The 56,401-nt window shown below is 39.8% G+C and carries 48 protein-coding genes, 1 tRNA gene and 3 pseudogenes; 32 read left to right on the top strand and 20 right to left on the bottom strand.

The genetic code is table 11. The features are described from left to right. From FTU38_RS16965 to FTU38_RS10505, 5 genes and pseudogenes are all read right to left on the bottom strand, one after another. A pseudogene (locus FTU38_RS16965) lies at positions 1-66 on the bottom strand (helix-turn-helix domain-containing protein); the annotation flags it as partial. A 269-nt stretch (positions 67-335) separates the two neighbouring features. Further along, on the bottom strand, positions 336-869 hold the full coding sequence (locus FTU38_RS10520) for a gamma carbonic anhydrase family protein (protein WP_180004876.1): 534 nt from the start codon (positions 867-869) through the stop codon (positions 336-338). 103 nt (positions 870-972) lie between these two features. Beyond that, positions 973-2,121 carry a D-alanyl-D-alanine carboxypeptidase PBP5/6 gene (gene dacC, locus FTU38_RS10515; protein ID WP_078191838.1) on the bottom strand — a complete coding sequence of 383 codons (1,149 nt, stop codon included), beginning with the start codon at positions 2,119-2,121 and terminating at the stop codon, positions 973-975. Positions 2,122-2,239: 118 nt separating this feature from the next. Then, the gene (locus FTU38_RS10510) at positions 2,240-2,626 is read right to left on the bottom strand and encodes an MCR_0457 family protein (protein ID WP_180004877.1); all 387 of its coding nucleotides are present in this window, start codon (positions 2,624-2,626) and stop codon (positions 2,240-2,242) included. 227 nt (positions 2,627-2,853) lie between these two features. Beyond that, the gene (locus FTU38_RS10505; RefSeq protein ID WP_168377836.1) at positions 2,854-3,228 is read right to left on the bottom strand and encodes an MCR_0457 family protein; all 375 of its coding nucleotides are present in this window, start codon (positions 3,226-3,228) and stop codon (positions 2,854-2,856) included. Positions 3,229-3,344: 116 nt separating this feature from the next. On the opposite strand from FTU38_RS10505, the gene surE reads away from it, so the two are divergent. The 3 genes from surE (at position 3,345) to FTU38_RS10490 (ending at position 6,085) form a co-directional block, all read left to right on the top strand. After that, the gene (gene surE, locus FTU38_RS10500; protein ID WP_078190173.1) at positions 3,345-4,118 is read left to right on the top strand and encodes a 5'/3'-nucleotidase SurE; all 774 of its coding nucleotides are present in this window, start codon (positions 3,345-3,347) and stop codon (positions 4,116-4,118) included. A gap of 114 nt (positions 4,119-4,232) precedes the next feature. Next, a complete protein-coding gene (locus tag FTU38_RS10495) occupies positions 4,233-5,063 on the top strand; it encodes a peptidoglycan DD-metalloendopeptidase family protein (protein WP_180004908.1) in 831 nt (276 codons plus the stop codon). Positions 5,064-5,155: 92 nt separating this feature from the next. Beyond that, on the top strand, positions 5,156-6,085 hold the full coding sequence (locus FTU38_RS10490; protein ID WP_180004878.1) for a LysR family transcriptional regulator: 930 nt from the start codon (positions 5,156-5,158) through the stop codon (positions 6,083-6,085). 67 nt (positions 6,086-6,152) lie between these two features. On the opposite strand, the gene FTU38_RS10485 is transcribed toward FTU38_RS10490, so the two are convergent. Next, positions 6,153-7,364 (bottom strand): aspartate aminotransferase family protein, encoded by a 1,212-nt coding sequence (locus tag FTU38_RS10485; protein WP_180004879.1) that lies wholly within the window; start codon positions 7,362-7,364, stop codon positions 6,153-6,155. Positions 7,365-7,562: 198 nt separating this feature from the next. On the opposite strand from FTU38_RS10485, the gene grxD reads away from it, so the two are divergent. Then, complete coding sequence (grxD, locus tag FTU38_RS10480; protein WP_067762767.1) at positions 7,563-7,904, top strand: Grx4 family monothiol glutaredoxin; 342 nt, start codon at positions 7,563-7,565, stop codon at positions 7,902-7,904. Positions 7,905-8,086: 182 nt separating this feature from the next. Here the strand turns inward: grxD and FTU38_RS10475 are convergent, their stop codons facing one another. Continuing rightward, positions 8,087-10,735: a Lon protease family protein gene (locus FTU38_RS10475; RefSeq protein WP_373683992.1), complete on the bottom strand. Its 2,649-nt coding sequence runs from the start codon at positions 10,733-10,735 to the stop codon at positions 8,087-8,089. Positions 10,736-10,940: 205 nt separating this feature from the next. Here FTU38_RS10475 and FTU38_RS10470 point away from each other — a divergent pair, with 205 nt between their 5' ends. From FTU38_RS10470 to rpmE, 5 genes are all read left to right on the top strand, one after another. Beyond that, positions 10,941-13,085 (top strand): MFS transporter, encoded by a 2,145-nt coding sequence (locus FTU38_RS10470; protein WP_180004881.1) that lies wholly within the window; start codon positions 10,941-10,943, stop codon positions 13,083-13,085. Positions 13,086-13,282: 197 nt separating this feature from the next. Beyond that, the gene (gene gloA, locus FTU38_RS10465; RefSeq protein ID WP_078190168.1) at positions 13,283-13,684 is read left to right on the top strand and encodes a lactoylglutathione lyase; all 402 of its coding nucleotides are present in this window, start codon (positions 13,283-13,285) and stop codon (positions 13,682-13,684) included. Positions 13,685-13,910: 226 nt separating this feature from the next. After that, positions 13,911-14,885 carry a bile acid:sodium symporter family protein gene (locus tag FTU38_RS10460; protein WP_180004882.1) on the top strand — a complete coding sequence of 325 codons (975 nt, stop codon included), beginning with the start codon at positions 13,911-13,913 and terminating at the stop codon, positions 14,883-14,885. 51 nt (positions 14,886-14,936) lie between these two features. Beyond that, positions 14,937-15,407, top strand: coding sequence for a hypothetical protein (locus tag FTU38_RS10455; RefSeq protein ID WP_180004883.1), 471 nt, complete (start codon positions 14,937-14,939; stop codon positions 15,405-15,407). Positions 15,408-15,624: 217 nt separating this feature from the next. Further along, positions 15,625-15,849, top strand: a complete 225-nt coding sequence (gene rpmE / locus FTU38_RS10450) for a 50S ribosomal protein L31 (RefSeq protein ID WP_078190165.1) — start codon at positions 15,625-15,627, stop codon at positions 15,847-15,849. Positions 15,850-15,933: 84 nt separating this feature from the next. On the opposite strand, the gene FTU38_RS10445 is transcribed toward rpmE, so the two are convergent. The 3 genes from FTU38_RS10445 to epmB are packed head-to-tail and all read right to left on the bottom strand — an operon-like array spanning position 15,934 to position 20,821. Next, on the bottom strand, positions 15,934-18,063 hold the full coding sequence (locus tag FTU38_RS10445) for an EAL domain-containing protein (protein ID WP_180111104.1): 2,130 nt from the start codon (positions 18,061-18,063) through the stop codon (positions 15,934-15,936). Continuing rightward, entirely contained in the window at positions 18,045-19,790 is a 1,746-nt protein-coding gene (locus FTU38_RS10440) for a GTPase (RefSeq protein ID WP_180004885.1), read from the bottom strand. The genes FTU38_RS10445 and FTU38_RS10440 overlap by 19 nt, the downstream gene beginning before the upstream one ends. Before the next feature lie 14 nt (positions 19,791-19,804). Beyond that, complete coding sequence (epmB, locus tag FTU38_RS10435) at positions 19,805-20,821, bottom strand: EF-P beta-lysylation protein EpmB (RefSeq protein ID WP_180111103.1); 1,017 nt, start codon at positions 20,819-20,821, stop codon at positions 19,805-19,807. 388 nt (positions 20,822-21,209) lie between these two features. Between epmB and efp the strand changes: the two genes are divergently transcribed. The 7 genes from efp to FTU38_RS10400 all read left to right on the top strand — a co-directional run bounded on the left by efp (position 21,210) and on the right by FTU38_RS10400 (position 28,623). Then, complete coding sequence (efp, locus tag FTU38_RS10430; RefSeq protein WP_067762759.1) at positions 21,210-21,779, top strand: elongation factor P; 570 nt, start codon at positions 21,210-21,212, stop codon at positions 21,777-21,779. A gap of 194 nt (positions 21,780-21,973) precedes the next feature. Continuing rightward, positions 21,974-24,076, top strand: a complete 2,103-nt coding sequence (locus FTU38_RS10425; protein ID WP_078190161.1) for a carbon starvation CstA family protein — start codon at positions 21,974-21,976, stop codon at positions 24,074-24,076. 13 nt (positions 24,077-24,089) lie between these two features. Beyond that, positions 24,090-24,392 (top strand): YbdD/YjiX family protein, encoded by a 303-nt coding sequence (locus FTU38_RS10420; RefSeq protein WP_180004887.1) that lies wholly within the window; start codon positions 24,090-24,092, stop codon positions 24,390-24,392. Between the two features lie 231 nt (positions 24,393-24,623). Then, the gene (locus tag FTU38_RS10415) at positions 24,624-25,580 is read left to right on the top strand and encodes a MoxR family ATPase (RefSeq protein WP_180004888.1); all 957 of its coding nucleotides are present in this window, start codon (positions 24,624-24,626) and stop codon (positions 25,578-25,580) included. A 12-nt stretch (positions 25,581-25,592) separates the two neighbouring features. Beyond that, a complete protein-coding gene (locus FTU38_RS10410) occupies positions 25,593-26,498 on the top strand; it encodes a DUF58 domain-containing protein (RefSeq protein ID WP_168377824.1) in 906 nt (301 codons plus the stop codon). 3 nt (positions 26,499-26,501) lie between these two features. Further along, positions 26,502-28,514, top strand: a complete 2,013-nt coding sequence (locus FTU38_RS10405; protein WP_180004889.1) for a DUF3488 and transglutaminase-like domain-containing protein — start codon at positions 26,502-26,504, stop codon at positions 28,512-28,514. Between the two features lie 32 nt (positions 28,515-28,546). After that, positions 28,547-28,623: transfer RNA gene (locus FTU38_RS10400), tRNA-Val, on the top strand. 86 nt (positions 28,624-28,709) lie between these two features. On the opposite strand, the pseudogene FTU38_RS10395 reads toward FTU38_RS10400, so the two are convergent. Both FTU38_RS10395 and FTU38_RS10390 read right to left on the bottom strand, forming a co-directional pair. Further along, a pseudogene (locus FTU38_RS10395) lies at positions 28,710-28,910 on the bottom strand (IS5/IS1182 family transposase); the annotation flags it as partial. A 124-nt stretch (positions 28,911-29,034) separates the two neighbouring features. Further along, the gene (locus FTU38_RS10390; protein WP_078191820.1) at positions 29,035-29,463 is read right to left on the bottom strand and encodes an OsmC family protein; all 429 of its coding nucleotides are present in this window, start codon (positions 29,461-29,463) and stop codon (positions 29,035-29,037) included. Positions 29,464-29,611: 148 nt separating this feature from the next. Between FTU38_RS10390 and crp the strand changes: the two genes are divergently transcribed. The 8 genes from crp (at position 29,612) to FTU38_RS10350 (ending at position 40,368) form a co-directional block, all read left to right on the top strand. Next, on the top strand, positions 29,612-30,322 hold the full coding sequence (gene crp / locus FTU38_RS10385; RefSeq protein WP_180004890.1) for a cAMP-activated global transcriptional regulator CRP: 711 nt from the start codon (positions 29,612-29,614) through the stop codon (positions 30,320-30,322). Positions 30,323-30,524: 202 nt separating this feature from the next. Then, positions 30,525-31,574 (top strand): NADP(H)-dependent aldo-keto reductase, encoded by a 1,050-nt coding sequence (locus FTU38_RS10380; protein ID WP_180004891.1) that lies wholly within the window; start codon positions 30,525-30,527, stop codon positions 31,572-31,574. Positions 31,575-31,921: 347 nt separating this feature from the next. Continuing rightward, positions 31,922-34,501, top strand: a complete 2,580-nt coding sequence (gene clpB, locus FTU38_RS10375; RefSeq protein ID WP_180026445.1) for an ATP-dependent chaperone ClpB — start codon at positions 31,922-31,924, stop codon at positions 34,499-34,501. A 225-nt stretch (positions 34,502-34,726) separates the two neighbouring features. Beyond that, positions 34,727-35,563 carry a hypothetical protein gene (locus FTU38_RS10370; RefSeq protein ID WP_306669636.1) on the top strand — a complete coding sequence of 279 codons (837 nt, stop codon included), beginning with the start codon at positions 34,727-34,729 and terminating at the stop codon, positions 35,561-35,563. Next, positions 35,563-37,113 carry a GH3 auxin-responsive promoter family protein gene (locus tag FTU38_RS10365; protein ID WP_180004894.1) on the top strand — a complete coding sequence of 517 codons (1,551 nt, stop codon included), beginning with the start codon at positions 35,563-35,565 and terminating at the stop codon, positions 37,111-37,113. Before FTU38_RS10370 ends, FTU38_RS10365 begins: the two co-directional genes overlap by 1 nt. Before the next feature lies 1 nt (position 37,114). Next, positions 37,115-38,281, top strand: a complete 1,167-nt coding sequence (locus tag FTU38_RS10360) for a GNAT family N-acetyltransferase (protein WP_180004895.1) — start codon at positions 37,115-37,117, stop codon at positions 38,279-38,281. Positions 38,282-38,409: 128 nt separating this feature from the next. Continuing rightward, on the top strand, positions 38,410-39,711 hold the full coding sequence (locus tag FTU38_RS10355) for a DUF945 family protein (RefSeq protein ID WP_180111102.1): 1,302 nt from the start codon (positions 38,410-38,412) through the stop codon (positions 39,709-39,711). A 234-nt stretch (positions 39,712-39,945) separates the two neighbouring features. Continuing rightward, positions 39,946-40,368 carry a hypothetical protein gene (locus tag FTU38_RS10350; protein ID WP_078188623.1) on the top strand — a complete coding sequence of 141 codons (423 nt, stop codon included), beginning with the start codon at positions 39,946-39,948 and terminating at the stop codon, positions 40,366-40,368. Between the two features lie 41 nt (positions 40,369-40,409). Here the strand turns inward: FTU38_RS10350 and rlmKL are convergent, their stop codons facing one another. Continuing rightward, positions 40,410-42,614: a bifunctional 23S rRNA (guanine(2069)-N(7))-methyltransferase RlmK/23S rRNA (guanine(2445)-N(2))-methyltransferase RlmL gene (gene rlmKL / locus FTU38_RS10345; RefSeq protein ID WP_078191812.1), complete on the bottom strand. Its 2,205-nt coding sequence runs from the start codon at positions 42,612-42,614 to the stop codon at positions 40,410-40,412. A 221-nt stretch (positions 42,615-42,835) separates the two neighbouring features. On the opposite strand from rlmKL, the gene FTU38_RS10340 reads away from it, so the two are divergent. The 5 genes from FTU38_RS10340 to FTU38_RS10320 all read left to right on the top strand — a co-directional run bounded on the left by FTU38_RS10340 (position 42,836) and on the right by FTU38_RS10320 (position 48,670). After that, entirely contained in the window at positions 42,836-43,192 is a 357-nt protein-coding gene (locus tag FTU38_RS10340) for a hypothetical protein (RefSeq protein ID WP_168377769.1), read from the top strand. Positions 43,193-43,561: 369 nt separating this feature from the next. After that, a complete protein-coding gene (locus tag FTU38_RS10335) occupies positions 43,562-44,578 on the top strand; it encodes an aspartate carbamoyltransferase catalytic subunit (protein ID WP_078188620.1) in 1,017 nt (338 codons plus the stop codon). Between the two features lie 9 nt (positions 44,579-44,587). Next, complete coding sequence (locus tag FTU38_RS10330) at positions 44,588-45,823, top strand: dihydroorotase (protein WP_180004899.1); 1,236 nt, start codon at positions 44,588-44,590, stop codon at positions 45,821-45,823. 221 nt (positions 45,824-46,044) lie between these two features. Then, positions 46,045-47,520, top strand: a complete 1,476-nt coding sequence (locus tag FTU38_RS10325) for an OmpA family protein (protein WP_180004900.1) — start codon at positions 46,045-46,047, stop codon at positions 47,518-47,520. 121 nt (positions 47,521-47,641) lie between these two features. Continuing rightward, positions 47,642-48,670, top strand: coding sequence for a DUF1311 domain-containing protein (locus tag FTU38_RS10320; RefSeq protein WP_180004901.1), 1,029 nt, complete (start codon positions 47,642-47,644; stop codon positions 48,668-48,670). 49 nt (positions 48,671-48,719) lie between these two features. On the opposite strand, the gene FTU38_RS10315 is transcribed toward FTU38_RS10320, so the two are convergent. Both FTU38_RS10315 and FTU38_RS10310 read right to left on the bottom strand, forming a co-directional pair. Then, complete coding sequence (locus FTU38_RS10315; protein WP_078188616.1) at positions 48,720-49,166, bottom strand: universal stress protein; 447 nt, start codon at positions 49,164-49,166, stop codon at positions 48,720-48,722. Positions 49,167-49,307: 141 nt separating this feature from the next. Beyond that, entirely contained in the window at positions 49,308-49,751 is a 444-nt protein-coding gene (locus FTU38_RS10310) for a universal stress protein (RefSeq protein ID WP_078191806.1), read from the bottom strand. Positions 49,752-50,063: 312 nt separating this feature from the next. Between FTU38_RS10310 and FTU38_RS10305 the strand changes: the two genes are divergently transcribed. The 3 genes from FTU38_RS10305 (at position 50,064) to FTU38_RS10295 (ending at position 52,059) form a co-directional block, all read left to right on the top strand. Further along, positions 50,064-51,071: an alpha/beta hydrolase gene (locus FTU38_RS10305; protein ID WP_180004902.1), complete on the top strand. Its 1,008-nt coding sequence runs from the start codon at positions 50,064-50,066 to the stop codon at positions 51,069-51,071. Between the two features lie 81 nt (positions 51,072-51,152). Beyond that, positions 51,153-51,497 carry an SMR family transporter gene (locus FTU38_RS10300; RefSeq protein WP_078188613.1) on the top strand — a complete coding sequence of 115 codons (345 nt, stop codon included), beginning with the start codon at positions 51,153-51,155 and terminating at the stop codon, positions 51,495-51,497. A 1-nt stretch (position 51,498) separates the two neighbouring features. Next, on the top strand, positions 51,499-52,059 hold the full coding sequence (locus tag FTU38_RS10295) for a TetR/AcrR family transcriptional regulator (protein ID WP_180004903.1): 561 nt from the start codon (positions 51,499-51,501) through the stop codon (positions 52,057-52,059). Positions 52,060-52,088: 29 nt separating this feature from the next. Here the strand turns inward: FTU38_RS10295 and FTU38_RS10290 are convergent, their stop codons facing one another. The 5 genes and pseudogenes from FTU38_RS10290 to FTU38_RS10270 form a co-directional block, all read right to left on the bottom strand. Next, complete coding sequence (locus FTU38_RS10290; RefSeq protein WP_180004904.1) at positions 52,089-53,258, bottom strand: benzoate/H(+) symporter BenE family transporter; 1,170 nt, start codon at positions 53,256-53,258, stop codon at positions 52,089-52,091. A gap of 256 nt (positions 53,259-53,514) precedes the next feature. After that, positions 53,515-54,165 carry a leucine efflux protein LeuE gene (leuE, locus tag FTU38_RS10285; RefSeq protein WP_180004905.1) on the bottom strand — a complete coding sequence of 217 codons (651 nt, stop codon included), beginning with the start codon at positions 54,163-54,165 and terminating at the stop codon, positions 53,515-53,517. 72 nt (positions 54,166-54,237) lie between these two features. Beyond that, the gene (gene tal, locus FTU38_RS10280) at positions 54,238-55,227 is read right to left on the bottom strand and encodes a transaldolase (protein WP_180111101.1); all 990 of its coding nucleotides are present in this window, start codon (positions 55,225-55,227) and stop codon (positions 54,238-54,240) included. A gap of 89 nt (positions 55,228-55,316) precedes the next feature. Further along, a complete protein-coding gene (locus FTU38_RS10275; RefSeq protein WP_180111100.1) occupies positions 55,317-56,207 on the bottom strand; it encodes a LysR family transcriptional regulator in 891 nt (296 codons plus the stop codon). Between the two features lie 89 nt (positions 56,208-56,296). Continuing rightward, positions 56,297-56,401 (bottom strand): annotated as a pseudogene (locus tag FTU38_RS10270) (IS5/IS1182 family transposase); the annotation flags it as partial.

Below are 56,401 nucleotides of genomic sequence, written 5' to 3'. Positions count from 1 at the left end.
TTTGGCCAGAAAAATGAGTCGTTCTCGCTGTTCTAAACTAAGTGGTACAGAAACAATCCGAGGCATGTGTGAACATCTGTTAACTAAAAAAACCTTTTCGCATGATTAGTTATTTTTGTCAACTTAACCATGCTAAGATATTAGAATGTCTAATTTCTTGGTTAGACATTCTCATAACTTCAATGGGGTTGAAACGGTTTAAGTAGGCTTGAATTTGGTCTAGCGAGCTATTGTTTACTAATAGTTTTTCAAAATCATCGTAATTGATGTTTAAAGTTGTATGTGACATAAATCCTGCTTAAATTTTTTTTTACCTAAATTTGTGAAATTAAAAATTAAAATAGGTAATTCCCCGACACCTTCACATAATTCTGCGCTGAATAAGGCAAGAACGCTTTTTCTTTATCTGTTAAAGGTCGAACTTTCTTAACGGGACTACCAACATATAAATAACCACTTTCTAGAACTTTATTAGGTGGGACAAGTGAACCAGCACCAATCATCACATCATCTTCAACAATTACATCATCTAAAATAATCGTACCTATACCGACTAAAACACGATTACCAATAGTACAGCCATGCAATTTTACATGATGACCAATTGTGACATCTTCACCAATAATCAGTGGAGAACCCTCAGGCTTATCGGCTTTTTTATGACTCACATGCAACATTGAGTGATCTTGCACATTAGAGTTTTTACCAATACGAATATGGTTTACATCACCACGAATCACAGCAAATGGCCAAACAGAGACATTTTCAGCCAATACAACATCGCCAATCACCACTGACATTTCATCGATATAGCAAGAGTCATCAATACGTGGGGCAGTGTCTAAATAAGGGCGAATGTTTTGGCTCATAGGAAAGTCATCTACAGGTTTTTAGGCAGTATAAAATAAAAAAGCACCTAGACCGAAATCTAGATGCTTTCACTTTAGTCTTAATATCGAGTTTTCATCAAACTTAGAATAAGTTGCTAAAGAATTGCTTGATGTGATCAATCATTTTTGCAAAGAAACCAGCTTCTTCTACATTTTGTAGAGCAACAAGTGGTTTTTCAGCAATGACTTTACCATTGAGCGTTGCAACGTATTTACCAACCACTTGACCTTGTTTTAAAGGAGCAGTTAATTTTGGTTGAACAACCAATTGAGTTTTAATAGCGTTCGCTTCGCCTTTAGGCATCGTCACGTTAAAGTTTTCAGCTAGACCTACTTGAACTTCATTGTCTTTACCGTACCAAACTTTTGCTTTTGCAAGCACTTGTTTAGCAGGTTGAACTTTTACAGTTTCAAAGTTTGCATAACCCCAAGCTAAAATTTCACGTGTTTGAGATGCACGCTCGTTCATGCTTGGCGCACCAAAGATCACTGAAATTAAACGTAAAGGACCACGTTTAGCTGAAGTCGTTAAGCAGTAGCCCGCTTCTTCAGTATGGCCAGTTTTTAAACCATCTACACTTGGGTCAGTATAAAGCAGGGCATTACGGTTGCCTTGCTTAATGCCATTGAACGTAAATTCTTTTTCAGAGTAGATCGGATAGTATTTTGAACTGTCATGAATGATATGTTGCGCAAGAGTAGCCATATCTTTGGCAGTCGAGAAATGTCCTTCAGCCGGCATACCTGTCGCATTGATGAATTGAGTATTCACCATGCCAATACGTTTCGCTTCTTGGTTCATCATGTGGGCAAAGGTGCCTTCATTGCCAGCAATATGTTCTGCCATAGCTTTAGAAGCGTCGTTACCCGACTGAATGATAATGCCACGTAACATTTCTAATGCAGTTGCAGTACCGTTGAGCGGAACGTACATACATGACTCAGTGCTGCTGCCGCGACACCAAGCCGACTCATTCATACGTACTTTTTCATTTTCAGTTAGTTCACCGCTTAACAACTTTTGTTCAATGATGTAACTGGTCATCATTTTTGTCATTGAAGCAGGAGCTAATTTTTCGTTTTCATTTTTAGAAGCAAGGATTTGCCCTGTCTCATAGTCCATCAGCACATAAGATTTATTATTTAATTCAGGTGGTGCAGAAAGGACAGTTGCCGCGAATGAAAAACTAGGTGCAAGTAGTAATGCGGCAAGGGCGGTTTTTCGGGTCATTCTGGGTGGTTCCAATAACTTAGGTATAAGCACAAAGAGCCTAGCATTTTAGGACAAAGCTAGGCGGACTGCTATGGGGTGCAAGCGCTTATTTTAAAAGTATTGTAACCAATTGGTATTATTTGCTGTAAGCAGTCAATTCTTTGCAAATCGCACCATTTTTCTTATCGCCAGCTTTCTTCGCATCAGACTGCGCTTCTTTTAAAGCGTCTTTAAAACTTTTTTGTTTGCTGAGTTGCTGTAAAGCATTTACTGGGTTCTTTTCATTCGGCATATATTCTTTGGCTAATTTTGCATAACCCGCTTCAAACTTTGGTTGATCTTTGTCATTCACCAGTTTTGGGCAGACTTCAGATAGTACATAGATAGCTGCAAGTTCTTGAGTGGTCACTTGAGGTGTAGGGGTAACTTCAATTTTTTCATCTGCGGCATGTGCAGACATGGTAGTGAAAGCAAAAGCAGAAAGGCTAAGGGCACAAAGAGATTTTACAAAAGAGTTTTTCATTTAAATAACCTGTTAAATAACCTAAAAGATATCAAATAGCTAAAATTTATTAGCCAAGCTTAATCATATTTTGGGTAGAGATCAGTAGAAAATTGTATTGAAGCTGTTTAGAAATCAATACATTGTGAAAGAAAAAAGGATGAGGCTATAAAGCGTCATCCTTTTTTGGCAGGTTTGATGCAATTAGGACTAACCTATTGAGAGGGCGTCCAAATCTGAATGATCAATTAACCTTCATAATTTAAAACGTCATCACAAACTGATTTTTGTTCAGCTTTATCAGTTTCTTTAGCAGCTTGACGTGCTTCTTCAAGAACTGATTTATATTCGCTGTCAGACTGTAGTTTTTCTAAAGTCATTGATTTATCAGAATAATCAGCAAGATATGTTTTAGTGAGTGCTTGAATGTTGGCATCAAATTTTGCATTTTGACCAATAATCGCAGGGCATACTTCTAACATGACTTGTGCAGATGCAATGTCTTCTTTTACGATGGTATTGGCTTCTTCTTGAGTGAAGTCATTGTCTGCGACCACAGTTTGAGTCATGCAAGCTGCTAGAGCAAAGCCCAATAAACCACGAAGTGCTACGGTTTTATTCATTTTGTACACACACATTTATGCTGGATGTTGAAATGTAAATATATATAATTATTCATATATTTCAATAAAATGTTCTTGCGAGTCATTTTTAATTTTTTAGTAATGGAAATTTAGTTGTGAATATATTAATTGCCAATGATGATGGCGTTTTTGCTCCCGGTATCCAAGCTTTAGCACATGCATTGCGTCCTCTCGGTCGTGTGGTGATTGTTGCACCTGAAAGTGAACGCAGTGGTTTTTCAAGTGCACTGACTTTAGATCGACCATTACGACCTGTCGAAATTGCACCAAATATGTGGGCGGTAAATGGCACACCTGCGGACTGTGTGTATTTATCAATGAATGGTCTGTTCGATTTTGAATTTGATTTGGTGGTGAGTGGGATCAATAGCGGCGCAAATCTGGGTGATGATGTGCTGTATTCAGGGACGGTCGGTGCCGCATTTGAAGGTCGTCTAATGAAACAACCTGCGCTAGCCGTGTCTTTGGCTGGGCCGAATGTGCGTAGTTATAACAACCCTGAAGATTATGCCGTAGCTGCACAATGGGTGCATGACTTTATTGCCAATGGCTTACCTGCGCTACCTGCACGACATATTTTTAATATCAATATTCCAGATGTCGCTGAACTTCAAGGCACTAAAGTGACCTATCAAGGGCGACGTTTACAGTCCAAACCGATTACCAGTCATGTAGACCCGCGTGGTCGTCAAGTCTATTGGATTGGCTTGGCAGGTGAGGCTGTGGCAGAGCCTAAAAAAGGCTTAACGCATATCGAATCAGACTTCTTTGCAGTTGCAAATGGTTATGTCAGTGTAACGCCTATACAAATGGATGCTACAAACTATGAGATTTTGAATAACTTGCACTCAGAGTTATCTAAATCTTAAGTATTAATGTTATAACTTTGTGAAAATGGTTATGCCGCAACTTTTTTAGAGTGGATTTTTGCTAATCTTAGCCCATTCATAATGACTATATTTGAATTATTAGTGAGGAAGATGATGTCCCTGGTGTCACAATATCGCGTTATTGCCGCTCCTGCAGCATTATTTAAGACCCTTGTTTTATCTGCTGCGGTTGTTACGACTTTGGTCATGACTGGCTGTGCGTCAAAACCACAAATTAATAATGCGACCCGTTATGCGACTGCTCCGGATTATTATACAGTTCGTTCGGGAGATACTTTAAGTGGCATTGCCGCTCGCTATGGTTTGAGCTATGTCAGCATTGCAGAAATGAACGATATTGCGCAGCCTTATCGCATCTATGTTGGACAATCCATTCGCCTTAAAAATAGTGGCTCTCGTCGTACGACGTCTACACAAGCCATGACTCAAGCGGCACCAATTCAACGCCAAACGATTGCAATGCCAACGCAAACAGCGCCCGTGACTCAAGCTTCAACCACACCATCGACAGTGACGCGAACTACAGTTCCAACGCCTGTGGTCAGTTCTTCAAGTTTACGTTGGGTGAGTCCAGTATCGCGTCCTACGGTATTACAAGGCTATAACTTAGCATCGAATGTGAAAGGAACACGTTACGCAGGTAATACAGGTGATCCTATTTTTGCAGCAGCTGATGGTCAAGTGGTCTATGCCGCCGATGGTCTTAAAGAGTACGGCAATTTAATTTTGGTGAAGCATATTAATGGCTATATCACTGCATATGCACATAACAGTAAAATGAATGTCAAAAGTGGCGATACTGTGAAAGCAGGGCAGCAAATTGGTGAGATGGGTTCATCGGGTACCAACCGCACGATGCTTGAGTTCCAAGTGCGTTTAGATGGTAAACCAATCAATCCAACTTCAGTTTTACCAAATAATTAAATATATAATGCAAAAGCAAAATATCCCCGTATAATACAATGAGTTGCTTTTATCGAAAGATGAAGCTTCTCATAAGTTTATGAGGGAAATTTATGTTAGATCAACTTCGAGCAATGGGTGTCTTTGCTTGCGTTGTGGAAAAAAATTCGTTTAGCGGTGCTGCTCGTGAGTTAGGTATTACCACGAGTGCCGTGAGTCAGCAAATCCGCTCACTAGAGCAGGATATGGAAGTCATTCTTTTACATCGTTCAACACGTAAGTTAAGTTTGACAGAAGCTGGACAAGCTTTTTTTCATAGTTGCCAAGAGATGCTATCTGCCGCAGAGCGCGGCAAAATTCGTATCAATGAACTTCGTGACGACTTAGTCGGTGAATTACGTATTGCATCAACACCAGAAATTTGTGCGAATCATGTGATTCCTGCATTGTCACATTGGATGTCGGCACATCGTGGTTTATCCGTTCATCTAGAAGCAGATAATCAATATATCGACTTAATTGATGGACGCATTGATATTGCGCTACGAATGAGTTCAAAAATTGATGATCAACAGTTTCATGTGGTGCCATTGGCACATGTTGAACAAGTTCTCGTTGCTGCACCAAGCTATATCAACCAAACCAGTTTAATTACACGACCAGAAGATTTACAAAATCATGATATGGTTCAAATAAATTTGGTTAAAAACTTTCAGCATTTTGCATTTGAAAATGCAGTGACGAAAGAGCAGGTTGCATTGGATGTGCATTCCCGATTTACAACAAATAATGTATTTGCTGCAAAAGCAATGTGCCAACAAGGACATGGCATTGCAAGAATATTATATCTAGATACGCAAAAAGACTTATTAAACGGTTCTCTTGTTGAAGTTTTACCAGAATGGCGCTTACCATCATTTACTCTATATGCGGTGATGTCTAAACGTGATCAACAGCCTACTAAAATTCATCGTTGCCTAGATGCATTAAAATTGTATTTCAGTCAATTACCAGGCGGACGTGTATACCAAGAAGCCTCATAAAAACAAAAAAGGTTTAAAAAGATATAAAAAAAGCCGCAATCAGCGGCTTTTTTACTTTCGGCACAAATTACGCTAGAAAGTTTTTCACCATTTTAACAATGCGTTCAATCAAGATATCCGCTTGTTCTTTATTGATATTCAGCGTAGGCAATAAACGAATCACTGAGCCTGCTGTTACGTTAATAATCAAGTGATGCTCATCACGAGCAATATTCACAAGTTCGCCACATGCTTTTGGTAATTCAATACCGACCATCAAACCAAAACCACGAACAGTCACGTTTTGCTCTGAAAGTTGCTCTGTGAATTGCTCAACAAGATACGCCCCCATATTTGCAGCATTTTCAACAAGGTTTTCTTTTTGAATGGTATCAATCACGGTATAAACCACACGTGAACCTAATGCTGTACCGCTATAAGTTGAACCGTGGTTACCCGCTGTTAAAACGCCAACACCACGACCTTGAGTCATGACTGCGCCGATAGGGAAGCCATTACCCAGACCTTTAGCTGTAGTTAGCACATCAGGAACAATATTAGTGTGTTGATACGCAAAGTATTTACCTGTACGACCATTACCTGTTTGCACTTCATCAAGCATCATTAACCAGTTGTGCTGATTACAGATTTGACGAATTTCTTCTAGGTAGCTAAAACCCTGAGGTGCAGTATTTACACCACCTTCACCTTGGATCGGCTCAACCAAAATCGCTACGATGTCAGGGTGGTGAATCGCCGCTTCCTCAATCGCTTCGATATCACCGAAAGGTACACGGATAAAACCTTCAACCAATGGGCCAAAGCCTTCTTGAACTTTTTTGTTACCTGTTGCAGATAAGGTTGCCATGGTACGACCATGGAAAGAATGATCAGCAACGATAATTTTTGGTGTTGCGACACCTTGCATATGACCAAATTTACGTGCAATTTTGATTGCACCTTCATTTGATTCTGCACCACTATTTGAGAAGAAAACTTCTTCCATACCCGCAACTTCTGCTAATTTTTGCGCAGCAGCCGTTTGCCAAGGCACTTCAAATAAGTTACTGGTGTGAATGAGGGTCGCTGCCTGTTCAGCAATTGCTGCTGTAATTGCAGGATGTGAGTGACCTAAACCACAAACAGCGATCCCTGTCAGTGCGTCTAAGTATTCTGTGCCATCTGCAGTATACAGGTGAGCACCTTGACCTCGGACAAAGCTGATCGGTTGGCGGCCAAAGACTGGCATCAAGTGCGATGGTTGATCAGTTTGTACTGGGGCAAGGGTAATGTTATTCATGACTAACTCTAATTTGTCAGGTGATTGAAATAATATAGAGGAGACGCCATATATATATGAGCATCAAGAGGTCTATATAAGCAAAATATGACCCACTTGAAAAGCTGAAATGTAAATAAAACGTGAAATATTGCTTTAGTCATATTGTTTTACTCAGTTTTGGGTATAATGCGAAGCAGATTTATTGAGGATATATCAATGACTGAACAAGCACGCGATACAGAAGCGTTAATTCGTGACCAAATTGCTAAACACGCAGTTCTACTTTACATGAAAGGCACCCCACAGTTTCCACAGTGTGGTTTCTCTGCGCGTGCAGTAGAAGCGCTCAGTCAAATTGGTCGTCCGTTTGCTTATGTAAATATTCTTGAAAATCAAGATATTCGCGCAACTCTTCCACAAATTGCAAACTGGCCGACTTTCCCACAATTATGGATCAATGGTGAGTTGATCGGTGGTAGCGACATTATGCTTGATATGTTCCAAAAAGGTGAATTACAACCTTTAGTTGAACAATATAGCCCAGCTCCTGAAGCTTAATTGGATGTGTATTTGATGATTTTGATCATTGGATACAGATAAAAATAGCGCCTTTAAGGCGCTTTTTTTATGACTTATTTATCAAAAAAGTCGTGGTTTATGCGTTTTTCCACCATCCCCATACGCATTTAAAGCACAAAGGGTGGTGGAAAAATCAACAAATGAATAAACTCATCGAAGATTTATGACGGATTGTCTTCAGTCGGACTTTCTTCAACACGTTGCTCGTTTTCAGCAGTCCCATTTTTAGCAGTGCTGTCTTGAGCTTCAGACTTCTTTGCCTTTTTATCTTTATTCTTTTTTGACTTCTTCTTTTTTTTCTTTTTCTTTGGCTCTTCTTCCTCAAACTCAGCACCGTCTTCAATCGCTTGCCAGTACTCAAGTTGCTCCATGACAGCAGCGTAGATTGAGCCTTTGCTATAACGACCTTTTTTATCAAGAGTGCCTACTGGACGCGCCATCAAAATTTCTAATGCTTGGTCAATGGTATCTATGGCGTGAATATGGAATTGACCTTGTTGCACAGCTTCAATCACATCTTTGCGTAACATTAAGTGCTGCATATTTTGGCGTGGAATAATCACACCTTGCTTGCCTGTTAACCCTTGTAATTTACATGCATCATAGAAGCCTTCAATCTTGGCATTTACACCCCCAATCGGTTGAACTTGACCCAATTGGTTCATGGAGCCAGTGATTGCCCAAGATTGATCGATCGGTAATTGGCTAATAGCGGAAATAAGAGCTGAAAGCTCTGCAACAGTTGCGCTGTCGCCATCCACTTGACCATAGCTTTGCTCAAAGGCGAGGGCAGCAGAGAAATGTAAAATTTGTTCACGACCAAAGTGTGCCTTTAAGAAACTCGACATCAATAGGACGCCTTTGGCATGTAAAGAACCACCGAGTTCTACACTACGCTCGATATCTAAAATATCGCCGCCACCTTGATAAACCGAAGCCGTTAAACGTGACGGTAAACCAAATTCAACATCAGCATATTGAATCACAGAGAGGGCGTTAATCTGCCCGAATCGATGACCTTTGGTTTCGATTAACTGTGTACCGCGAGTGAGATCTTGCCAATATAATTCACGTAAGTAGCCTAGACGGTATTTACGATGATCAAGAGCGGTGTTGATATGTGTTTCTGTCACCATTTTATCGCCAGCAAGTGCTGCATGATGATGTGCTTCACGAATCAAATCACCTAAGGTGAGGGCATGTAATGACAAAGAGCTTTGATCTTCAGCTTGACGACTTGAATCAGTTAACAGTGCAGCAAGTGCTGTACGGTCAAACGGCAGAAGTTTGTCTGTTTGCACATAATCAGCAATTAGCTGCATATATGCCTGCTCATTAATGTCATTACGTTGTAATGTATCGGTAAAATCGGCACGAATTTTAAAGACACTGCCAAGTTCAGGTTCGAGTTCTAAAATATCGTAATAAATATCAGGTTCAGCAAGCAGGATCACTTTGATATTTAAATCAATGGCTTCTGGCTCAATCGAAATACTGCCTGTTAGCGTGAGCATGTGTTCAAGTGAAGACAGCTTTAAATGTCCTGATTTTAATGCACGTTTTAGACCTTGCCATGCATAAGGCTGTTCTAAAAGTTGTTCAGCTTCCAAGATGAGGAATCCACCATTGGCCTTATGCAATGCACCAGGACGGATTAACGTAAAGTCTGTGGTGATGGTGCCATTTTGGGTCAGTTGTTCGACATGACCTAGCAAATTGTAATGGGTTGGGAAATCTTCAAAAATAACTGGCGCACCAGCATTTGGTTTGTGTGTGGCGATAATGTTAGCTTGGTAGCGAGATGGCACGCGGTTAAATAGGCCAGGTGTAAAGTCATCTTCTTCTTGCTCAAGCACAAACTCAACATTTTGAATGATGTCATCTGCATATTGCTTCAGATAATCTTCCAAGCCTTCAACCATGCTGAATTTATTTTGAATTACATCAATACGCGGCATGACGACTTGTTTAGCAATTTCACGGTTTAAAACCTGAACTTTATCGCGTGCGTCATCTTCAAGATCACCAAGATGTAGACCAAGGCGTTCAAGTTTTTTATCCATATAACGGACGTTTGACGCAATTTCAGCTCGTTGTTTACTGCTTAGTGCATTGATGTCTTCTTTGGACATTTCTTGGTATTTGTTATCGACCAAATGCACGGGAACGAAACAATGATCATCATCCTGAGAAATCAGTTTAAGATCGAGCTCTTCACCTTCTCGGGTTAATTCAACTAAAGCAAGATGTTGTTCATCACCAGCATGTTGGCGAATCATTTCAATGCGATTGTGATAGGTTTCTGCGGTGAAGCGACGTTCAAGCTGTTTTAATATAGTTTGCCAACTTTGATGTAATAACGTTTGGAATTTTGTCGCTTGACCAGAAGGAAGTTTCAGCGCAATCGGTTCACGCGGAAACTTGAAATTATTGACATACACCCAGTCTGAAGGCGTTGGCATATTTTTAGCGTGTTGTTGTAATAAGCGCTTAATCATGGTGCGCTTACCTAAGCCTGCGGTACCTACAGCAAAAATGTTATAGCCTGAATAGGGTAATGCAATGCCAGCTTCAACCGAAGCTCGGGCACGATCTTGTCCTAAAAAGTCATTAAGTGGTTTGATCCGCTTGGTAGACGTTGGTATTTTTTTGAGTTCAGGTGTATGCGTCAGCTGAAGCGGCTGCAACTGGGTTTTAGTTAAAGTATTCTGTATTTCGGGTTGATCAAAAGCGCTCTTTAGTGTCGTTACTGTTTCTGCTAAGTTTTTTGTGTTGGTTTCATTAATGGTGGTTGATAAAGAAGAGTGAATTTGTTCAAGTCGCTGGGTCACTGTTGAATCCAAAAAACTAAAGAATAGAGATATGTAATTAAGGTATACAGGTTTAATGCCAAAGATCAAGCAACAGCATGCGAAATATCGATAAAATAAAACAATGATTTCATAAATGTTGTTGAAACCGTTGTCATTAAGCGCTTGAATAGCAACATTCGATTTTGACAAAAATAACTGAGTCATGACAACACAAGCTTCAGGATGGAAATCTGCTTTTACTGCATTTTTAGACCGACGTGCGCTGATTATGCTTTTTCTTGGCTTTTCGGCCGGTATCCCAATTTTACTGATCTTTTCCAGTTTATCGCTTTGGTTAGGTGAAGCAGGAATTGATAAAAGTGCAGTGACTTTTTTTAGTTGGGCAGCGCTTGGCTACTCATTTAAGTTTGTTTGGGCGCCATTAATTGATGAGTTGCCTGTGCCATTTTTAACTAAACAACTCGGACGGCGCCGTGCATGGTTGTTGATCGCTCAGGTTCTCATTATCTGTGCAATTTGTATCATGGCATTTTCAGATCCTGCTTTAGGACAAAGCTATATTTACCAAATGGCCGCTGGCGCTGTATTGCTAGGTTTTTCTGCCGCAACGCAAGACATTGTGATTGATGCTTATCGTATTGAGTTGGCAGAAACTGAAATGCAGACCGTTTTAGCTTCGACTTATAATGCAGGTTATCGTATCGGCATGATCGTGGCAGGTGCAGGGGCGTTATTTTTGGCGGCATATTTAGGCACGGCCAAAGGTAACTATATTTATGAAGCTTGGAAATATACTTACCTTGCAATGGCTGCTGTGATGGTTATCGGTATTATCACAACTTTATCGATACGTGAGCCGCAAGTTGACCGTGTACAAAAGCATTATAAACGGACCGACTATTATCGTTTAGTCGCTGTATTCTTTGCTGCGGTGGTTGCCTTTGTCTTGAGTTATATCTATTCAGGTGTAGCGGTTGAAAGCTTGAAAGAGCAGTGGCAAATTTCAGACTCATTCGCCTTGTTCTGTTTAGAGGCTGTACGCTTTATTGGTTCAGCTGTGGTTGCTTTTGGTGTCGGTTCTGTTTTAGTGAAATCGGGTGCTGTAAATAAGCAGATGGCATTTGAAACTTGGGTTAATCCAGTTGCAGATTTCTTTAAGCGTTATGGTCTAAAACTGGCTTTAGTGTTGTTGTTACTTATTGGTTTTTACCGTATTTCCGATATTATCGCCGGCGTCATTTCTAATGTGTTTTATCAAGATTTAAACTTTACCAAAGAGCAGATTGCCGAAGCTGTAAAAGTCTATGGTGTGATATTTAGCTTGGTTGGTGGCTTCCTTGGCGGTTTGCTAGCGCAGCGCATGAACATTATGAAATTGATGTTTGTTGGTGCGATTTTAGCAAGTTCAACAAACTTGATTTTTATCGGTCTGGTCAAATCAGGTCAGCCATTAAGCGATGTCACTGTAAATGTAGCAGGGCAGCAATATACAGCGACGCCGGATGACACGGGAGCTTGGGCAGTTCAAATTCCAAAAGCAGTCTTGGCGGCTGATCAAAATATTCAGGTCAGTGCGGATTATCAGTCTAAGAATCAACATCCAGTACAGGTGAGTTTGCCGTATCTGAATAATTCTTTTTCAAACTCAGCAATGATGTTGCTGCCAGTGACTTCAGATAACACGATTTCAGCTCAAGAGACTGCAAATAGTATCGTGGTCCGTGGACAATACTTGGCAGGCGAGTTAAAAGAAAATCAAAAAATTCAAATTATTCTGGATGCTAAACCATTCGACGCAAAGCTTGATAAAACTGGTGTATTTAGTGCTGCAATTCCAGGGCAAGCGCTCGAAACAGCAAAGCAAAAAACATTAACGGCTCAACTGCTAGAAAATGATGTAGTGAAAAAGAGTGTCGATTTAACATATCAAGTGAATACATCAGCCAATATGGCGGGTGTACTTGGTGTTGATATTCAACCGATTAATTTGGCAAGTGCTGAACAGAATGTGGACATCAAAGGAAAGGTCATTAAGCCTTATAGTTCGCTGTGGTTATATTTCGCGATTATTGTTGATAATTTGGCGTCAGGACTTGCAGGCGCGGCGTTTATCGCATTTTTATCGAGTTTAACCAGTGTTTCTTTCACAGCTGTTCAATATGCTATCTTCAGTTCATTAATGACCTTAACCCCTAAAATTTTAGGCGGTTATTCTGGTACGATTGTGACCAATATCGGTTATCCGAAATTTTTCTTGATGACAACTCTAATTGGTATTCCGATTTTAATTTTAGTGGTTTGGGTCGCCAAACTATTGAAAGAACATGAACAAAAATCCAATTCATAATTCAATTTAAATTAAAAAAGCCCATTCAATCTGGACGGGCTTTTTTATTCTAAGCTTATAAATAGCCTAAGCATATCTGCGGTTTTGGACAAGGATATTTGAAATAAGCAGGTATATGCGTTCTAGACTTAAATTGAACTTTGCTTGTTAAATCCCTATAGTATTCAGACATAATGATAGATTTAGGAAACTCGATTATGCGCATGCTGCATACCATGTTACGTGTAGGCAATTTAGAGCGTTCATTGGCGTTCTATACTGAAGTACTCGGTATGACTTTGCTTCGTAAGCGTGATTATGAAGAAGGTCGTTTTACTTTGGCATTTGTGGGCTATGGTGATGAAGAAAATCATACTGTACTCGAATTAACGCATAACTGGGATACAGATAGTTATGAGTTGGGAAATGCGTATGGCCATATCGCTATTGCAGTAGATGATGCCTACAAGGCTTGTGAAGAAATTAAAGCACGTGGCGGAAACGTGGTACGCGAAGCAGGGCCAATGAAAGGTGGTGTGACCGTCATTGCCTTTGTTGAAGATCCAGATGGCTATAAAATTGAGTTGATCCAACAAGACTCAAATGCACGAAATAATTAATCTGCAATTATTCATTTAAAGTCATATGTAATGCTGAATATTCTTATTTATAAATTTTTTTTGCGTTGAGCTCACTATCAACGTTTAAAATAATGAATATATCGGAGAAAAGCTGGCTTTATTTATATGGCCCAGTAAGATGAAATTTACTCAATGGTAAATTTAGCTTATTGGGCATTTTTTTTGCCGATGAGCTTTAAAAGGGAAATTTGTACAGGATGTTGTTATGCTGAAAATGTTGGCTTTGGATCGTTTTACCATTCTACTTTTTGTAATGGTCATACTTGCGACGTTTTTGCCTGTTAGTGGGCAAGCTGCAGAAATCTTTGGCTATATTACAACGGCTGCAATTGCCATTTTATTTTTTCTCCATGGTGCAAAGTTGTCTCGTGAGGCTGTGGTTGAAGGCATTATGCATTGGAAGTTACATGCTTTAGTTTTTGCTTTTACCTTTGCATTATTTCCATTATTGGGTTTAATGGCGAAACCAATTCTCGTGCCGATGTTAGGGCAAGAGTTGTATTGGGGCTTTTTGTTTATGTGCTTTTTACCCTCGACAGTACAGTCTTCTATTGCATTTACTTCGGTAGCACAGGGTAATGTTGCTGGCGCAGTCTGTAGTGCATCATTTTCAAATATTATTGGGATGTTTATTACCCCAGTGATGGTGGCCTATTTTATTCTCGGTCAGTCACAACATAACTACGATCCGACGGCATCTATTATCCAAATTACCCTGTTATTACTGATTCCCTTCATTTTAGGGCAGCTCCTCCGTCCTTGGGTGTTTCCTTATATGAAGAAAATGCCAAAAATTGTGAAGGTATTTGATCAGGGCTCAATTTTGATGGTGGTCTATGGCGCATTCAGCAGTGCGGTGGTGGCAGGGCTATGGCATCATGTGAGTGGTATGACTTTATTCCTGTTGATTGTGGCGTGCTCTGTCTTGTTAACAATCATTATGTTATTGGCGCTATATGTACCACGTTGGTTGGGCTTTAGCCGAGCTGATCAAAAGACGATTTTCTTTTGTGGTTCTAAAAAAACCTTGGCGAGCGGCGTGCCCATGGCACAAATTTTATTTATTGGGCAGCCGATGGGGATGATAGTTTTACCGATTATGATCTTTCACCAAATTCAGTTGATGGTCTGTGGTGTGATTGCCAACCTTTGGGCAAAACAAAGCCGTGGGCAAGAATAGGGCGAGATGAATAGGTCCTTTTAAAATACCTTATATAGATGAAAAAAAATCATGAAAATTAAAAAAGGCATCTTCATTTTATTCTTGGGTATGAACACAGTCGTTCATGCTCAAGAGGATTTATCCGTAAATACTAACCGTGATGTCATTGAAAAAATGCCGCTCATCAGCCTACAGCCCATGCTAGATTTTTGTCGTGATCGACAACCACAGATGAATACGGAATTAGATCAGGCTTATCAAGCTGCAAAGCTAAAATTAATTGCTGCGGTTCAGGCTGTCCGTTTTAATGGTGTAGAGCCATTAAAGGCAAAAGATGTTGATTTGCCAGTCGATGTACAATTTAAACAGCAGCTTCAAAGTATGTTAGAGGGCATGAGCAGATCATTACAGTCAGTAAATGCAGCGTCGTTTTGTTCTGCATTTATTGAAAGATTAAACCATTTTGATCAAGCCCAATTTCAGCGTACAGTCGAATTACAATATCAGAAATATTTAGAGCAAGCTCAACCTAAAGAGTAGAGCGATTCAGCCTTGAATATCTATTTATTAACATTAAAAAATCAGCTATAATTTGCCCCAACTTGTTGTGCTTAGCTCTGGCGGTATCCGTCTCGGTGGGCCAAAAGAATGGTCTGTTATGGTGTTGGTCTGCTTTTTTAAGCCTTCCTTGTAGTGATGCAAGAGTGATCAATTGCGATGACAGCTAAACCTTCTTAAATCTTAGGAGTAATCGACGATGCGCGCCGATATTCACCCAAAATATGAAACTTTAGTTGCTACATGTTCATGCGGTAACGTAATTGAAACTCGTTCAGCTCTTGGTAAAGAAACTATTTACCTAGACGTATGTTCTGCTTGCCACCCATTCTACACTGGTAAACAGAAAAGCGTTGACACTGGCGGTCGTATCGACAAATTCAAACAACGTTTTGCTGGTATGTCACGTTCTATCAAACGTTAATATCCAAAACGAAAAAACGGGCTTTATGCCCGTTTTTTTTGTGCCGATAAAAAGATAAACCTTAAATCGGTAATGTTCAGAACCTTATTGGTCCTGAACATCGATGAGATGGTCGAGTTTCTTCTGGAAATAATCACCTTGAATAAAACGAGCTTCTACATTCCAAGCATTGGCAAACAGTGTCATGTCATTTAATTCACGTAGCATGATTTCAACAGTTTTGATTTCATGATAAGTGGTAATTTTTTCTTGCAGCTCTTGGCATGACTTGTCGTTTGCAAGCATTTGGGTCAAGCTTGAATCTAGTGTTAAGCAGTGAACATCCATTTGACGTAATAATGATTCACTAAACATCGAATGACCAAAATTACGTAAAGCCAGTTCGGCACCATTTTTACGAAGTTCAACAAATGCTTTTTGAGCGGCATCAATATTGAGCTGAATGTCTTCTTCTGCAAATTGTAAAATCAGTGGATTCTTCAATTTACTACGAATAATCGTAATGAGTTTTGAAATAAACTCAGGGAAGGTGCGGTCGTTATATAGCACTTCCTTGTTGAGGTTAACGATTAATTTAGCTTCAGGGAACTGAGTAATAAAGTTGTGTAGCTGTTTACACGATTCAACCAAGATCCAACGATCCAATTTAATGGATAGCTCTGAGTCTTCAGCCAATTCACGTAGTTGGGCGATATCTTTCCATTTATTTTCAAAAATAAAGCCGCTGGTTACTTCATAAGTATAAAGATGTGAATCTTCTTTATCATACAGTTGCTGATATTTAAGATGAATTTCACCGCGTTCTAAGCAGTTGCGAAGGGCCTTGATAACAGGAGCTTCATCACTAACGACAATCGGCGCAATTTGTGCTTCTGCTGTACCGAAATCCAAACTTGGTATGTCAATTTCTAATGGAATCGTTAAGTCGATTTCAGGTGCTTGTTGGTTGGTTGGTAGCGCAGTATTAAAGGCTTTCGTAATAAAGGTATCAAAATGTGCTTCATCACGAATATCGCTGTCTAAAACACTGTATCCTATGCGTAAATTTAATGGATAAGTTTCATTGTTTACACTGAGTAATTGAGGTTTGCTCAGGGTGTTAAGACCAATCAACTTAGAATCAAGTTTGAGCTGATTATCCGCTTGGAATAAGGCAACGATTGCACCATTATCTAAACTAAATAATGGAGCATGAGTCTGATCTTTCAAGAAGTCTTTAATATTGGTGAAATAGCTCTTATAAGTATTCCAATCTTTTTGAAAAATCGCATCTGAGCAAGAAGCCAACGTAAATAGCACTAATGCATTTACATTGGCAGGTTGTTGGCCGATGGTACGGTTGATTTGTTGAAAAGCTTTTGGTTTTTGTGGGCTGGCTTCAACTGGCGCGGTGCTTACAGCATTGCTGCTTTGACTGCCAATTTCAATTGCGAGCTGTAAAGCATCTTCTTCAGCCGCGGCAATAAAGTCGAGTTTTAGTGGGTTTTGCCCAGCTACTGCGATATTTTGTGAATCAAGATCAAAACGTCCTAAGTCGAGCTGTCCTTGGCTGATTTTTTTAAAGCGTTGTTTAAAGTCATTGAGGTCAGAAGGTTGTAATAGATCGAGCAGGGGCAGCCCGATTACATCGTCTTCATTTTTTAGACCAAATAAAGTGAGATATTCAGCATTGGCTTGAATATGAATACCTTCTTGAATCACGGCAACCGCTTTACGACTATCTTCAACTAAAGACTGAGTTTGGATTTGAGCTGTTTCGAGCTCTTCCATTAAATGCTGTTGAGATTGTTGTAGGCGACTAAAGGATAAAGCACGGATTAAACCAAAATAGAAACTTTCAGGTTCAGCAATATCGACGATGTCATAAATCCCTTTTTTGACTAAACTTGCATATTGTTCTGCTTGATAGTCTTCGGGTTTAAGTAAAATAATCGGTAAATTCGGTTGGCTCGATAGTTGAACTAAACTTAAAGCTTGTTCATATTTTAAATCATAAGCACGTCCAAAAATGATCAAGTCCCAATTGAGATTCAGCTGTTTTTCGAAATTTTGTAAATCATCAAGTAATATGGCATGAACTTGATGTTCGCTGTCTGTCAATAAATCACGTATCTGGTTAAAACGTATTTGATTATCATCAATAATGAGTAATCGAGTTTCCGTACGTTTTAGTTTTTTGGATAGTAATGGATTTCTCACTTTAATGCTTCCCATAAGTCGTTATTTTTGATCTCATTGCTCTGTTTCGCAATATAGTCTTTAACGACATTTTCTTGCTCTTCATTCAATAATTCATATTCAAAGCGAATAAAGCTTTGCGTCACCAACTGCGCTTTGGTGAGGTAGACTTTGATGTCTTCTTTGCCTAAGCGAAGGTGGATCGTTTGTTTCTCTCGGAAGAGATTTGCCCCAGGTAAAATTAAGGTCGTAGACACCTGATCTAGTTGTGTGGTCTGAACCAATAAAGCAGGTTGATGATTTGTTGTATTGCGGTCGGTACGAATATGGGCTGAACATGGATACAAATCTTGAGCCAGCACTTCGAGACCCAATTCCAAACTTTTTTCAGTCGATTGTTTGATCCAACGAACAACACCTCCACGCCATTGGCTTTGAGCATTTTCTTGGATCAAAATAAATTCGCCGGTTTTTAAATTGGCAGGGGTAGGGCCAGTCCATTTAATGCGATAACCATTCACACTAATATCTAAAACGTCAGCGGTATGAATCTGTTTTGCTTCACGATCTAGCGCTTTCGCATTGGTCATGCCCGTTGGCATATTTGAATCATGCGAATTGACAAAAGACGCTTCATTGTGGAATTGATAATTACCTTCTAAATCTAAAGTTTCATGGAAGTTTTTACCTTTAGAGAGATAGAAATGCGCCACCATTAAGCTAAAGCAAATATTGATTTGCGCAGAATATTCATAACGTTCATGACGACGTTCAGTGTTGTTGGTCAAAATATTATGAATATGGAAATACAGCGCAGGGGTTAAGAATAGCTTTTCATTTTTAGAAAGGAAATTGGCATTCTTAGTTTGCGTTTCGGTCAAATGATCGAGCAAGTTTTGCGTTGAAATGTACACATTGGCTTGATACGACCGATCTTGTTTAGAGTTATAAATCGGTGGATGATCTTTTTTCGTGTCTACAATATAGCGTGAAAGCGTGGTTTCTTTCGGTAGGATTTGAACCAATTTTACCCAGTCAAAGCTACATAAATACAAGCCTTGGATTTCAGCAGGGCGGATCTGATGATTATTGAAAATATCTAATAAGATCAATTGTGCATAAGCTTGGGCAATATTTGCAATTTGATGCTGAGTACCCAGTAACTGATTGACATTACTTTGATAGAAATTGTGTTCAATGGCACATTCAATCAGTTGATGTGCCGCAATCCATTGACCCGCCGTCGGTGTGGCATACAACATGTGTTGTTGATACAACAACAGTGTCAGTTGTTGCAACGCATAGTAGATTGATGCAATTCTAGCGGTTTGTAAGCTTTTTTTATGGCCGAATGAAAAGATCGAAAACTTTTGTTGATTAAGCTGCTGATTACATCGCTTGGCAATATCAATATAGATTTTGGCAAAGTGACTGCGTAAAAGCATAGCTAATTCAATGATTTGGTCATTACGATCCGTCGTAATTAGGCTTTGATTGGTAAAGTGCTTTTCTAAACTGGTAAGCACACTTTCCATAGTCGGATGTAAAATTTGAACCAAATCAAAACGTAACATCTCTTGGCATTTCAGCTCGGAGATTTCAAGTAAGGCATTGAATAAAGCTTTAGATGAGGTACCCAATTGTAAAATTGAAATACCGTTTAACCACTCTTGTAGACCTTTAGCATTGGTCGGACAAAAGCTTAGTTTATCCAGCTTTAATTCAGTCGGATTGTAAAACGTATCTGAAGTATGCGTGGTCATCTTTATTATTTAACTCAAAAAGTTGAAGCCCCAAAAAGCGGTGTCTTGTTTTTTTCGCCCGCTATTTCCCGTACAAGTTTAGGAACCAAATAACCTGGTAGGTTCTCTAAAACTTTTTTATAAATTAAATCAATATCCTGAGCTGGTGTATCAAAATGATGAGCACCTTTTACTTTATCCAGAACATGTAAATAATATGGCATTACACCTGCGTCGAATAAGCGGTAACTTAAATCGACCAATACATCTGCAGAATCATTAACCCCTTTTAATAAGACTGCTTGGTTCAGCACGGTGATTCCTTGTTTGACAAGCTGTTGAAGCTGGCTACACGTGAAGTCATCTAGCTCTGATGCATGATTTGAGTGTACCACTAGAATAATGCGTAGCCTACTGTTTTTTAAAATAGAAACCAGCTCTTCATCGACACGGTTGGGGATTACGATAGGAACTCGTGAATGAATTCTCAAAAATTTAATTTGTGGCAAAGTCGATAAACGTTCAATCCACACTTGAAGTTTACGATTTGATAGTGTGAGCGGGTCTCCACCACTTAAAATCACTTCATTAATATCGGGTTGTTGTTCGATATATTGTTTAATGTTTGCCCAATCGTCATTTTTAGGCAGGTTTTCTTGGTAGGGAAAATGTCGGCGGAAACAATAACGGCAATGGACCGCGCAGGCGCCGGTTAAAGTCAGTAAAAAACGAGACTTGTACTTATGTAATACACCAGGCTGTTGGTTGGCTTGTTCTTCACCTAATGGGTCAGTGACAAAACCAGTGTGTTCTTCAAGTTCCAAATGATGCGGTAGGACTTGGAGTAAAAGCGGATCGAGCGGATTACCTTTTTGCATTTTTTCGACAAAAGCGCGCGGCACGCGTAGGCGAAACTCATCTGCTGCGAACTGAGCACCTGATAATAACTGATCATGCGAAAGTTCTAATACATCGAGTAATTCTTGAGGATTTGTAATCAAATCACTCAATTGAGTTTGCCAGTTTTGCTCTTGAAATAAATAGTTTATCATGCCGATTGTTTAAAAAATGCAGAAAGGTGAGTAGGGAATATTGCTGAAATTAATGCGTCGAACTTTGATGTTTAAGCTGAAAAAATTCCGATAAAGCTTAGAACGGATGAAGCCTACGAAACATTTATTAAGTTTCAGTAAACAGCAATTTTACCTGTTTGTGGGCATTGTATAAACAAAGTTCTTTAATGTCTGAGTGTAAGTTAAGCAGCTTGACCCCTTTAATGGGGATTTTTTCGTTGCGACATGGTGCATTGGTCATTTAGAATACGCAATATCACATTAATGTGCATGTGGCAGCCAATGTTACAGTCAGTACTTGCTAAATGACATGTTACAGCCCATAGCATCTATAGATTAAAGTTAGTAAGTTTGGAGTGAGCCAGTCATGGCCTATTATTCTACGAATGATTTCAAGTCAGGCCTTAAGGTCATGCTTGACGGTAACCCATGTTCAATCATGGAAAACGAATACGTAAAACCAGGTAAAGGCCAAGCTTTTAACCGCGTAAAATTACGTAACCTTAAAACTGGTAAAGTTTTAGAAAAAACTTTCAAATCTGGTGATTCACTAGAAGCTGCTGACATCCAAGAAGTTGAAATGAACTACTTGTATAACGATGGTGAAATGTGGAACTTCATGGACCCAGAATCTTTCGAACAAATCGCTGCTGATAAAGTTGCTATGGGCGACGCGGCTAAATGGTTGAAAGATGACTCAAATGAACTTTGCACAATCATGCTTTGGAACGGTGTTCCTTTAACTGTGAGCGCGCCAAACTTCGTTGTATTAAAAATCGTTGAAACTGATCCAGGTGTACGTGGTGATACTTCAGGCGGTGGCGGTAAACCTGCTAAGCTTGAAACTGGTGCAGTAGTACGTGTTCCATTATTCGTACAGCAAGAAGAAAGCGTTCGTGTAGACACCCGTACTGGTGACTATTTAGAACGTGCATAATGGTTTAAAAATAGACTATTATCGAAAGGGATGAAGTGATTCATCCCTTTTTTTATACCTATTGGTTTAAATTTTTATGCCAAAGTATTAGATGAAAAAGCCCATAACAGGAGTAGAGTTTCAAGGGAAGAAACAGCAGTACCTCGAACAAGAAAAATCAAGCTGATTTATTTCAACATTTATGAGGGATTGAGATGGAAACCATTCAACCGAAGTCAGGAATGGCTTCAAAGATTATCTGGCTGTTTGTAGCCATTCTAGGTGCCGTTTCATTCGGTATACTAGCACTCAGTCGAGGCGAGCATGTCAATGCAGTTTGGCTGATCCTTGCAGCAATCTGTGTGTATAGCATTGCGTATCGTTTTTATAGTTTATTTATTGCCAATAAAGTCTTTGAACTGAATGAGCGACGTTTAACGCCTGCCCATCGCTTAGCTGACGGTTTGGATTATGTGCCAACCAATAAAAGCGTTCTATTTGGTCACCACTTTGCCGCGATTGCAGGTGCAGGCCCATTAGTCGGTCCGATCCTTGCTGCACAAATGGGCTATTTGCCGGGAACAATTTGGCTCTTGGTGGGTGTTGTTCTCGCCGGTGCGGTTCAAGACTTTTTAGTCTTATTCATCTCGACTCGTCGTGATGGGCGTTCACTCGGTGAAATGGCAAAACAAGAACTGGGTTCTTTTGCCGGAATCATCGTGATGCTTGGTGCACTTGGCGTGATGATCATCATTCTAGCGGTGCTTGCATTGGTTGTTGTCAAAGCATTAACCAACAGTCCGTGGGGTGTTTTCAGTATCGCTGCAACGGTACCGATTGCGATTTTCATGGGTATCTACATGCGCTTTATCCGTCCGGGTAAAATTGCAGAAGTGTCGATCATTGGTTTTGTACTCATGATGGCAGGGATTATCTATGGTGGCGACATTGCACAGCATCCTTATTGGGGTCCATTCTTTACACTTTCAGGTACTGAACTAACTTGGTGGTTGATTGGTTATGGTTTCGTGGCATCAGTATTACCTGTTTGGTTACTGCTTGCACCACGTGATTACCTATCTACTTTCTTGAAAATTGGTGTTATTGCAGGTTTGGCAATCGGGATCATGTTTGCATTGCCTGAAATGAAAATGCCGGCAGTAACGCATTTTATTGATGGTACAGGTCCTGTATTTGCAGGTTCAATGTTCCCATTCTTATTTATTACCATTGCCTGTGGTGCTATTTCAGGTTTCCATGCGCTCGTTTCTTCAGGAACGACACCGAAGCTTGTGAATAATGAAAAAGATATTCGTATGATCGGTTATGGCGGCATGTTGATGGAATCTTTTGTTGCGATCATGGCATTGGTCTGTGCAACGATTCTAGAGCCTGGTGTGTATTTTGCGATTAATGCACCAGCAGCGGTGATTGGTACAACGGTTGAATCTGCTGCGGAAGCAGTACGTACATTAGGCTTCGTGGTAACACCTGAAGCATTGACCTTACTTGCACAAGAAGTGGGTGAAAACTCGATTCTGTCTCGTACAGGTGGTGCGCCAACATTTGCGATTGGTATGGCTCACATTATTACGGAAATTTTCAATAACCGTTCAATGATGGCGTTCTGGTATCACTTTGCGATTCTATTCGAAGCACTCTTCATTTTAACTGCTGTGGATGCAGGTACGCGTGCATGTCGTTTCATGGTGCAAGATACAGTGGGTATCGTGGTTCCTGCGGTTAAAAACTCACATAATTTCTTTGGAAATCTGTTAGGTACAGCGGTAGCTGTTGCAGGTTGGGGCTTCTTCGTTTACCAAGGTGTGGTTGATCCACTCGGCGGTATTAATAGCTTATGGCCGCTATTTGGTATTGGTAACCAAATTCTTGCTGCGATGGCATTGATCTTGGGTACAGTGATTTTATTCAAGATGAAAAAACAAAAGTATGTTTGGGTGACAATTATCCCAACTGTATTCTTGTTTATTACTTCTATGACCGCTGGTTGGCAGAAGATTTTCCACGAAAATCCAAAGATTGGTTTCTTGGCGCAAGCAGATCGTTTTAATGCAGCCATTGCGAAGAATGAATTGTTGGCACCTGCGAAAACCATGGCTGAAATGCATACGGTTGCATTGTCGAATCAAATCAATGCCGGTCTTTGTGCATTCTTTATGATCGTGGCATTTGTGATGTTATTTGCAGCGATTGGTGTGGTGCGTCGTGCCTTGGCAAATCCAAATCCATCGGTGAATGAAGCAGAAGCGATTTACCGTGACCCAGCTGAAATTAATCCGTCGAATTCAGCACATTAATAGGGGAATATGAATGAACCTGAAGTTTGCAAAAAGTGGAAAAACGGTGATTTATAAAATCATTAAAATGACCATTATGTCGCAGAAGGATTTAATTCTGAACCCGAAAAATTGGTCACGTATTGCGAAGTTGTGGCAACGTTTACAGCAAAGCTTCCGCCTGATGGTGGGTGTGCCAGATTACCAAAACTATTTGGAACATATGGCAAAACATCATCCTGATTTGGAAGCGATGGATGCAAAAACATTTTATCGTCACTGTGTAGATGCACGTTATCCATCAGCTGGTGGTGACATGAAGAAGTGTCCTTGCTAATGCTTTGACTCGAGCTAAAAATCTAAGAAAAAAAGCGTTCTTCGGGACGCTTTTTTTTATTGCTGAATTTTGATCAGTCGAAGCGAAAAAAACGCTTTTGTATACCCAATAAATATCAAGCGTATGTATTTAAAGTATTGAACTGGGTATAGATTGGAGATAAACACTGTATTTTTAAATAAAACCCTGTATGTTAATCATTCATTTAACTTTTTTATTGGGGAATAAAAGGTGTTTTGGGGATCAGAGAAAAGCCAACAAAATAATACATCAACGCTTTTAAGTGAGCAGAGCCTTGCGCCTTTTTACCCGAAAATAAATACATTCCTCGAACAAATTAACCAAATTATTTTGGATAAAAATCAGCAAACCAAATTGGCTTTAGCTTGTCTATTGGCAGGCGGGCATGTGCTATTTGAAGACTTACCTGGTTTAGGAAAAACGACATTATCTAGCGCCTTGTCACATTTGGCGGGATTAAAGTTTCAACGGATTCAATTTACCAATGACATGCTGGCCAGCGATGTGATTGGGGTAAATATGTTTAATCAAAAAGAACATCATTTTGAGTTTAAATCTGGGCCGATTTTTACCCAAATTTTATTGGCAGATGAAATCAACCGTTGTAGTCCAAAGACCCAAAGTGCTTTATTGGAAGCGATGGAAGAGGGCTATGTGACGGTCGACGGTGTGCGATATGCTTTGCCTCAACCATTTTGGGTGATTGCGACACAAAACCCTTTATTTCAAAGTGGTACTTATGCCTTACCTGAGTCCCAGTTGGACCGGTTTTTAATGCGTTTGTCTTTAGGTTATCCATCGCGTCAGGCAGAGAAATTATTGCTCCAACAAACTTCACGCCATGATCTGATTGCGGCATTAGCACATATCTTTAATGAAGCAGAAATTTTACAACTACAAGGGTTTGTCGAGCAGATACATCTGAGTGATCGTTTAATGGATTACATTTTGGATCTTGCTGCTGAGACACGTAAGGGGAGACATGGTCTTTCTACTCGTGGTGTTTTAGCCTTAAAGAAAGCTGCGCAAGCCTATGCGCTGATTGAGCAGCGAAATTATGTGAATCCTGACGATGTACAAGCCGTTTTTACAGCTGTGGTATCTCATCGAATTGGGTTGTCAGATCTTGAAGCCTTTAAGCTTTTAGAACAAGTTTCGATCCAATAAAGGAGTTGAACCTTGGCTTCAATGTGGCAGCAATGGATTGAACGTCGATTTAAAATCGATCAGCACAAGCAGCTGACTCAAAAAGATGTCTTGATCTTTATCTATCAGCAAGGCTACTTGTATTTGGTATTAATTTTCATCACTTTTATTGCAGGTGTGAATTATGCCAATAATTTGATTTTAGGCTTTTGCTTTTTAATTAGCGCCGTATTGTGTATTAGTTTCTATATTACTTTTAAACAGCTTCATGCGTTGCAGATTCAAATAAATGTTGTTGATATCCCGCAAGCTGGGGAATTACTTTCGGTCGAAATTTATTTTAAACAAGAGGTTGAACAGGCGCGATATTTGTGGATTAAAACAGAAAATCAGCTACATAAATTACTGTTCAATACACAACAGCAATGCTTTCAATTAAATTTTACAACCAGCCAACGCGGTGTTTTTCAGATTCCGCCAATACAAATTTATAGTGTTTATCCTTTTGGTTTAGTTCGGGCCTGGACGTATTTGTATGCACAACACCCCGCGTGGGTTGCGCCACAAGCCAGTTTGCATTCCGTGGAAAATAAGCAACAACAGCAAAATTTTGAACCTGATCTTGATGAATTTCGCGAATTACGGAGTTTTCAGACGGGGGATTCACTTCATGCGGTGTCATGGAAACAAGCAGCACGAGGACAAGGCTTGTATGTCAAAGTTTTTGAGCAATATGAAGATCTAAAGAAATTGGAGATTCATTATCACCATATGCCAGCTCAAAGTCATGAAGAAAAACTTAGCCTCATGATGGGTTTGGTCGAGCAGGCTGAAAAAAATCACGATCAATATGCACTGTATTTACCTAATGCTGAGTTAGCATCAGGTACTGGAAAACTGCATTATTCCGAAGCAAAACGGTTATTGGCGCAGGCTTAAGAGATGATTGAAAATACCATACGCCGCTCAATATTACTCACTTTAGCATTGGTGCTCATTGCACAAATGCTTTATATCCCTGTGGCGACATCATTAGTATTTTTAGTTATTTGGCTTATTTTATTACTCAATACCCGCGCCAGTAAAAAACCATTTTCTAAAATTTTAACCTATGTGCTGACATTGACAGCATTATTTAGCATTTATATAAGCCATAAAACCTTTATTGGTGTTGATGCAGGGGTTGCAGTACTCAGTACATTTTTATTTGCTAAATCTTTAGAAACAAAAACACGTCGTGATGTAATTATTTTATTTAACTTTGCGATGTTTGTGATTGCCAGTAGCTTTTTGTTTAGCCAGTCTTTTGCCATGGCATTGGTTATTTTATTGGCGTTGTTGAGCTGCTTTATTGGATTATATCGTTTACAGACCGTTGGTTTTAGCCAAAACTCAGGCGGTGAAATACAGGCGATTAAACAAGATATTGGGCATGTGGGTAAATTTATTGCCTTAGCTGTTCCATTCTTTATCTTGCTGTTTCTCTTTTTTCCACGCCTGCCGCCGCTATGGCATATTCCTATTCCTGAAAATAAAGCCACAACGGGAATCAGTGACAACATGTCTCCGGGCGATATTGCTGAGTTATCACAGTCGAGTAGTTTGGCTTTTCGTATAATTGGTGATATTCAAGCCTTGCCAACACGTACAGAGCTGTATTGGCGGGCGATGGCATTAGATGAATATGATGGTTCTAAATGGACTAGTCATTTTTTTAACCAGAACGTTATACAGCTGAATCCAGCTGATTTAAAACCCAAGCGGACATTGAATTATCAATATTTGGCTGCCGACCCAAGTGTGATGTGGATTATGTCGTTGGAGCAATCCGTTCCCAATGAAGCACGTTTTGCATTAGGTCAAGATGGTCGAATTACACCCTACCGATTAACAGCACGTACAGAGCCGATTCAACTGAAATGGTTAGGAAGTGCAGAACCTCCTCAAATAAAAAATGTAGCTTTACTTGAAAAATTAAACACTCGCTATGTTGAAAACTTGGATGTTCAATCACAACAATTGGCCCAAACTTTATGGCAGCGAAGTCGTCAAAATCCTGAGCGTTATATTGCCGAAGTTTTGCAATGGTATAAACAAAATCGCTTTGCATATACCTTAAGCCCAGGTGTATTGGGGCAAAATCGGATAGATGATTTTTTATTTGGATCAAGAAAGGGGTTTTGCGAACATTTTGCATCGAGTTTTGCAATGTTGATGCGCTATGTGGGTGTTCCATCGCGTATTGTTGTGGGATATCAAGGTGGTCAATTAGCACCAGATGGAAAAAGTTGGGAGGTTCGTCAGCTCGATGCACATGCGTGGACAGAGGTTTATGTCAATCAACATTGGCGTCGAATTGATCCTACAGCCATGATCGCACCTCAGCGTATCGATGGTGGGATGCAGGATTATATGGAACAAGATCGGACAATTTTTGGGAGACAGCAGTCGACTTGGGCCTATCAACAATTTTCGATGTTGAAAAAAGTCCGTGTATGGAGTGATTATGCGAGTTACCAATGGCAGAGTAAAGTAGTGGGTTACAATGCAGAATCACAGCAACAATGGTTTAAAAAGCTCGGTACAAATTCTGCTTATGCAGGTGTTTTAATTCTTATTTTGAGTATTGGTGGCATTGTAGCATTATATTTTATATGGATTTTGTGGAAAAAAAGAAAAAGCCTAAGCTCTCTTGAAAGAGAAATTGCCAAGTTTGCTAAGAATTTACCCTTGAGCCAGCAAAAAGTGGCTTCTGAAAGTTTTCGGCATTGGTTACAACGTTTGGCTGAAAATGTACCTGAACAGGAAAGGGCGGCATTTGAACAAGTTATTACGTTATTTGAGCAGGAAATTTATGTAGGTACCGCGCTAAGTTCTCATGATATTCAATATTTTAAGGCTTTGCTTAAAACTTGTACGCAAAGTTTAAAAAAGTCAGAAAAGGGCTTGTCATAAAAAATAAAAATGAATATGATTCTACGCATTCTAGGTTTATAGCTCAGTTGGTTAGAGCGCTACGTTGACATCGTAGAGGTCACCAGTTCGAATCTGGTTAAACCTACCAAATTCAAAAAGCAGAATCAAAATGATTCTGCTTTTTTTTATCTGAAATTATTAGGGTCTGTTGACATTTACTGTTCATAATTAACCCTATAAAGGTAGCCATAAAAATATACAGGCTAAAGCAACAGAACTTTGATAATTCCTTTTGAGCTTGTCATATCGAGTAGCTATTCCTCTAAATTGCTTTAATCTACAAAACATATTTTCAACTAAATGCCTGATTTTATATAAATACCAGTCCATATGGTCATTGTTCGATTGGCTATTCGTTTTCCTTGGTATATTCGCTACTTCTTTGGCTCATATTTCTGCGTTTATGACTATATAGCAGTGCTTTATACAATGTATGCTATAGCGGATTATTTGAAACAAAAAAGCCGCATTCTATGCGGCTCTTAATTGAACAAATAAATTATGCATCTTCAGTTTCTAAAATTTCGAAGTCATGGGTAATTTCTACACCACCATCCATCAGCATTTTACTAGCAGAACAGTATTTTTCAGCAGAAAGTTCAACCGCTTTTGCAACTTGCTTTTCCTTCACGCCATGACCAGTGACTACAAAGTGCAAATGAATTTTAGTGAATACAGCAGGAATAGTGTCGGCACGTTCTGCATTTAATTCACAACGAACATCGGTAATGTCTTGGCGTGCTTTCTTTAAAATCGTCACAATATCGAAAGATGCACAACCACCAAGTCCTGTTAAAATCAGTTCCATTGGGCGCGGACCACGGTTTTCACCGCCATATTCTTGTGATCCATCCATCATAACAGTGTGACCACTTTGAGTTTTTGCTTCAAAAGCAACATTCTCTAGCCAATGAACACTAGTTTGCATTGCAAGTCCCTAAAAAAAGCTATAAATTTACGCAGTACCTGTACACTAACATAAATTGAGTTGATAAGGAATTTCAACTCTTACGTGTGACAAGTTCACTTTAGGTCTTGTGCGATCTATAAATTATCCATATTCGGAAACTGTTAGCATGACTTCAAACTTTTCACAACTTAGCACAGATGCGCTATCTCCGGGGCAGTTACCTGAGTCGGTGAAGGCATTATTAAAACGTGCATATATTAATCGTTACCCAAAACGTACAACAATCATTGATGCGGGCTCAGAATCTAAATCTTTGTATTTAATTCTTAAGGGTTCAGTATCTATCATTTTACGCGAAGATGATGAGCGTGAAATTGTGGTTGCGTACTTAAATGCGGGTGACTTTTTTGGGGAAATGGGTCTATTCGAAGCAAATGCACAGCGTACTGCAGAAGTGCGTACGCGAGATGTATGTGAAATTGCTGAGATTACCTATGAAAACTTTCATGAATTAAGTAAACAATACCCAGACTTAAGTTATGCGGTATTTGCACAGCTTGTACGCCGTCTTAAAAATACGACGCGTAAAGTAACTGACCTTGCGTTTATTGACGTGTCAGGTCGAATTGCACGTTGCTTAATTGATTTATCTTCACAACCTGAAGCAATGATTTTGCCGAATGGTCGTCAGATTCGTATTACTCGTCAAGAGATTGGTCGTATCGTGGGTTGTTCCCGTGAAATGGTTGGTCGTGTTCTAAAAACACTTGAAGAGCAAGGCATGATTGAAACTGATGGTAAAGCGATTCTAATTTTTGATGCATCGCTTGAAGATAAAAGTCAATTGGCTTCTGACGAATTTGACGACGAAGAATAATCATTCTTCCGAATCTAAAAAAGCAAACTCAGGGGTTTGCTTTTTTTATGTCAATTCATTTCTCACCATTATAGCTGAACAAGCCTTTCTCACATTTTTTGACAAATAAACAGAAAATTATGATTTAAACAAAGCCGATATCTTAGGTAAGCTACTTCGTGACTTATATATTGATATTTAAAATAAAGAGGGAATTTACGGCATGCAATTTAAACCATTGGCCCATACTGGCATTTTAGTTCCAGAAATTTGTTTAGGCACTATGACGTTTGGTGAACAAAACACCCAAGCAGAAGCTTTCGAGCAACTGGATTATGCTTTAGAGCGTGGTCTTAACTTTTGGGATACTGCAGAAATGTATCCTGTCCCACCGAAACCTGAAACCCAAGGTTCAACTGAAACTATTATTGGTAACTGGATTGCAGCTCGCGGTGGACGTGATAAATTAATCTTAGCTTCAAAAATTGCAGGGCCGTCACAAGGCGGTAGTCATATTCGTGACGGGCAAACTAAATTTATTGCTTCGGAAATTGAGTCTGCACTGGATCATTCTCTTCAGCGCTTACAAACAGATTATCTTGACTTATACCAGTTGCATTGGCCGCAACGTCCAACCAACTTTTTCGGTAAATTGGGTTATGGCAATGCCGAAGCAAACAGTACGCAAACTATTACCAATTTAGAAGAAACATTAGTTGCTTTAAGTCATGAGGTGAAAAAAGGTCGAATTCGCTCAATTGGACTATCTAATGAAACGCCATGGGGAACGTTGAAATTCCTACAACTTGCAGAAAAGCATGGTTTAGAAAAAATTGTCAGTGTGCAAAATCCATATAGTTTGTTGAATCGTACTTATGAAATCGGTTTATCTGAAATTGCACACTACGAAGGCGTGGGCTTATTGGCATATTCACCTTTAGCATTTGGTTATCTAACAGGTAAATTCCGTCATGGTGCACGTCCTGCCAATGCTCGAGTGACACTATTTTCACGCTTCAGCCGCTATTCAAATGCGGAGAGTGAATGGGCAACAGAACAATATGCACAATTGGCTGAACAGCATGGTTTAACGTTGACACAGTTAGCACTAGCATTTATTAAGCAGCAATTTTTTGTCACCAGTACAATTATTGGTGCGACAAATCTAGATCAGTTGAAAGAAAATATTGATGCTTTTGAGGTGAATTTATCAGAAGACATTATAAAAGGGATTGAAGATATTCATCGCCAACAGCCAAATCCTGCACCTTAAGTTGAATCTTTTGTTGGATTAAGCAGAAGCCTACATGTAAATGTGGGCTTTTTTGACATTTTTATTATTTAAGCAAATGGAAAATCATTGAATTTTATTGTCAGAAAGTCATTTGAGTTGACAAGAAAATTGCCTAAAAATACATATGTATTTAAATAACATAATAAAGTACTAAATTCTTCAATAAATGACTTGAAAAGTATTCTATTTATACCAATATTATAATTGAGATTTATCTTTATCTTAAAATTAACTCATTGAAAAATATTTAAAAAATGTATTTGAAATTTTAAATATGACTCCCATATATGCTTCAAGTACAGAATTTGTTGTGAGGTATAACAAGAATGCGATTTGAAAAATTCACAAACCGTTTGCAGCAAGCATTATCCGATGCACAATCATTAGCAATGGGGAAAGACCATACAGCCATTGAAGGAATCCATATTCTTTCGACATTGCTTGAAGAGCCTTCGAACCAAAGCTTGTTACAACAGGCAGGTGCTAATCTTCCTGAGTTAAAAACCAAGCTTCAGCAAGCCCTACAGGATACTGCCACCATTGCGACGCCGACAGGGGACATCAACCTAAATCCTGAAGCAGTCAAAGCGCTAAATTTAGCCGACAGTTTCGCTCAAAAAGCTGGAGATGAGTTTCTTTCTACAGATTGGGTGATTCTCGGTTTAGCTGAAACGGGTAAAACCAAAACCTTATTAAATAGTGTAGGCGTAACGACAGATAAATTACGCAATGCAATTGAACAAATACGAGGCGGTGAACAAGTCATGAGTAATAACCACGAAGATCAACGTGATTCACTCAACAAATATACCTTAGACCTCAATGCACGTGCATTAGAAGGCAAGTTAGATCCAGTTATTGGTCGTGATGAAGAGATTCGCCGTACCATTCAGGTTTTATCACGTCGTAGTAAAAACAACCCCGTACTGATTGGTGAGCCGGGTGTGGGTAAAACTGCAATCGTTGAGGGCTTAGCACAGCGTATCGTCAATGGCGAAGTTCCTGAAAGTCTGAAAGGTAAACGTGTACTTTCACTTGACTTAGGTTCATTGCTTGCAGGTGCAAAATACCGCGGTGAATTTGAAGAACGTCTTAAAGCAGTTCTAAAAGATTTAGCCAAATATGATGGCGAGATTATTCTTTTCATTGACGAATTACATACGCTTGTTGGCGCAGGTAAAGGCGATGGTGCAATGGATGCTGGTAACATGCTTAAACCTGCATTAGCGCGTGGTGAGCTACGCTGTGTAGGTGCGACAACACTTGATGAATATCGTCAATATATCGAAAAAGATGCGGCATTAGAACGTCGTTTCCAAAAAGTGATCGTTGATGAACCGAGTGTGGAAGACACCATTGCGATTTTACGTGGTCTAAAAGACAAATATGCAACCCATCATGGTGTGCAAATTTTAGACTCTGCGATTATTGCTGCGGCAAAAATGTCGCACCGTTACATCACAGACCGTCAGTTGCCAGATAAAGCCATTGATTTGATTGATGAAGCAGCATCACGAATCAAAATGGAAATTGACTCAAAACCTGAGCCACTTGACCGTTTAGATCGCCGTTTAATTCAGTTAAAAATGCAACTTGAAGCTGTGAAAAAAGATGCAGATTCAGTCTCAAAAGCTGAAGTTGAGCACCTAGAGAAACAAATTGCTGAAGTTCAAAAAGAATATAGTGATTTGGAAGAAGTGTGGATTGCGGAAAAACGTTTGGTTGACGGCACGAATCAGGCTCAAATTGAGCTAGATAAAGCACGTACTGCCTTTGAAAAAGCACAACGTGAAGGTGATTTAGCAGAAGCTAGCCGTTTGCAATATGGTGTTATTCCTGAGTTGCAAAAACGCTTGAATGAAGAAGAAGTTGCCGAGGTGAATGAAGAACCGAAACTGATTCGTACCAAAGTCACTGAAAATGAAATCGCTGAAGTGGTAAGTGCGGCTACAGGTATTCCTGTTGCGAAAATGCTGCAAGGTGAACGTGAAAAACTCTTACACATGGAGGAGTTCTTACATAACCGTGTAGTGGGTCAAGATGAAGCTGTCGTAGCAGTGTCGAATGCGGTGCGTCGTTCTCGTGCAGGATTATCCGATCCAAACCGCCCAAGTGGTTCATTCTTATTCCTTGGGCCTACAGGTGTAGGTAAAACTGAGTTAACCAAAGCTTTAGGTAATTTCTTATTTGACAGTGATGATGCGATTATTCGTATCGACATGTCAGAGTTTATGGAAAAGCATTCGGTGAGCCGTTTAGTAGGTGCGCCTCCGGGCTATGTGGGTTATGAAGAAGGTGGTGTGTTAACCGAGGCTGTTCGTCGTAAACCTTATAGTGTAGTGTTGTTTGATGAGGTTGAAAAAGCCCATCCAGACGTCTTTAACATCTTGCTTCAAGTGTTGGATGATGGTCGATTAACAGACTCACAAGGACGTGTGATTGATTTCAAAAACACCGTGATCGTGATGACCTCGAACTTAGGTTCAACCGATGTTCGTGAATTAGGTGAAAACCCGTCGAAAGACGAAGTTCGCGCTGTGGTTATGGCTGCGGTATCTGAACATTTCCGACCTGAATTTGTGAACCGTATTGATGAGTTGGTGGTTTTCCACTCTTTACAAAAAGCGCAAATTCGTGGCATTGCGGATATTCAGTTGGATCGCTTACGTTCTCGTTTGGCAGATAAAGACATGAGTCTGGCGGTTGAAGATAGTGCCTTTGAATTACTTATCGATGCTGGTTTTGACCCTGTGTATGGCGCACGTCCTCTGAAACGTGCTATCCAACAACAAGTTGAAAATACATTGGCACAGAAAATCTTATCAGGTGCTTTCCAACCGGGCGATACGATTGTCGTTCAAGCGGAAGGAGATCACCTAACTTTTGAAAAGTTAAAACTCAACTAAAAAGCACAAATCTGCTACATCCAGTTGTAAAAACAGAAACCCGGTTTAGGCCGGGTTTTTTAATTTTACGCTTGTCGTAATTTTCGTTTAAATACGTAAAGTTCATTGCATTTCATCATTTTCACCCACTAAGATGACGTCCGCACACATCCAACGAGATGACTGTGTTCTGTAAAACAAAAACAATATCGCTCGTTCATCATGAATGAATGGCAACAGGGAATTATGATTATGATGGAATTTAAACTGCTTAGGCAGATCAAAAAAGAACCTTATAGTTTGTATAAACGTACAGATGACATCACTGTTCAAGAACTCAAACGCATGTATGGTATTTATCAAAAGTATTATGCCAATACCCGTTATGAAATTTTTGAACGCGACTTCTTAGAAAAAACCGGTGTTTTTTTTATTATTGAACCGAAAAATAATCAAATTGTCGGATTTTCGACGGTTATGGAACGTGACTTTGTTGTTGATGGTAAAGCCCGACATGCTTTTTTCAGTGGAGATACCATTATTGAGAAAGAGTATTGGGGAAATCGTGCATTAACTAGAGCAATGTTCCGTTATATTATTAGTTTTAAATTTCGTCATCCAAGAACACCTATATATTGGATTTTAATCTCTAAAGGCTTTAAAACTTATCTGCTCTTAGCCAATAACTACTACAGCTACTATCCACACTATGGTGAGAAAAATGCTCATCTCAAAGACTTTGTTGAATCGTACTGTAAAGAATACTTCTCAGAATATTATAACCACGAAACGGGTCTGCTGAATTTTGGCGAAGACTATCAACCACTCAAAGCAGATGTTGCGCCCATCACCCATGAAATGCGCGAAAATAATACCAAGATAGCTTTCTTTGAAGATAAGAACCCAACTTGGGTCGATGGAACAGAACTTCCGTGCATTGGTGAATTACGCTGGAGCGATTTATACCGTTATGTGAATCGATTCTTAACCAAGACCACCAGTGTGAGCAAACATGATAGCAAGTTACGTTATAAGTCACGTACATTACATATTGCGACAGGTTCTGACTCGAAGGTGGCCTAATGGGATTGCTTCTCACCACTGCACATCAAGTTTTGAATATTGCCTGCCGCAAAGCGTTTCAACGCTATACACAGCAGGCAAATCAGCTAGAAAATGTGCAACGTAAAAAATTAAGCCATTTTTTAAAGCAGCACATTTCGCAAAATTTAAGCTATGAGCAATTTGCCAAAAAGTATCCGCTTTCTCGTTATAGCAATTGGAAAAGCCAAATTGAACAATCCAGACAAAGTGGCAAAAATAGTTTGGGGCCTGAAAAAATTGTACGGTTTCAACCGACCAGTGGGTCGAGTGAAGCAATTAAATTCATTCCCTATACTCAGGCTTTTTTAGATGAATTGGATGAGGCTATTGGTTTATGGCTGACTAATTTATATCGGACACACCCACAACTTAAAAATTCAACGCATTATTGGTCGGTTTCATGGTTGCCTGAAAGCCAGCGAAAGCTTTTAGAAAATAGTAATTTAAATGATGACAGTGCGCTGCTTAATCTGTCGAAGCGAGTGTTGAGTAAAATTACTCAATCGGTACCGACTGAAATTGCGATGGCAAATTCAGCCGAAGATGCCATGTTTGCAACCGCGGTGTATCTCGTTGCAGATAAGCATTTAGGCATGATTTCGGTATGGAGTCCTACATTTGCATTGCAATTGCTGGATATTATTCAAGAACATCAAGCTGAAATTGTACAGGTCTTAAAAACTGGACAATGGCAACGTGATGGTTTGAGTTTTCTGCAAGTTCCTAAATCTTGTCAACAATGCTATCGCTTACAAGACTTGGATTTAACCCAAGCAACGGCGTGGAAAAAACTGTGGCCTAAACTCAGTCTGGTTTCGAGTTGGGATACAGCGAGCGCAGAGCAGTGGGCAGTACAACTCCAGCAACGAATTGCAGGTGTGGCATTTGAAGGTAAAGGTTTATGGGCAACTGAAGGCGTAGTGACGATTCCATTTGCAGAGCGTTTTACCTTAAGTTATCAGTCACATTTTTATGAATTTATTTTGCAGGACAGCCGAATAGTGGTGCCATCTTGGCAACTGAAAATAGGCGATATCGCTAGTCCTGTGATCACGACAGGTTCAGGATTAATTCGTTATGTGATTGATGATGAATTAGAAGTCACCGACTTTTATCAGCAAGTGCCATGTTTTAAATTTTTAGGTCGAAAAATGACGGTTGATTTGGTCGGAGAAAAGCTCGACCACAATGCAGCAGTTAAAGTCCTTGCAGAGTTTAAACAAGCGGATTATTTGCCGATTAGTATCTTGGGTATTGAACAATGTTCGGTTAAAAAACCACACTATATTTTACTCAGTGAAGGCAATGTAGATAAACAACCATCCGCTCAAGCACTAGACCGTTTGCTTAAACATAATTTTCATTATGAATTGGCACGCGATCTAGGGCAGTTGGATGAACCTGAAGTGGTACATGTACAAGATGCTTGGGACTACTACAAAACACTAGCCATGAACAATGGCATGATTGAAGGGAATATTAAGCCTGAGCCGCTTAAGAAAATGAAAACAAAAATAATTGAGTATTGAGATGGATATCGATGTGTTAGATGCACCGTTCGACGAAACGGCGTTATATCATTCAAAGAATGAGACTAAGTTTGCGGTTCGAAATGCGACTGTCGAAGATGATGAGCAACTAATGAAAATTAGTGCAGAGACTATGCCAAGCAATGGCATCACATTATCTTATGCGCGTCACCCCAGTTATTTTGATGCCAGCCACGCACAGTATAATCGTCCAGATTTAAAAGTGGTTGTCCCTGTGGAAGATCCATCTATCGTGATTGCGATGATGAATTTGGGATGGCGTTATTGTTATATCAATGGTCAGCCTGACCTGATGCGTTATGTCGCCGATTTAAGAATGAATCCAGCGTATCGTGGTGCTAAAGTCATGCGCTTATTGATGGACTATCTCCATGATGAAATACCACAAGACACGATTTTTGAAAGTGTAGTTTTAAACGACAATATTGTCGCTGCCAGTATTTTACATCATGAAAGATCTGGATTTCCGCTGCCATATTTTTATGATGAAATTCGAACCTTTACCGTTTCACAGGCAGTGAAACCAAAAACTTTCAATCAATATCAATTTAAAACCCTGACTGCTGAACGTGTAGATGAAGCGAATGATTTCATTTTAAAAATGAAAGACCATTATAATTTTTTACCTAGCTATGATTTTAATGCTTTGGTAGATGGTCAAAATCCATTTTGGGCATGCTTAAATCTAGATGACTTCTATTTGATTTACGATCAGCACAATCAGTTGGTTGGACTTTATGGCTTATGGAATCAAAAAAGTTTTAAACAAACTCGAGTGATCGATTATTCAAGGTCATTAAAGTTGATGAAACCTTTTTATAATGCCTATGCCAGTGTGCGTGGTGTTTTATCACTGCCAAAAATTCATGGAACCTTTGATTATTTAATGTTGCATAGTCCGCTATGTCATCCTGAACATCTGGACGTATTTGCAAGTTTGATTTTTCATGCAAAACAGCAGACAAAGCAACGTGGTAAAGAAACCTATTGTATTACTTTGGCAGAGAAGGACCCGCGTATTGAGTGGATGAAAAATACGACCTCACATGTGTTAAAAGCCAAGCACTATTTTCATAGTTTTAAAGCCAATCCATACGCTGCTTTTGATCGTAAACGTATTAGTTATTTTGAAGCTGGGCGTATATAGTTGAAGTGATAGCCATCAAAAAATCAATTAAAACTGCCAAATCAATCATTTAAAATCATTCTGATTGTGTACTTATGTAACTGAGTTCTTCAGTATACTGCGCAAAGAATAATCAGAATGAGAAAGACATGTCAAAATGGATGTGGGGAATTGGCAGTTTAGCGGTGCTTTCAGCAGCTGTGGTGGGAGGGAATTTATATGCAGATAAATCTCTTGCCCAATTTTATACACAGAATAATTGGTCAGCAGCTGTACAAGATGTTGATGTAAAGTACAGCAATTATCAAATGGGTTTGATGGGTGGAACGGTCGATTGGGTATTAACCCTGAAAACAGACCCGTGTAAACCCAAAGAAGTGATCGTGTTGAAGGGTACAGATCAGATTCAACGTGGGTTGAAAGGCTATAATATCAACTCGAATTTTAAGATTGTTCAACAACAAAGTACGTCCGAATATGCCAAGCTTTTTGGCACGGACTTAACGGCAAAAACGTTGGTCAATTGGATTGGTCAAAGTAAAACAGATTTACAGATTCCTGCATTTAAAACGACTGCACAAGGTGCAACAGTACAAGCTGATGCAAGCCAATTGCAAATTCGGATCAGTAGTTTACCGGGGCAAGTCACTAAGGTATCTGAGCTTTCAATCCATTTACCTGTGGTTCGGTTGAGTGAAGGTCCAATGCAAACCATGGTGCAAAATTTTTCGATGAAGACCAATCAAGGTCTAAATCAGAAAAATCTTGAAAATGGCTTTGTTGAAATCCAAGCGGGTTCTATCAAACGTTTAGATCAAAAGTTCTCAGGCGGCATGCGTGGTATGCAACTGCGTTGGGAGACCGAACTAAATAAACATGATGTGGACTTTGAAGGCTACTTAAAAGCTGATGAGATGGATTTCCCAGGTTCACCAGTCACCAAAGATTTCGCACTAAATTTGGCATTACATAAAGTCAATCTAGATAAAGTTCGTGCATTTAGTGAACTTTTGCATCAGGTGGAAAATTCATGCGATGCAGTGAGTGAATCAAGTGAAGAAATGACTCAAGCTTTCTTAGCTATCGCAAGCCAAGGTTTTGATTTTGAGTCTAAAGATAACTCGATCAGTATTGGTGGAGGTAAAGCCTCTGCAAATGTCGTGGGGAAAGTCATGCCGGGTCACCATGCCTCAATGGAGTCTTTTATTAAAATGGTGCCGAGCTTACTGGATTTTCAAGCAGACTTAAGTTTTGATAAAAATATGATGACTGCAATCATGAATAACTTTTTGCAATTACAGGGCAAAAGTTTGTCAGGACAGGAAGCTGAAGCCATGTTTGCTGGTTTTGAAACATCAGGGCAAGGCAAGCGCGATGGCGATAACATGGTCATGAGTATGCAATATAAGTTCGGTCAAAAGCTTTTTGGTCAAGCCATACAAAAGAAATAAGCAACCAGTAGTGAGTAGTTAAGTTTAAAAAATATAAAACCGTCATAGATTGGCGGTTTTGTATTTTTGGCTACAGAATTATGATTTTCAGTTTATCGGAACACAGCGGCCTAGCCATTGTTGAACAGTTGAAAAGTTGCTAGCGTCAATGGGCAACTAGCCAATGAAAACAACAATAGGAAAGACACCATTTCACACGATTATTTTTTTAGACGGAAACTTGTTCATTCATCCATGCCTAAATGTTCTTGGGTAAAACACAGTCTTATTAGTAGCATTTTTCTGATCGCTGTTCAGTCTACCGCTTTTGCGGGTACTTCAATTTCAGATCAGCGTTTGTCGAATGAAACGCAAGGTAAAAAACAATTTAGTGAAGAAACCTTAGATATTATTGAGAGTGAAGCAGCTAAACCCAAAGAAGAGCAGCAGAAAAATTCAAATCATAAATCTAATCGTAATAATAAGATCATTCAGGAGACCCAGCTTGAAGGCTCAACCATGAGTGATTATTTGCTTCAAAAGAAAAGGGCAGCGGATCAGGTCGGGTTAATACAATCTCCAGAAGTCGCACCGATTAACCGTATCGTGCTGCAAGAGCGACATGAAAATATTCGAGTAACGTATCCAGATGGAGTCGTGGTTGAAATGAAGCACTGACGTGCTTCATTTCATAGATCAGGAATTTCTAAAGTCAAACCTTAGATTTGTGGATGAGTGATTTTCCATGCACGGTGAATTTTGGTATTACGTTTAAAGTCTAGGCCAATGGTTTCATTGCTGATTTCCTCAACGTCAAACATTGCCATGATCACATCGTCCATCTCAAAACCACGGTAGTTGTTTGAGAAGTAAAGCGTTCCGTCAGTGGTTAAACGGTTCATGGCACGTTTAAGCAAAGACATATGGTCGCGTTGGACATCAAACGTACCATAGAACTTTTTAGAGTTAGAGAATGTTGGTGGGTCAATAAAGATCAGGTCATATTGCTCGTGACCTTCTTTCAACCATTCAAAACAGTCGCTAGAGAAGAACTGATGTTGTTCATCTGCATGATCTACTGTCAAACCATTCAGTACAAAGTTCTCTTTAGACCAGTTTAGGTAGGTATTTGACAAATCGACACTGGTCGTACTTGCTGCACCGCCAAGCGCTGCATGTAAGCTCGCTGTAGAGGTATAGCTATATAAGTTCAGGAAGTGTTTACCTTTGGCTTCTTTGGCAATCCGTAGACGCATTTGACGATGGTCAAGGAACAAACCTGTATCGAGGTAGTCTGTTAGGTTCACCAAAATCTTTGCTTTGCCTTCTTGAACGATAAAACGTTTAGACGCAGTACTTTGTTTGGTGTACTGATTTTTACCTTCTTGGCGGGCACGTGTTTTAATGAAAATCGCATCACGACCTAAGCCGGTCACTGCACGAATCGCTTGCAGTGCTAAGTTAAAGCGTTTTTTGGCTTTTTCTGGGTCAATTTTTTTCGGTGGTGCGTATTCTTGTACGTGTAAACGATCACCATACAAATCGACCGCGACATTAAAGTCTGGCAAATCGGCATCATATAAACGTAGACAGAAAATATTTTCTTTGACTGCCCATTTTTTAAGATTCTGCATGTTTTTTTGAAGACGGTTGGTAAAGTCTTCTGCACCTTCAATTTTTTCAAATTGTTGCGGTTCCCAATGCTCTAGGAAAGGCTTTTGAACTGCCGCAGGTTTAACTGTACCAAAACGGACGTAAATTGGCAGCTTACCATTCATCAAACGCAAAATTTGCGGATCATTAAAGGCAAGGACATCGGCCTGTTCAACTTGTGCTGCAATAATCGCAGCAGGCTGGTTCGGGAAGTTCTTTTGTAATAGTGCCGATAGACCTAAATACAGTGCGCGGTTAGAGGCTTTATCACCTAAACGCTCGCCGTATGGAGGATTAGTGACAACAAAGCATTTCTTACCTGTTGCTTGGAAATCTGGCCAGTCTGCAAGTGTACGTTCTTCAATTTTAATTTGATCAAGTACAGATTCGAAACCTGCAGCGATAATATTTTGTTTGGTTGCTTTTACTGCTTCCCAGTCTGCATCAAATGCATAGAATTGTGGGAGAGGGTTTTCAAGTGCGGCTTTATGACGTTCAGCAGCTTCGCCTTTGATCGACATCCAAAGTTCATGGTCATGACCATTCCAACCATTAAAACCAAAACGACGAACAAGGCCTGGCGCGCGGTCAGTCAAAATCATTAAAGATTCAATGATAAAGGTCCCTGAACCACACATTGGGTCCAAGATAATATCAGGTTGATGTTGTTTAAGTTTTGCTTTCTGTAAGATAGCAGCCGCTAAGTTTTCTTTAATCGGTGCATCTGTCATGTAGCGACGGTAGCCGCGTTTATGCAGAGAATCACCTGATAAATCTAAGCAATAAGTATGTTCAGTTTTGCCAGCTAATACATACAACGTAATTTCAGGTTGCTTAATGTCAATGCTAGGACGTTTGCCCACAGCTTCCATAAAGGAATCGACCACACCATCTTTAACACGTAAAGTTGCGAACTGAGAATTGACTTTAATGTCACGTTCGATGTGTAAACGAACGGCAAATGTACTTTGTGGTGCAAAAATAAGTGACCAATCAAAGTTTATTGCACCTTCATAGAGCTCTTCCGCTACATCACGTGCATCATGCGTGAACTCTAATTCATGTGTATGAATCGGGGTGAGTACACGTGAAGCCAAACGTGACCACATGCAAATACGGTATGCATCTTCAAGTGTGCCTTTGAATACAAGACGACCCGGGAACTGTTCAATATTTTGAACACCTAAACCTTCAATTTCCTCGCGGAGTAAGGTTTCCAGTCCATCTGCACAGGTAACCCAATATGTAGAAAGACGCGGTTTCGAATTCATGTAAATTTCCAAAGGCAAAAAAGCAATCGCATATTTTAACGTATTTTCGTGGATTTGGGCGGACGATATTGCGCTGAAACGGGAGAAATATCGGTAGATTTGAATGACTTTATCAAATTTATTCTGTGTACATTGTGAGAAATATCACTTAATGGTACAAAAATTGCTATAACCCTGATCAAAATTCGATCTTTATTATATTGATATCATTAGGGGTATTTATGACAGGGCTGGCAATCAATAGTCAATCAAACGCATTTTCAATCGCCACTTTAATCTACGCGCGCTTACGTCGTGTGTCAGGACGGGTTATTGACGCATTATATGTGGTTGAAAATGTCGAATATGCACGCTTTGTTTCTAACTTGGCTTTGGCAACGGCTGATCCTGAATTATCTCGTTTGGTTGCGCGGCTTTACAGCGAGTTGAATTTGCATGAAGCTGCCGTTTCTGAAGCAGAGGAACTGACGGACAGTTCAGTACAGCCTGAAACGGCAGAAATTTTAATGAGCGAACCGACTGCGGAAGATATTTATAAAGCGCAGGTTGCACATCGTTATATCGGCGCATTGCGTTAATTCAATCCCGCTGTGAGCAGCAGCATAAATTTCCTGCTGCACGCAGCCTGACGTATCAACTCTCTTTCTTTATTTCACAAGTTATTTAACTGCGCAGAAGGCGGCTGTTTATAGCTGAACTTTATCTGTTTGAAAGTATTCAATTCAATCAAAAATAAGGACAGATAAAAGTCCTGTTTGAAGGCTTTTTGAAAGGGGAAAGGTGAAGTTTAAGTTAAAACGTTTAATTTATCTAATTGAAATGATAGATAGGAATTTGAAAATTCATTTTGAATAACATCATGAGTTTGCATTGAACGTTGAAAACTTCAACTGCCATTTGCCAAGATTCTCTGTATAATGCGTTAACTTAACGATAAGGAATCTCTCATGCACTTGGCGGCATTGCATACACCGAGCCAGATTCAACTCAACCAAGATGGTAACTTAAAACATTTCCTCACCATCGAAGGCCTTTCTAAAGAAACTCTCACAAAAATATTGGACACTGCGCAGTCCTTTTTTAATGACCAAAATCAGCTGATTACCAACAACCTTTTAGAAGGTCGTACGGTAATGAACCTGTTTTTTGAAAATTCAACACGTACCCGTACCACTTTTGAAGCGGCAGCAAAACGTCTGTCTGCAAACGTATTGAACATTGATATTGCACGTTCAAGTACATCAAAAGGCGAGACACTGCGGGATACCTTGTGGAATTTAGAAGCGATGGCGACCGACATTTTTGTGGTTCGTCATTCATCGTCAGGCGCGCCGCACTTTATTGCCAAAGATGTTTGTCCGCATGTGGCAATCATCAATGCTGGCGATGGCCGTCATGCGCATCCTACGCAAGCCATGCTGGATATGTTGACGATTCGCCGTGAAACCAAAAAGAATTTTGAAGACATTTCCATTGCCATTATTGGTGATATTAAGCATTCGCGTGTTGCCCGTTCAGATGTCGCTGCATTGCAAACATTAGGCTGTAAAGATATTCGTGTCATTGCACCAAATACTTTGTTGCCATACGGTTTTGATGACTATGGCGAAGGCATTCGTCTATTCAACAACATGGAAGCCGGTATTCAAGACTGCGACGTGATTATTACTTTACGTATTCAAAATGAACGTATTGATTCTCCTGCGCTGTCATCTCAAGCTGAATTCTACAAAATGTACGGTTTGAATAAAGAGCGCTTGGCTTTGGCAAAACCTGACTGCATTGTGATGCATCCGGGACCGATGAACCGGGGTGTTGAAATTGACTCGAGTATTGCCGATGGTGCTCAGTCAGTGATTTTACATCAGGTAACCAATGGTATTGCGGTACGTATGGCAGTACTGGCTTTGGCAATGCAAGGTCAGTTGCAAGAAAAAGGTTTAATTGAAGCGATTGCGGTTTAAGGGATAGTCATGAGTATTGTTAAAGTTGAAAATGTACGTGTCTTAGATCCAATCAGTCAAACTGACAGCGTACAGACAGTTTATATTGAAAATGGCCGATTGGTTGCCGAAAGCAATGCCGCTGAAACCATTGATGGTCAAGGCAAATGGCTGATGCCAAGTATGGTTGACCTTTGCGCGCGTTTGCGTGAGCCGGGTCAGCAACAGCATGGTACTTTAAAGTCAGAAGGTAAGGCTGCACGTGCGAATGGTATTTTGCATGTGTTTACCCCGCCTGACTCTAAACCGATTGTGCAAGACAATGGTGCATTGATTCATGGCCTGGTGGAAAAAGCCATGCTAGACGGCGGCATTTATCTGCAGGTGATTGGCGCGCAAACTCAAGGCTTGTTAGGCAAGCAGCCTGCGAATATGGCGGGTTTGAAAAAAGGTGGCTGTACTGCGGTATCGAATGCTAATGCGCCATTTATGGACGATGATGTGGTGATTCGTACCTTAGAATATGCTGCGGGTCTGAACATGACCGTTGTGTTCTATGCCGAAGAACCGCAGATTGCCAAAGATGGCTGTGTGCATGAAGGCTTTGTCGCATCTCGTCAAGGTTTACCGATGATCCCTGCATTAGCGGAAACCGTAGCCATTGCAAAATACTTACTGATGATTGAAGCCACTAAAGTCCGTGCGCACTTTGGTTTGTTGTCATCAGGCGCATCTGTTGAATTAATTAAACATGCCAAAGCGAAAGGCTTACCGGTCACTTGCGATGTAGCCATGCACCAATTGCATTTAACTGATCAGTTGATCGACGGCTTTAATTCACTTGCACATGTGCGTCCGCCGCTACGTTCCGAGCAAGATAAAGACTTGCTCCGCCAAGCGGTGAAAGACGGTGTAATTGACGCGATTTGCACGCATCATGAGCCGCTGAGCAGCTCTGCGAAAATGGCGCCTTTTGCTGAAACTCAACCCGGTTTTACAGCATTTGATACTTATGTGCCTTTTGGTATTCAATTGATTCAAGAAGGCTTATTAAGCCCGCTGGAATGGGTTGAGAAAGTAACGTTAGCACCTGCTAAAGTAGCCAATATGCAACAACGTTGGGCAGATGAAGCGGGTTGGGTACTTGTTGATCCAGAGCTTGAATGGACCATCAATAAAGACACGATTGTGTCAAATGGTAAGAACACACCATTAATTCAGCACACCGTTAAAGGTAAAGTGCTTCAAGCTTTTTATGCCGTTTAAGCTGAAGCTCAATATGGAAAATGTTGAGTCTTAGCATTTTAATTTGATATCTAAAAGTCAGCTTCGGCTGGCTTTTTTTATGAGGATTGAAATTAATAGATTGAAAATAAAAAAGAAATTAACACGCTGACAAGTCCGAACAAATTACTACATTTGATCAAAAAATAAACATATAAACTAAAGTACACATGAAAATAATGACAACTGCATGGAGTACAAATATGAATATAGACTTATTAGCGCTGATTAAGCAGCACGTCTCCTCGATTGTGCTGGACGGTGATACACAACACTTAACTGAAAAAAATTCAGCCATTAGCCAGTTTATTCCATTCCTGTTAAATATTTTTCGATCCAAACCTGAATTTATTGATGCCTTTCAAAAACAGTTAAACCCTCGTATTAGTGATATATTTTCGGCAAATCCCACATTAAAAGATCAATTTTTGCAACATCTCGGTGGTGGTACGGCCCCAACGTCAGAAATAGAGCAAACCTTAAACCACTCTATAGCTCCAACTTTAGGGGCACTTGAAAATGAAGCGGGTTCATCTGATCCCGTCGCAATCACGCATTTACTTGATAATCATGCAGATAGCATTTTGGCGGCACTACCACAATGGGCAGTGCCTTTACTCGCAGGTTTAGGGGTAAACACTGCAGCTGGCCGTACATTACACCAAGCGCCTGTTGTTGAACCAACACCTGTTATCGTTGAAGAAAAACGTTCGAATTGGTTATTGCCGATTATTGCGCTGCTTATATTATTGGGTCTGCTCGCATTTTGGTTTAAGTCTTGTACTAATAAAGAAGAACCAACCACCTCTGCAACAACAGTTGCACAGCCTGCTGCATCTCAGCCAGCACATTTGCAATTTAGCACCGGTACAGATGGGCAGTTAACCAACTGTCAAATTCAAACTGGTGATTCAAATTATCTTGAAATTTTGCAGCAACAAGTCAAACAGATCTTTAACTTTAATACGGGCTGTGGTGCTTCATCTGATGCCAGTTACCATACGCAATTTATTGATCAAGATACCATTCCAACGATTCTGCAAAAACTTAAAGGTGTACCAAATACCACTTTAACCTGGACTGAAAATCAGTTATCGATTTTGTCGCAAAATCCTGCGGATGCTCAAAGCCTTGCCAATCAAATTAAGCCTTTAGCAAAAAATATGACGGTATTGGTTCAAGAAGGCGTGAGCGAACAAACAGCAGTAGATAACAGTATTACTGATGCACAAAAAGCATTAGCAAGCATTAACCCTGAACAAGTTCGTGCGCTAGATGTTGCGACTGCGCTGAACTTACAAATTATTAATTTTGCGACAGGGTCATCTGATATTCCTGAAGTGAATAAATCGATTTTGGATCAGGCGGCAGCGTTAATGCAGCGTGCAACACAGGTACATCTGACTGTACAAGGTCATACCGATGCTGTGGGTAATGCAGAAGCGAATAAAACTTTATCGCAGGAGCGTGCACAATCTGTGGTGGATTATTTGGTGTCGAAAGGTGTTGATCCTGCACAGCTTCAAGCAGTGGGTTATGGTCAAGAAAAACCCGTGGCGGATAACAGCACCAAAGAAGGTCAATTCAAAAACCGTCGTATTGAGTTTGAAGTTTTAAATACTGAGAATGGCAAAGTACGAGATGTCACCAGTGAAGGTGTGACTGAAAAGACCAATTAAAACCATACTAAATTAAATGAGATGTAAAAAATCCCTGCACATGCGGGGATTTTTCTCGTCAAAGCGCTGTAATTTTGAGTAAAATACGCCCGAAGAATAAAATCATAATGGTACTTATACAATGAAAAAAATAGTCATCACGAGCCTCATGTTGTCTGTGGTATTGATATCCGGCTGTGATAATTTTAAAAATAAAAAAGATGCTGAAGCCAAAACGGAAGCGCCTGCTTTGGAAGATTGGAGTTGTACTGCACAAGCCAATATTGACCAATTGCAAGATCATTTAAAAAACGAATATCTTAAAGAATTAAACAAAGAAATACGACAGTCCGATTATGAAGCCGATCAGCAACTCATGGATCTGATTGTCAAAAATCTAAAATTTAAAATTCAAAATGTCACGACCTTAACAGAAGACCCAAATAAAACCAAAACATTGGAATGTAGCAGTCAATTGTTGGTGGTTTTCCCGAAAGGATTACAAAAGCGTGCTGAAAACGCCTTTGCTGAACGACCATGTGATGAAGGCTGTGAAGAACGTGGTAATTATACTTTGAATGATTCACTCGAAGATGGTGAGTCAGGCTTAAGCATGGACAATGATCAGCTTAAAGGGAACTTTAGCTATAGCATCACTAAAACGGACAAAGATGGTTTAAGTTTAAGTGTCCCAAGTCAAAATGACGTAATTGATAGCGTTGTCACAGTGACACGTCATGCGGTGCTATATGCGGCATATAGTGCTCAAAATAAGCGAAACGAAGAATCCTATCAGCAAGGGATGGAGAGTCAATCTCAACAAATGAGCCTTGCACAAAAGGCAATGGATATTCGAAAAAAAGAGCTAGATCAGGATAATGCCAAAGTGGTGGATCGTCTCAATCAGACTTGGGATCGTTTTAGTGATGAACAAAAGGCGCAGTTACAGCAAGATCAAGCAGACTGGTTTGAAAAGCGTGATATCGATTGTAAAGTGCTTGCGCAAAAAAGTGTTTATTCATTAAATGAAAGTGAAAAAGAGACTTATCAAAAGCATTCGCAATACTGGGATGAGGCGATGAATACGCAAAATCAAGAGTTGCAATATACCAAATGCTTTAATCAGAAAACTACAGAACGAATTGTATATTTAAACAACGTTTTTAATTGATCTAAAAGAAGAAAAGCCCTCAATTGAGGGCTTTTTTATGAATCTTAGTTTATTGCTTGATGATCAAAACAGGAATTGGGCACTGCGTTAAAATATTTTGTGCTACGCTGCCCAGCATGGCTTTTTTCAAACCTGTACGTCCATGCGAACCCATGATGATTAAGTCAGCAGAGATTTCATCAGCCACTTGTAAAATCCCTTCTGTTGGCGATACACCATGAATCAAACGGGTTTTAACTTCGATACCATCACGTACAAAGGTTTGTTTGATATCTTCTAAACGCAGCTGAGCACTTTTTTCAGCTTGCATAAAATATTCAGTGATTGCAGGTGCAACAGCATAGAAATCGACACCAACGAATGGATCAACAGCAACAACGCTGACAATGGTCACTTGTGCATTTTGACTTTTAGCCAAGCTGAGGGCATGTTCAACAGCAGAATATGAAATTGGAGATTCATCCACAGGGACTAAAATTTGTTGATATTGACTCATATCTGCTTCCTTAATATTTTAAATGTTATCAATCTAATCTTGCGCTATTCACGATATTGTATGAATTAGACAAAAGAGTAAGCTTTTTGGTGAAGGGTGTGCTGAATACAAAAAAGCCCACATCATGTGGGCTTAGTCATCTTAAGCTTTTACAACCAACACGGGTAATTCAGTATTGCTGAGTACATCTTGTGCGAAACTACCGAGTAGCATTTTCTTAAATCCTTTGCGACCATGTGAACCCATCACGATCAAATCAGCTTTGACTTCATTGGCTGCTTCTACTACACCTTCAGCAGAAACTTGGCCTTTAATGATTTTACTTTGTGCTTCTACACCCACTTCAGTTGTAATTTGCACAGCTTCTTTCAATGCAGATTCTGCATTTGCATAAGCTTGTACGAAATATTCTTTCATGATTGATGAAGAATAATAGAAGTCTGCATCGGTAAATGGGTCTTCAGCAACAAGGCTGATTAAAGTGAGTTGGCTGTTAAATGCCTTGGCAATAATTGCAGCTTTTTTAACTGCAGAAAACGAGATTTCTGAACCATCGACAGGTACTAAAATGTTTTGATATGACATGGAACAATCTCCTGTAATTTTGCTTTTAAACCCTATAGATTATTGATAACACATTGTCGTGAATGGTTCAATTTATTAATCTAAAAAATATTGTAAATTCATAAAATTACATAAATTAATGTCGATAAGTCGTCAAATAAATCTGAGCGAAAAACTCGGACTTTGCTCAAAAAATATTAAAATAAAATCGACTAATTTTCTCGGATTTTGAGCCTAAAAGATCAATATAAACTTTATAAAAATAAGCCTAAACTATATACAGATTTTAAATCTAAGATTTATAACAGAATTGATGCGATTGGATAGTTAAAAATGTCATATAAAGTAGGGTTGGTTGTACTCAGTATTTGTTCAGTGTTGCATTTGTCTGGTTGTCAAAACACGCAAAGCAGTACCAAAGTGATTGCAGGTGCTTTTAACTTATCGACACAAGTTCAAAAGACCTTTATCAACTTACATGCACCTGACAATGTTATTGTGCAGTCAAATATTCAATATCTACAAAATCCAAATTTAAACTTGGATATCTATCAACCTGAAACAAGTACAGCGATTGCACCAAGAGCAACGATTGTTTGGATCCACGGGGGCGGTTGGGTCTCTGGCTCAAAAGAACATGCAGGGGGATATTTTAAGCGGCTCGCAGCCCAAGGTTATAATGTGGTTTCGGTTCAATATCAGTTTGCACCTGAAGCCATTTATCCCACACAGCTCAATCAAATAAATGCAGCACTGACTTTTTTGAATCTACATGCAGCACAATATGGTATTGATTCGCAAAATATGTATTTGGCAGGGGATTCTGCAGGTGCAAATATGGCCAGTCATTATGCCGCCTTGGTTACGAATCCAGATTTTGCGCAAGCGTCAAAGATTCAACCTGTATTAAAGCCTTCACAGCTTAAAGGGCTGATTTTACATTGTGGTATTTATGATTTAAACAGCTTTGTAAATACTGCACCCGACGAGATTGGACTGATCGAGTGGGGCGTCTATAACTTGGTTCAGGCGTATACCGGAGAAAAAAAAGATGATGCCGAGTTTTTAACGCGTATTTCAACGGCCTCAAATATTAATGCAAATTATCCGCCTGTATTTATCAGCGGTGGTAATAAAGATTTTTTAACCAAAACGCAATCTGAGCCTTTTGTAGAAAAATTGAAGGCAAATAATGTACCTGTGACGGCGGTATTTTATCCAGATTCGAAAGAATATTTGGTACATGAATATCAATTTATGATGAGTAAAAAGGCTAGCCAGCAGACCTTTGATCGCACTTTAGAATTTTTGCAACAACACGTACAGTCCGTTAAAAATTAAAAACAGACTTAAAATGCTTGCAGAATAATCTCTAACTTAATAACATACCTACCAGTTGGTATGTTTGTTTTGGAATGAATAATGAATTCGGTAACATTGGCGTATGGCTTACTGTCATTGGCGATTATCTCAGAAGTAATTGGTTCGACATTTTTGGTGAAGTCAGAAGGGTTTACCAAACTTGCGCCTTCATTGGCTGTCGCAGTTTTATTCTGTTTGGCATTTTATTTATTGTCTCAGGTGATTAAAGTCATACCACTTGGTATTGCTTATGCCATTTGGGCAGGCGTTGGTATTGTTTTAACTGCACTAATTGGCTACTTTATCTTTCGTCAAAGTTTAGACCTCCCAGCCATGTTAGGGATAGGCCTGATTGTTTCAGGTGTGGTCGTGATCAACCTGTTTTCAACTTCAGCTGGACATTAATATGGATAATCCGCATCAGCGCAAGAAAGAGCCTCAACTGATACGCCAAAGTATTTTGCAGCACGCAATCCTTCTTGCTGCTGATAAAGGTGTCAACGGGGTGTCGATTCAAGCCGTTGCGGATTTAGTTGGGGTCACAAAAGGTGGTGTATTTCATCATTTCTCAAATAAGCAAAAGCTCTTAGAGTCCATGATTGTGATGCTTTTGGCTCAATTAGACGAGGTCGTTGATCGTTTAATTGAGGAAGACCCTGAGCCATACGGTCGTTTTACCCGTGCCTATATTGAAATTACCTTAGAAAAACAAATCATGGGTTTGCAACAGTCATGGTCCGCGATTTCGATGACCATGCTGACCGATAAAACTTTTAATGAATATTGGATCGAATGGATGAACACACGCTTAGAGCGTCATCATCAGACCGATTCGGATATAGAACTCAAAATTGTACGTTATGCAGCTGATGGTATTTGGCTCACCGCTTTTACAGAAGTGGAAGATGAAAGTGAAACCCAATTATTAAAACAAGAACTGATCGCCCGAACGTATCGAGCGAAATAGACTAAAGAACGCTGTTTGTAAATGTGCGCTTAATTTCTTTTATATTTGAAAATAGCATGTACGACTAAACCAAAGACCAAACCCCAAAACGCGGAACCAATACCAAAAAATTGTACGCCCGATGCACTAAATAAGAAGGTGAGTAGAGCAGCGTCACGTTCACTCGCTTCTTGGAAAGCAATGACGATGTTGTGTCCAATGGTGCCTAGTAGGGCAATTCCTGCTAAAGCGGTAATAAATACCAATGGAAAAGCAGTTAAGAAACTCACCAAAGTGGCTGCAAACAGGCCCATCAAAATATAAAAGAAGCCACAAGTCATACCTGCGATATAGCGCTTTTTCTCATCGAGGTGGGCTTGGTCATCTAGACTGATGGCCGCACTAATCGCAGCAATATTGACACTAAAACATCCAAATGGCGCGAGTAGCGTTTGGGCTGTACCAGTCCAACCAATCAGTTGATTGACGTGGGGTTGATAACCATAACTTTTAATCATGGCTAAACCCGGTAAATACTGAGAGGCCATATTGATTACAAAGAGTGGTAACGCCAAACCCAGTATTGCTGAGATCGAAAATTCAGGTGTGACCCAAACCGGCTGTGCGAGTTCTAAATTAAGCGCAGGTAATTGAAAACCAAGTAAAAATGGACAAAGCATGATGCCAATGATCACCGTAATGACAATGCTATAACGTGGTAACAGCCGTTTACTGAGGACATAGGCAGCCAGTAAACCAAGAACGAATGCCCATTCATTTTGTAAATTGACAAATAGCTCAATACCAAATTTAAGGAGTACACCCGCCAACATTGCACTAGTTAGACATTGCGGGATATAGCGCAGTATTTTTTCAAAAATGCCTAAAAATCCAAGTATTGCTGTCAATAAGCCACAGACCAAGAAAGCACCTAGGGCGGCATTCATGCTGTAACCATTTGCAGTCGCTAAAATCAGTGCCAGTCCTGCAGTGGACCATGAAGTCGCAACGGGATATTTAAATTTCCAAGACAGAATCAGCCCGCTTAAGCCGATACCCAAACCTAGGGCCCAAAACCAAGAAGTTATTTCTGCAGTGTTGGCACCGAGCATTTGTGCAGATTGGATCACCAAAACAGCCGAGACACTGATCCCGACTAAGAACGTAATAAAACCTGCAAAAGCAGCTGGAATGGAAAAGTCTTGGAGTAGTTTTTGCATAATGATCGAGCTATGACTATTGTTGGCGCAGATTTAGGATGACATTTTTCAGGATGATACGCTCAAGTCCTGTACAGTAAAAGTGCACATCGAGATATTATGGAAATACTTTATTTATTCACAAATGACACTTTAACAAACGGCACTTTAATAGTACGAACCGAAAACCCACATTGTGGATGTTTCATCCATTCAAAATTTAAAAGCATTGTAGATTTTTATAATTAAAAAAATTGAACTATGTCTCACATGTCATTTACAACGTAGATGTCGCAAGTTTTAGACCAAATCCACAAAATAGAAGACCAACAGCTGCGACACAGCATGCCGTAAATTTATAACGATGGCTAAAATAGGTGGCCAGTTTTGCACCCGAAAAGATCAAAATCGTTAAATAGCTCATACTGATAATTTGCAGCACGATCGCTAGTGCGGTGAATGTAATCGCAGGATATGGATATGCAGGATCGACGAATTGCACAAAGAACGATAAGTAAAAAAGAATGGCTTTAGGGTTTAAAATACTGATGGTTAATGCAGTCTTAAACGGTTTCAGTTCGCTCAAACTCAGTTGTTTAGTGTCGAGTTGTTCTGGCGTTTGAACGGCATTCCATGTTTGGTAGGCAGCCTTGAAAAGTTTGATACCTAAATAACTTAAATACAGCGCACCGACAATTTTTAATAATAAGAATAACCAAGGGAAGGCATGAAGTAAGGATGCAGCACCGAGAGCAGTGAGTAAGATTAAGATCAAATCGCCAGTATAAACGCCAAAAGCGCCTAAATAGCCGACTTTAATGCCATAGCGAGAAGCAACAGACATGACATAAAGTGAATTTGGCCCGGGTAAAATCACAATTAATATCGTACCAATAATAAAGGTCGTTAAGTCTGTGATTCCAAACACTGAAGACACTCTAATAAAAACCGAAGCTGTAGTATACAACTTCGGTTCTAAATGAAACTGAAAATTTCTAATTTATGCTTTTATTTCAGCATCTAAGCCAAAAGTTTGACGCAGTAAGCTACTTAATTGCTCACGGGCTTTAATAAAACCATCAATACCGCCTTGTAATAGTTGGAAAGACATTAAGTCTTTTTCAACTTCAGCTTTGAAAGTTTGCTTGTCGAGCACTTGTACATCGTGTTGACAGTGTGCATGCGCATGATGATTAGACAGTTGCACTTCAACGGTACGCTGATCTTTTTCCAGTTCTGCCAATAAATTTGGTGAAACTGTCAATAAATCACATCCTGCTAAGCCGAGCACTTGATCAATACTACGGAAGCTAGCACCCATAATTTCAGTTTTGATGTCATGTTGTTTATAGTAGTGGTAAATCTGCTTAACTGATAACACGCCTGGATCTTTCTCAATCGGGTAGCTATCCACATTTTCAGCTTTTTTGTACCAATCTAAAATACGACCAACAAATGGCGAAATCAGCGTGACTTGAGCATCTGCACAGGCTTGAGCTTGATGCAAACCAAACAACAGAGTCAGATTACAGTGAATGCCTTCAGCTTCAAGGGCTTTAGCGGCTTGAATGCCTTCCCACGTTGAGGCAATTTTAATTAAGATACGGTTTTGATCGATACCATACTGTGCATATAAAGCCAATAACTCTTTAGCTTTTGCAATGGTGGCATCGGTATCATAAGACAAGGCTGCATCGACTTCTGTAGAGACACGTCCTTCGATCAATTTTAAAATTTCTACACCAAATTTGACCGTAAGAATATCGATGGTGCGCTCAACCAGCTCATCATTTTGATAACCTTCTTTACGCGCTTGTTCAAAAGAACTTTCAATCAGTTCTTTATTTTCAGGTTGATTTGCCGCTGCTGTAATTAAAGATGGATTTGTGGTCGCATCCAATGGACGGAATGTATTAATCGCAGCTAAATCACTGCTGTCAGCAACAATCGTTGTTAGGTTTTTTAATTGGTTTAACGCATTTTGAGTCATTTGAAATCTAGTTCTTAATGTTCTTGGTGTACATACTTTTATAACACAATCTGTTTAGAACCCAACCAAAAACCGCCCAATTAGGCGGTCTAAATCGTAGTTTTTCGTGAATTTCGGATGTGATTAATCAAAAAATGAGCAGCCGAGCCGAGTGGTTTTTCACGGTTCCAGACCAAGTCGACGAAATATTCAAATTTGGGTGTGAAATCTTGAAAGCTTAAGATTTTGAGTTGATCTTTGAGCGTCGGATTTTCATTAAACATCTCGAGGGGAAGCACACCCCAACCCAGACCTTGGATAATCATCGAACAAGCAGAGTGGTGGTTATCTGTACGCCAACTGTGTTTGGAAAATAACAACTCTGGTTTGATGCTTTTATCACGACTTGCAACCACGATTTGCCGACTTTGCAAAATTTGCTCAAAACTGACTTGCTTAAATTTCGACAGGCCGTGTTTTTTCGCCGCAACTGGAACCAGTGCTTCACGCTTTAATTCAACAAATTGTTCATAACTCTCAAGCTGTTCACGTTCAAACATTAGAGCAAGCTGTGCTTGACCTTGTAATAGCATCTTTTGAGCATCTTCTTGAGGCGCAGAAAAAATATTGATTTGCAAAGATGGAAAATGAGTTTCTAGCAAAGAGATATAGTCGGTCCACTGCGTATGAAGCAGTTCTGATACCACCACGATATTCAGTGAAGACTCTAAACCATGACTCAGCGCAATCGCATGCTGTTTCCACTGATTGATTTCTATCAATAATTGTTCAGTTTTTTCATACAGGTTAAGCGCTTGAGTGGTGGGCACAGGCTCACGACCAACGCGCTCAAACAGTTTAAGGTTGAGATCAATTTCGAAATTCGCAATGGACATGCTGACAGCCGAAGGTACTTTGCCGAGTTGTCTGGCAGCTGCGGAAAATGATCCTGTTTCCATGACTGTTTTAAAAATCATCAGTTGTTCTTGATTAATATTCATGTGCATACAGAAAAAATAAAGGAATACAACCTTTCAATAATATTGAAAGAACCTAACTCGATTAATCAATAATAGATTTCTTTCATAAGTCATTTTTCACTCAGCTCTAAGTTATAAATTCCAGCAATTAGATTGAATCTCAATGCTAGTCTTTTGCCTCGATTGCGATATCGCTCAGCAAGAATTTTGAAGGT

The organism is Acinetobacter sp. YH12098 (genome assembly GCF_013419235.1).
In the GTDB taxonomy this organism is placed as follows: Bacteria; Pseudomonadota; Gammaproteobacteria; order Pseudomonadales; family Moraxellaceae; genus Acinetobacter; species Acinetobacter amyesii.
This window is presented reverse-complemented; position numbering and strand designations above follow the sequence as displayed.

What these genes read in the sequence shown, in the direction of transcription:
- FTU38_RS10360 (WP_180004895.1), top strand. Translation starts at nt 37,115, where the DNA reads ATGGATATCGATGTGTTAGATGCACCGTTCGACGAAACGGCGTTATAT.
- FTU38_RS10340 (WP_168377769.1), top strand. Translation starts at nt 42,836, where the DNA reads ATGACAGGGCTGGCAATCAATAGTCAATCAAACGCATTTTCAATCGCC.
- gloA (WP_078190168.1), top strand. Translation starts at nt 13,283, where the DNA reads ATGCGCATGCTGCATACCATGTTACGTGTAGGCAATTTAGAGCGTTCA.
- grxD (WP_067762767.1), top strand. Translation starts at nt 7,563, where the DNA reads ATGACTGAACAAGCACGCGATACAGAAGCGTTAATTCGTGACCAAATT.
- FTU38_RS10510 (WP_180004877.1), bottom strand. Translation starts at nt 2,626, where the DNA reads ATGAAAAACTCTTTTGTAAAATCTCTTTGTGCCCTTAGCCTTTCTGCT.
- FTU38_RS10425 (WP_078190161.1), top strand. Translation starts at nt 21,974, where the DNA reads ATGGAAACCATTCAACCGAAGTCAGGAATGGCTTCAAAGATTATCTGG.
- FTU38_RS10315 (WP_078188616.1), bottom strand. Translation starts at nt 49,166, where the DNA reads ATGAGTCAATATCAACAAATTTTAGTCCCTGTGGATGAATCTCCAATT.
- FTU38_RS10365 (WP_180004894.1), top strand. Translation starts at nt 35,563, where the DNA reads ATGGGATTGCTTCTCACCACTGCACATCAAGTTTTGAATATTGCCTGC.
- FTU38_RS10310 (WP_078191806.1), bottom strand. Translation starts at nt 49,751, where the DNA reads ATGTCATATCAAAACATTTTAGTACCTGTCGATGGTTCAGAAATCTCG.
- FTU38_RS10445 (WP_180111104.1), bottom strand. Translation starts at nt 18,063, where the DNA reads ATGGGAAGCATTAAAGTGAGAAATCCATTACTATCCAAAAAACTAAAA.
- rlmKL (WP_078191812.1), bottom strand. Translation starts at nt 42,614, where the DNA reads ATGAATTCGAAACCGCGTCTTTCTACATATTGGGTTACCTGTGCAGAT.
- clpB (WP_180026445.1), top strand. Translation starts at nt 31,922, where the DNA reads ATGCGATTTGAAAAATTCACAAACCGTTTGCAGCAAGCATTATCCGAT.
- FTU38_RS10290 (WP_180004904.1), bottom strand. Translation starts at nt 53,258, where the DNA reads ATGCAAAAACTACTCCAAGACTTTTCCATTCCAGCTGCTTTTGCAGGT.
- FTU38_RS10380 (WP_180004891.1), top strand. Translation starts at nt 30,525, where the DNA reads ATGCAATTTAAACCATTGGCCCATACTGGCATTTTAGTTCCAGAAATT.
- efp (WP_067762759.1), top strand. Translation starts at nt 21,210, where the DNA reads ATGGCCTATTATTCTACGAATGATTTCAAGTCAGGCCTTAAGGTCATG.
- FTU38_RS10485 (WP_180004879.1), bottom strand. Translation starts at nt 7,364, where the DNA reads ATGAATAACATTACCCTTGCCCCAGTACAAACTGATCAACCATCGCAC.
- FTU38_RS10305 (WP_180004902.1), top strand. Translation starts at nt 50,064, where the DNA reads ATGTCATATAAAGTAGGGTTGGTTGTACTCAGTATTTGTTCAGTGTTG.
- FTU38_RS10370 (WP_306669636.1), top strand. Translation starts at nt 34,727, where the DNA reads ATGATTATGATGGAATTTAAACTGCTTAGGCAGATCAAAAAAGAACCT.
- FTU38_RS10390 (WP_078191820.1), bottom strand. Translation starts at nt 29,463, where the DNA reads ATGCAAACTAGTGTTCATTGGCTAGAGAATGTTGCTTTTGAAGCAAAA.
- crp (WP_180004890.1), top strand. Translation starts at nt 29,612, where the DNA reads ATGACTTCAAACTTTTCACAACTTAGCACAGATGCGCTATCTCCGGGG.
- FTU38_RS10455 (WP_180004883.1), top strand. Translation starts at nt 14,937, where the DNA reads ATGAAAATTAAAAAAGGCATCTTCATTTTATTCTTGGGTATGAACACA.
- FTU38_RS10355 (WP_180111102.1), top strand. Translation starts at nt 38,410, where the DNA reads ATGTCAAAATGGATGTGGGGAATTGGCAGTTTAGCGGTGCTTTCAGCA.
- FTU38_RS10490 (WP_180004878.1), top strand. Translation starts at nt 5,156, where the DNA reads ATGTTAGATCAACTTCGAGCAATGGGTGTCTTTGCTTGCGTTGTGGAA.
- FTU38_RS10505 (WP_168377836.1), bottom strand. Translation starts at nt 3,228, where the DNA reads ATGAATAAAACCGTAGCACTTCGTGGTTTATTGGGCTTTGCTCTAGCA.
- FTU38_RS10300 (WP_078188613.1), top strand. Translation starts at nt 51,153, where the DNA reads ATGAATTCGGTAACATTGGCGTATGGCTTACTGTCATTGGCGATTATC.
- epmB (WP_180111103.1), bottom strand. Translation starts at nt 20,821, where the DNA reads ATGATAAACTATTTATTTCAAGAGCAAAACTGGCAAACTCAATTGAGT.
- FTU38_RS10420 (WP_180004887.1), top strand. Translation starts at nt 24,090, where the DNA reads ATGAACCTGAAGTTTGCAAAAAGTGGAAAAACGGTGATTTATAAAATC.
- FTU38_RS10350 (WP_078188623.1), top strand. Translation starts at nt 39,946, where the DNA reads ATGCCTAAATGTTCTTGGGTAAAACACAGTCTTATTAGTAGCATTTTT.
- rpmE (WP_078190165.1), top strand. Translation starts at nt 15,625, where the DNA reads ATGCGCGCCGATATTCACCCAAAATATGAAACTTTAGTTGCTACATGT.
- dacC (WP_078191838.1), bottom strand. Translation starts at nt 2,121, where the DNA reads ATGACCCGAAAAACCGCCCTTGCCGCATTACTACTTGCACCTAGTTTT.
- FTU38_RS10470 (WP_180004881.1), top strand. Translation starts at nt 10,941, where the DNA reads ATGACAACACAAGCTTCAGGATGGAAATCTGCTTTTACTGCATTTTTA.
- tal (WP_180111101.1), bottom strand. Translation starts at nt 55,227, where the DNA reads ATGACTCAAAATGCGTTAAACCAATTAAAAAACCTAACAACGATTGTT.
- FTU38_RS10320 (WP_180004901.1), top strand. Translation starts at nt 47,642, where the DNA reads ATGAAAAAAATAGTCATCACGAGCCTCATGTTGTCTGTGGTATTGATA.
- FTU38_RS10275 (WP_180111100.1), bottom strand. Translation starts at nt 56,207, where the DNA reads ATGAATATTAATCAAGAACAACTGATGATTTTTAAAACAGTCATGGAA.
- FTU38_RS10325 (WP_180004900.1), top strand. Translation starts at nt 46,045, where the DNA reads ATGAATATAGACTTATTAGCGCTGATTAAGCAGCACGTCTCCTCGATT.
- FTU38_RS10520 (WP_180004876.1), bottom strand. Translation starts at nt 869, where the DNA reads ATGAGCCAAAACATTCGCCCTTATTTAGACACTGCCCCACGTATTGAT.
- FTU38_RS10335 (WP_078188620.1), top strand. Translation starts at nt 43,562, where the DNA reads ATGCACTTGGCGGCATTGCATACACCGAGCCAGATTCAACTCAACCAA.
- FTU38_RS10405 (WP_180004889.1), top strand. Translation starts at nt 26,502, where the DNA reads ATGATTGAAAATACCATACGCCGCTCAATATTACTCACTTTAGCATTG.
- FTU38_RS10440 (WP_180004885.1), bottom strand. Translation starts at nt 19,790, where the DNA reads ATGACCACGCATACTTCAGATACGTTTTACAATCCGACTGAATTAAAG.
- FTU38_RS10495 (WP_180004908.1), top strand. Translation starts at nt 4,233, where the DNA reads ATGTCCCTGGTGTCACAATATCGCGTTATTGCCGCTCCTGCAGCATTA.
- FTU38_RS10460 (WP_180004882.1), top strand. Translation starts at nt 13,911, where the DNA reads ATGCTGAAAATGTTGGCTTTGGATCGTTTTACCATTCTACTTTTTGTA.
- FTU38_RS10295 (WP_180004903.1), top strand. Translation starts at nt 51,499, where the DNA reads ATGGATAATCCGCATCAGCGCAAGAAAGAGCCTCAACTGATACGCCAA.
- FTU38_RS10330 (WP_180004899.1), top strand. Translation starts at nt 44,588, where the DNA reads ATGAGTATTGTTAAAGTTGAAAATGTACGTGTCTTAGATCCAATCAGT.